This is a genomic window from Rathayibacter sp. CAU 1779 (assembly GCF_054551755.1).
In genome coordinates this window covers 172,353-230,023 of the sequence record NZ_JBTOLK010000002.1, presented here as the reverse complement: position 1 = coordinate 230,023, position 57,671 = coordinate 172,353, and the positions used below count along the sequence as shown (strand labels likewise).

Here is a 57,671-nt window from a genome sequence, read left to right as displayed (position 1 = left end):
GCCGCCTCACCAAGCGTGGCGGCGAACCCGGTGTCGTCATCGACTTCCTCATCTGGGCGGTCGTGCTCGGACTCCTCGGCGCGCGCCTGTACCACGTGTTCACGCACCCGAACGACTACTTCTACCCGGGCGCCAACCCGTGGCGCATCTTCTTCATCTGGGAGGGCGGCAACGCCATCTTCGGTTCGCTGATCGGCGGAGGCATCGGCGCCTGGATCGCGAGCCGTCAGACCGGCGTGCGCTTCCTCTCGTTCGCGGATGCCCTGGCTCCCGGCCTCCTGCTCGCCCAGGCCATCGGCCGCCTCGGCAATTACGTCAACCACGAGCTGTACGGACTCCCGACGGACCTGCCGTGGGGTCTCCAGATCGAGAGCACGAACACGGCCTTCCCGACGGGTCTGCCGGACGGCACGCTGTTCCAGCCGCTGTTCCTCTACGAGATCATCTGGAACGTCGTCGGCGTCATCGTGCTCGTCGCACTGGAGAAGCGTTTCCAGTGGCGCTGGGGCAAGATGTTCGCCGGATATCTCATCTGGTACGGCCTCGGCCGCAGCTACCTGGAGTCCATCCGTATCGACCCGAGCGAGTACTCGTTCCTCGGCATCCCGTTCAACGTGTGGGCCGCGATCGTCGCGTTCGTGCTCGGCATCGTGCTCTTCATCGTGCAGTCCAGGCGGCACCCGGGCGTCGAGCTCAGCGTGTACCGTCCCGGCCGCGAATGGAACAAGGGCGGCACTGCGGTAGACTCGTTCGACACCGATCCGGACGACGAGGACAACGACGAAGACGACGCCTCGAACGACAACGGATCGGCGGAAGCCAAAGCCGCAGCCACAAGCTCTGCCGGCTGACTCCAGGCACTAACGGCGAACCCGGCAGTTCACTTGTCGTGCATCCGGCCTCACAGGGCGGATGCACGGAACACCCACCCTGTTCACGGGCCGACGTCGTCCCGCCCCCCTTCATCGATGTGAGGACGGTATTCATGGCGCAGCGCCCCCCGTTTTCCCGGTTCAGCACCGTGCCCGACGCTCAAGGTCTCTACGACCCGAGCGCCGAGCGCGACGCCTGCGGCCTGGCCATGGTCACGACGCTGCGCGGCACCGCCGGGCACGACATCATCGACCACGCCCTGAACGCACTGCGACACCTCGAACACCGCGGTGCCGTCGGGTCGGACGCGGGTACCGGTGACGGCGCGGGCATCCTGACGCAGATCCCTGACGGCTTCCTCCGCGCGGTCGCCGAGTTCGACCTTCCCGCCGCCGGACGCTATGCCGTCGGCAACGCGTTCCTGCCGATCGACGAGTCGGAGCGCACGCCGGTGAAGTCCGCGATCGAGAAGATCGCCGACGAGGAGGGCCTCCGCGTCCTCGGCTGGCGTCACGTGCCGGTACGTCCCGACGAGGTCGGAAACCTCGCGCGACAGGCGATGCCGGCGATCGAGCAGCTCTTCGTCGACTCCGAGCGCACCGGCGAGAACGGATCGCCGCTGTCCGGCATCGCGCTCGACCGCCTCACGTTCCGCCTCCGCAAGCGCGTCGAGCGCGAGCTCGACGTGTACTTCGCATCGCTGTCAGCTCGCACGCTCGTCTACAAGGGCATGGTCACGACCCTCCAGCTGGAGCCGTTCTACCCTGACCTTTCCGACGAGCGTTTCGCCTCGAAGCTAGCCCTCGTGCACTCGCGCTACTCCACGAACACGTTCCCGTCGTGGCCGCTCGCGCAGCCGTTCCGCATGATCGCGCACAACGGCGAGATCAACACCGTGCAGGGCAACCGCAACTGGATGCGCGCGCGCCAGACGCAGCTGCACAGCGACCTGCTGGGCAACCTCCGCCCGCTGTACCCGATCGTCACTCCAGGGGCGAGCGACTCCGCTTCCTTCGACGAGGTCGTCGAGCTGCTCACGCTGAGCGGTCGCTCGTTGCCGCACGCCGTCATGATGATGGTTCCCGAGGCGTGGGAGAAGCAGACCGAGATCGACCCGGCACGCCGGGCGTTCTACGAGTACCACTCGATGCTCATGGAGCCGTGGGACGGGCCTGCCGCCCTGGTGTTCACCGACGGTTCGCTCGTCGGTGCGACGCTGGACCGCAACGGCCTCCGTCCCGGCCGCTATCTCGTCACCGACGACGGCCTCGTCGTGCTGGGCAGCGAGACGGGCGTGCTCGACATCGACCCCAGCCGCGTCGTCCGCAAGGGCCGTCTGCGTCCGGGCAAGATGTTCCTCGTCGACACCGTCGAGGGCCGGCTCATCGAGGACGACGAGATCAAGGCATCCCTCGCCTCGGCCGAGCCGTACGGCGAGTGGCTGGATGCCGGCCGCATCCACCTCAAAGACCTTCCGGAGCGCGAGCACATCGTGCACACCCCGGCCTCGGTGACCCGGCGTCAGCGCACGTTCGGGTACACGGAGGAGGAGGTGCGCATCCTGCTCACGCCGATGGCGAAGAACGGAGCGGAGCCGATCGGTGCGATGGGCTCCGACACTCCCGTCGCCGTGCTGTCGGACCGGCCGCGTCTGCTGTTCGACTATTTCACGCAGCAGTTCGCGCAGGTGACGAACCCGCCGTTGGACTCGATCCGCGAAGAGGTCGTCACCTCGCTCAGCCTGGGTCTCGGTCCGGAGCTCAATCTGCTGGAGCCCGGTCCGGAACACACGCGCCAGGTCGTGCTCGACTTCCCGGTGATCGACAACGACGAGCTGGCCAAGATCCAGCACATCGACCCTCGCCCCGGTCAGACCACGACGGTGACGATCCACGGCCTCTACCGCTTCGACGCCGGCCAGGATGCCATGCAGCGCCGTCTCGAGGCGATGTGCGAGGAGGTCAGCCAGGCGATCGCCGACGGCGCGAAGTTCATCGTGCTGAGCGACCGCGACTCCAACAAGGATCTGGCGCCGATCCCGTCGCTGCTCATGCTGTCCGCCGTGCACCACCACCTCATCCGTACCGAGAACCGGCTCAAGGTCGGTCTCGTCGTCGAGGCCGGTGACGTGCGCGAAGTGCACCACGTCGCGCTGCTCATCGGCTACGGCGCGAGCGCGGTCAACCCCTACCTCGCCATGGAGACGTGCGAAGACCTCGTGCGCAGCGGCATGATCACCGGGATCTCCGGCGAGAAGGCCGTTGGCAACGTGATCAAGGCGCTGGGCAAGGGCGTGCTGAAGATCATGTCCAAGATGGGCATCTCGACCGTCTCCTCGTACGCGGGAGCTCAGGCGTTCGAGGCCGTCGGCCTCGCCCAGGACTTCGTCGACCAGTACTTCACCGGAACCTCTTCGAAGCTCGGTGGCGTCGGCATCGAGGTCATCTCGGCGGAGAACCTGGCACGCCACCTCTCCGCATATCCGGAGGAAGGCGCGGTGCTGGCGCACGAGCGGATGTCGACCGGCGGCGAATACCAGTGGCGTCGCGACGGTGCTCCCCACCTCTTCAACCCGGACACCGTGTTCCGGCTGCAGCACTCGACGCGCAACCGCAGATACGACATCTTCCGCGAGTACACGGACCTCGTCGACAACCAGGCCGAGCAGCTCATGACGCTGCGCGGCATGTTCTCGCTGCGCACCGATGTGCGTCCTCCCGTGCCGATCGAGGAGGTCGAGCCGGTTTCCTCGATCGTGAAGCGGTTCTCCACCGGCGCGATGAGCTACGGCTCCATCTCGAGGGAGGCGCACGAGACGCTCGCCATCGCGATGAACCGGTTGGGCGGCAAGTCCAACACCGGCGAGGGCGGCGAGGACATCGACCGCCTCCTCGACCCGGAGCGACGCAGCGCCATCAAGCAGGTCGCCTCAGGCCGGTTCGGCGTGACGAGCATGTACCTCACGCATGCCACGGATCTGCAGATCAAGCTCGCGCAGGGCGCCAAGCCCGGCGAGGGAGGGCAGCTTCCTCCGGCGAAGGTGTATCCGTGGGTGGCGCGCACCCGTCACGCGACGGCGGGCGTCGGACTCATCTCGCCACCGCCGCACCACGACATCTACTCGATCGAGGACCTCAAGCAGCTCATCTACGACCTCAAGCGAGCGAACCCGCAGGCTCGTGTGCACGTCAAGCTGGTGAGCGAGACGGGCATCGGCGCTGTCGCGGCAGGTACCGCGAAGGCGTTGGCCGACGTCATCCTCGTCTCCGGTCACGATGGCGGGACGGGCGCGAGCCCGCTCAACTCGCTCAAGCACGCGGGTACGCCGTGGGAGCTCGGCCTCGCGGAGACGCAGCAGACGCTCATGCTCAACGGCATGCGCGACCGCGTCGTCGTTCAGGTCGACGGTCAGTTGAAGACCGGACGTGACGTCATCGTCGGCGCCCTGCTCGGCGCGGAGGAGTTCGGCTTCGCCACGGCGCCGCTCGTCGTCTCCGGATGCATCATGATGCGGGTCTGCCACCTGGACACGTGCCCGGTGGGCGTCGCCACGCAGAACCCCGTGCTGCGCAGCCGCTTCACCGGCAAGCCGGAGTTCGTTGTCACCTTCTTCGAGTTCATCGCCGAGCAGGTGCGCGAGTACCTCGCCGCCCTCGGTTTCCGCTCCATCGAGGAAGCGGTCGGACATGTCGAGATGCTCGACGTCGACCGCGCCATCGAGCACTGGAAGGCGTCCGGCCTCGATCTGGACCCGGTGCTGCACGGACCAGTCTTCGACGAGGACGCCCCGCGCAGCAACCGTCGGGCTCAGAACCACGAGCTGGAGAAGCACTTCGACGTCCGGCTCATCGAGAAGGCGTCGGACGTGCTCGACCACGGCGGCAGGATCGAGCTCACGCTGCCGATCCGCAACACGGAGCGCGCTGTCGGCACGATGCTCGGCCACGAGGTCACGCTGCGCCACGGCGAGCACGGCCTGCCGGCCGGATCGATCGACGTGACGCTCACCGGATCCGCAGGACAGTCCTTCGGCGCGTTCCTTCCAGGCGGCATCACGCTGCGCCTGGAAGGCGACTCGAACGACTACGTCGGCAAGGGCCTCTCCGGCGGACGGATCGTGGTGCGCCCCGACCGGTCCAGCGTGTTCCCGGCCGAGCGCAACGTGATCGCCGGCAACGTGATCGGATACGGCGCCACGCAGGGCAGCATGTTCATCCGCGGCACTGTCGGCGAACGCTTCCTGGTGCGCAACTCCGGCGCGACTGCCGTGGTGGAGGGCGTCGGCGACCACGCACTCGAGTACATGACCGGCGGTCTCGCCCTCATCCTCGGCACGACGGGACGCAACCTCGGTGCTGGCATGTCCGGTGGAACCGCCTACATCCTCGACCTCCGGGAAGAACGGGTGAACCGCGATTCGCTGGCGAGCGGCGAGCTCGAGCTCTCCGCCCTCGGCAGCGGCGACATCGAGATCGTGCGCGACCTGCTCGAACAGCACGTCGCCGAGACGGATTCGAGCGTCGCGAAGGGCCTGCTGGCCGATCTGGAGACGGCATCCGCCCGCTTCACCAAGGTGCTGCCGCGCGACTACGCGGCAGTGCTCGAAACCCGTAAGAACGCTGTCGACGAGGGACTCGACCCCGACGGCGACATCGTCTGGAACCGCATCATGGAGGTGACCGGCGGATGAATCTGTCTGACCCGAAGGGCTTCCTGCCCAGCGACAGAGGAGTTTTCGGCGGATGGACCCTGTCTGACCCGAAGAGCTTCCTGCCCAGCGACAGAGGAGTTATCCGTGGCTGACCCGAAGGGCTTCCTCAAGGTCACGGAGCGCGAGCTGCCCAAGCGGCGGCCGGTGTCCGTGCGACTGATGGACTGGAAAGAGGTCTACGAGGCGGGCGACCCGACCCAGCTCCGTCGCCAGGCCGGCCGCTGCATGGATTGCGGCGTCCCGTTCTGCCACCAGGGGTGCCCGCTGGGCAACCTCATTCCGGAGTGGAACGATCTCATGTGGCGCGGGGAGGGCCGCCAGGCCATCGAGCGGCTGCACGCCACGAACAACTTCCCGGAGTTCACCGGACGCCTGTGCCCTGCTCCCTGCGAGGACTCGTGCGTTCTCGGGATCAGCCAGCCGGCGGTCACGATCAAGCAGATCGAGCACGACATCATCGACCAGGCGTGGGCGAACGGATGGGTGCAGCCGCACCCGCCGCAGCGCCTCACCGGCAAGACGGTGGCGGTCGTGGGATCCGGTCCGGCGGGCCTCGCCGCAGCGCAGCAGCTCACTCGTGCCGGACACACCGTCGCCGTGTACGAGCGCGACGACCGCATCGGCGGTCTGCTGCGGTACGGCATCCCCGACTTCAAGATGGAGAAGAAGCACATCGAGTCGCGTCTGGCTCAGATGACGGCAGAGGGCACCCGGTTCCGCGCCGGTGTGAACATCGGTGTCGACATCAGCTGGGCCGATCTCAAGACGCGCTACGACGCGGTCGTGATCGCGACCGGTGCGATGGTGCCACGCGATCTGCCCATCCCCGGTCGCGATCTCGCCGGCGTGCACTTCGCCATGGAATACCTCGTGCAGCAGAACCGTGCCGGCGCGGGGGACCACGTGCCGACGCAGATCAGTGCCGAAGGCAAGCATGTGGTCGTGCTCGGCGGCGGCGACACGGGCGCGGACTGCATCGGCACGGCTCACCGTCAGAAGGCGGCGTCCGTCACGAACCTCGCGATCGGCCAGCAGCCGCCGTCGGAGCGTCCTGAGCACCAGCCGTGGCCGATGACGCCGACGCTGTTCGAGGTGCAGACCGCCCACGAAGAGGGCGGCAAGCGCGAGTTCCTCGCCTCCACCGTCGAGTTCGTGAGCAACGATGTCGGCGAGGTCGTCGCCGTGCGCGTCGCCGAGACGGAATACCTCGACGGACGTCGCGTCCCGAAGGCCGGCACCGAGCGGGAGATCCCCGCGGATCTCGTGCTGCTCGCCCTCGGCTTCACCGGTCCGGAGCAGGACACGCTCGCCGATCAGCTCCAGACGCCGTTCGATCAGCGCGGCAACGTGGTGCGCGACGGCGACTACCAGACGCAGGAACCCGGCGTGTTCGTCGCAGGCGACGCCGGCCGCGGTCAGTCGCTCATCGTGTGGGCCATCGCAGAGGGCAGGGCTGCAGCGGCTGCCGTCGACCGCTATCTTGAAGGAGACACCGCTCTTCCTTCGCCCATCAAGCCGACCGACCGCGGGATCACGATCTAGCGTTCGCGTCGCGGCCTCAGTGGCCGAATCACGCGCGCTTGCGCACAATCTACGGAGTACGAAGAAAAGCAATGAGACGAGCCAAGATCGTCGCCACGCTGGGCCCCGCCACGTCCAGTTACGAGAACATCCGAGCCATCATCGATGCAGGCGTCGACGTCGCCCGGATGAACCTGAGCCACGGCACCTACGACGTGCATGAGGCGGTCTACGCCAACGTGCGTCGGGCGGCCGAGGACTCGGGTCGTGCCGTCGCAGTGATGGTGGACCTGCAGGGGCCGAAGATCCGCCTCGGCAAGTTCGAGGGCGGACCCTACGACCTCGCCGAGGGAGATATCTTCACCATCACGACGGAAGACATCCTGGGCAACAAGGAGATCTCCTCGACGACGTTCAAGGGCCTGCCGCAGGACGTCAAGCCCGGTGATCCGCTCCTCATCGACGACGGCAAGGTGACGCTGCGTGTGCTGGAGACGGATGGCGTGCGTGTGAAGACGCAGGTCGTCGTTCCGGGCCCGGTCTCCAACAACAAGGGCATCAACCTCCCCGGTGTCGCGGTGAACGTTCCCGCGCTGAGCGCGAAGGACGAGGCGGATCTGCGCTGGGGTCTCAAGCTCGGCGCCGACTACATCGCGCTGTCGTTCGTACGCGACGCGTCGGACATCGTCCGCGTGCACGAGATCATGGAGGAGGAGGGCCGTCGCCTTCCCGTCATCGCCAAGATCGAGAAACCGCAGGCGGTCGACGCGCTCGAGGAGATCGTCGACGCGTTCGACGCGATCATGGTCGCCCGCGGCGACCTCGGCGTTGAGCTTCCGCTCGAGGCGGTGCCGATCGTGCAGAAACGGGCCGTGGAGATCTCTCGCCGCATGGCGAAGCCCGTCATCGTCGCGACCCAGGTGCTCGAGTCGATGATCACGAGCCCGCGTCCGACGCGCGCCGAGGCATCCGACTGCGCCAACGCCGTGCTCGACGGCACCGACGCGGTCATGCTGTCCGGCGAGACGAGCGTGGGGGAGTACCCGGTCGTCACGGTGCAGACCATGGCCCGCATCATCGAGTCGACCGAAGACCACGGCCTGGACCGCATCCAGCCGCTCGGCACGAAGCCCCGCACGCAGGGTGGAGCGATCACGCTCGCCGCCGCAGAGGTCGCCGACTTCGTCAACGCGAAGTTCCTCTGCGTGTTCACCGAATCGGGCGACTCGGCGCGCCGCATGTCGCGGTTGCGCTCGAAGATCCCGATGAAGGCGTTCACGACGAATGAGAACATCCGTCGTCGTCTGGCGCTCACCTGGGGCATCGAGTCCTTCCTCGTCGACCGGGTGACGCACACCGACCAGATGATGGGCCAGGTCGACGACGTGCTCATCGGCAAGGGCCTCGCCCAGGTCGGTGACAAGGTCGTCGTCATCTCCGGGTCCCCTCCCGGAATCTCCGGCTCGACCAATGACGTGCGCGTGCACGTCGTCGGCGACGTGCACAACGAGGCGGCGCCCGCGTACGCGGCGCTCAAGTAGCGCACGACGCGTCGCAGAACGCCCCGCACGGCATCCGCCTGCGGGGCGTTCTGCGCGTATCGGGCTGAGTGCCGGAGCGCGCAGAACCCGGCTGCTTCGACGGACTCAGCCGGCGGAGTCAGCGCCGGCAGCGTCGAGGACCGCGCGCACCTCGGCATCCGTCGTCTGCGTGAAGTCGTGGTACCACTGCCCGATCGCGAAGAATCCGTGCGGGCGTGCGACGCAGACGAACGTGTTGGCGTCCACTCCCCGTTGGGGCTCCCAGTCCGGGGGTGCGACGGGCACCGCGAGCACGACGGATGCCGCCCCCTTCGCCCGCGCGACAGCACACGCCGCACGGGCTGTCGCGCCGGTCGCGAGCCCGTCGTCCACGATGACGGCCGTCGTGCCGCTCAGCTCCAGCGGATGCCGTCCCTCCCGGAAGCTGCGCACCCTCCGCTCCAGTTCCCGCTGTTCGCGGTCCTCGACGCGTTCCAGCTCCTCGTCGGTGACGCCCATGATGCGGATCAGCCCGTCATCGAGCACCCGCACGCCCTCGCCGATGGCGCCCATGGCGACCTCTTCGTTGCGCGGAAGTCCCAGCTTGCGCACGAGGATCACATCCAGCGGTGCGTCCAGCGCCCGAGCGACGGGAGCTGCGACGGGAACCCCGCCCCGCGGTATCCCGAGCACGATCGGACTTCGCCACCGCTCCTTGTACTCGACGCATGCGGCGGCCAGTCGGCGACCCGCATCCAGTCGATCCTCGAAGATCATGCGCGTCCTTCCCGACGCAGCCTCACGCCTCGACGAGTCCGTCCCACGACCACTGCGGGATGGCCAGCCCCTGCGGAACCTCGTCAGCCGAGGCGTGATGCTGATACATCTCCGTCGTCGTCGCCCATGACCAGTAGTCGTGGAGCACGCTGCGCAGCCGCTCGTCGACGTCCAGCCCGACATCCGTCAGCGCCTGATCGAAACACTCGATCGCACGCAGGTTCATCTCTTCGTGCAGCCCGTTGCCGCTGTGCAGCCGCACGACGCCTGTCTCGTCTCCGTACCGGGAGGTGTACTCACGAGGACCGCCGAGCGCCTCGCTCCAGTACGCCGCGAGGCGTTCGATGTGATCGTCGCGATACCCGTGCCTGAAGGCATGGCTCACGACCTCGTCGGCCATGACACGTTCGTGCCAGGCCGCCGCGAGTCGCTGGAGGCCGGCCGTCCCGCCCGCCGCGTCGTACACCGTCGTCACGCCTGCGAGTTTACGGCGCGAGTACGGCTGCGGAACCGTCGCCGTTCCGCGATCTCGTGCGCGACACGATCCGGTGGCTCAGTACACGATGTCCGGATCGACGGGCGCCAGACCGGGGAACTTCGCGCTGCGTCCGTCGCCGGACGAGCGGCCGGTGAGGCGGCGGCCGATCCAGGGCAGCACGTACTCGCGATAGTAGGCGAGCGAGGGTCGGCGTCTGCCGAGGGGCTCCTGAGCGGCGACCTCGGCGACGCGCCACGACTCCGGCACGGCAACGCCGAGCGCCGTCAGCACGTTCGACGCCACCCTGGCGTGTCCGAAAGCGTTCAGGTGCAGCCGGTCGAGCGACCAGTACCGCAGGTCCCGCAGGCCGGCGTCGGCGAAGTTGTCCACGAACGTCACCCCGTGATCGGGGACGGATGCCCGCACCCGCTCCGCGAGCTCGTCACCTCGGCGCTGAACGGTGCGCCCGCCTGGCAGGTTGTCACTGGGGTTGGCGCCGCTGAGCAGCAGCACGTGGATGCCGGCATCCAGCGCCTTGCCGACGGCCTCGGCGGTCTGCGCTGCCACGTCATCGACGGAGACCCGCGGACGCATGATGTCGTTGCCGCCGCCGTTGATGCTGAGCAGCTGGGGGTGCATCGCGATCGCCGCATCCAGCTGCTCGCCGACGATGGGACCGAGCTTGCGACCGCGGATGGCCAGATTGGCGTAGAGCACCGGTTCGCCGACGGCGGCGGCCAGTCCGGTGGCGACCAGGTCCGCCCATCCGCGAACCCTGCCGTCCGGCAGCTCGTCGCCGACCCCCTCGGTGAAGCTGTCTCCGATCGCGACGTAGCTGCTGTACATGACTTCCACCGTATCGAGGCTGCGGACTGCGCGCTGCGAGGCTCCGTCGCGCTCGGAGGACCCGGACCGGCGGTACTATCGAGGAGGCCTCACGGCCCCTCGTCCGGTGTCACCGACGGGGACATCCGCCTTCGGAAGGACTACTCGAAGATGATCGCTCGGCCGCCGAAGGGCGAACTCGACAAGCGCATCGCCGGAGCCGTGTTCGTGGTGTTCTGGCTTGTCGCCATCGCCGCCTGGATCGTGGCGGGCGTGGCGCTCGGCGACACGGGCGCGTGGCAGCCGTTCGTCGTGGACGTCGGCATCGTGATCGCCAGCGTGGGCTTCGCCGCGCCGTTCCTCAGCACGGTGAAGGGCTTCGGGCTTGCACTGTTGTTCGGGCTCATCGCCGTCGCCGGTTTCGCGATCGGCGACTTCGGGCACATCGTGCCGCTCGTCTACTTCCTGCGCATCGTCGTGCCGTTCTTCGCGATCGTCATCGCACCGACGTTCAAGCTGGCGAACGGTGTGAAGGTCTTCGCCTGACGAGCCGGCCTCACCGAACTTGAAACGGCCCGGATACCCGAAGTGGCATCCGGGCCGTTCTGCGCGTTGCGCCACCCGAGCGCCGGCCGTCGGCGTGGGCGGTGCACTCCCGACGCTTCTGCGGTCCGCAACACGCTCCACAAGGCGGCGGCCCTGACGGCGCCGAACCCAACCACGCACCCTGCCGACCGCGGTGCGCCGGGCGCGAACCGGCGCTTCTGCACCCCGCAACACGCTCCACAAGGCGGCGGCCCTGACGGCGCCGAACCCAACCACGCACCCTGCCCACCGCGGTGCGCCGGGCGCGGACCGGCGCTTCTGCAGTCCGCAACACGCTCCACAAGGCGGCGGCCCTGACGGCGCCGAACCCAACCACGCACCCTGCCCACCGCGGTGCGCCGGGCGGGGACCGGCGCTTCTGCGCTCCGCGACACGCTCCACAAGGCGGCGGCCCCGACGGCGCCGAACCCAACCACGCACCCTGCCGACCGCGGTGCGCCGGGCGGGGACCGGCGCACAAGACAACGCAGACGGCTCAGAACTTGCGGGTGAAGGGGAGCGGCTTGCGCATGCGGATGAGGAGCAGCAGCGGGAAGACGATGTACGGCAGGTTGAACGCCAGGAACACGCCGGGGTTCGGGGTTCGTTCGGCGGCGGATCCGAAGAACTCGACGCCGAAGATCGGGATGCCGGTGAGCGAGATGATCATCGTCGCGTAGATGACGCTGGGGAGCTGGATCCAGTTCCATTTGCGCAGGATGGCGATGATGAGCAGCACGTAGAACGCGACGTAGACGAACGCGGACGTGCCGCTGATGAACCGCAGCCACACCGGATGCGACTGGTACAGCGGGTCGAAGTTGGACGCGTACCAGTAGTTCCACTGCACCAGGATGTTGGGGGAGTCCTTCACCTGGTCGAGGCCGAGTCCCTCGACGGAGTCACTGATGATGCACGTGACGATGAAGATCGCGAAGATCACGAGGAACAGGATGTCGATCGGCCGCTTGGACAGCGGCAGGTTTGCGGGGCGCGGCGACGACTCCGGCTGTGCGGACGGTGCAGGTGATGCCGATGGTGCGGGCCGTGCGGGCGCGGGGTCGGATGCGGCGCTCAGATCTCCCGTGGGTGTGGAGGGGGCAGGGGCTTGTGACATGGTGTGCAGACTATCGTCACGCCGGGTCGTTCAGGGCGTGGTGCGCCGCGGCGGGTCCGCTCGGTCGAGCGAACCCGCGATCTGGCGCGCCCGGCTCACCCGCGGGGTGAAGGCAGATCGATGTTCCAGTGCCGCGACACCGTGACGAAGTATTCCTCGCCATCGTCCGATGGATGCTCAGCCGGCCCCTTCGACACGCTGAAGCGGCTGATCACGCGCTGGGTTCCCTCCGCGTCGCCGTACAGCACGTCGACGAGCACGAAGTCCTCGCTCCGCACGCGGTCGACGACAGTGCGATACTCCTCCGACTCGGGATCGCGGATGGCCACCTGCACGAATCCGACGTATTGCGTCGACACGTAGATGTCCCGGGTGAGACGTCGGAAGTCTGCGGGATCCGCCGGCGGCTCCTGCGGACCCTTCGGGATGCTCCATCCGTGCAGCACGGCGAGACCGGATCCGACGTTGCGCACCGACAGCACGAGCGCCACGGCCGAGGCGTCGATCTGCATGCTCGCCCGGCCGCCCTTCACGACGAGCCAGCGGGAATCCATGAACCGCACCTTCTGCGTCTCGTCGCCGAAGGCCGACGGCAGGAGCAGGGGACGAAGGCCCTCCAGAAGCGCCCGTTCCGCGAGGCGCGCCGAACGGTTCGCCGAACGCGTGGCGGCGAAGGTCGCGAGTGCGAGCACGAGTGTTCCGATCGCCGTCCCGAAATCGGCGAGCACGGCCCAGTCCATGGGCACTCCTTCACGGTTTCGGCGTCGACGGACGCGGGATGCGACGGGCACGCACGCAACGAGTCTCGCGTCGACACCGGCCGGTGGCGGCAGAGAGCGCGATGCGCCGCGACAAGAGTGGCGCATTCCCGAGCCGGCACCGGGCGAACACGCCGACGGTCCGGCGCCGAGGTGGGCGCCGGGCCGTCGGGCGGATCGCCGGGACGGAGGGGACGCGTCAGACACGCCCCGTCATCGTCACGGCAGGTAGTACGTCGGGTTCGGCAGCTTGATCGTGCGGTCGGCGTGGCCGCCGATCAGGTCGCTGAACTGGTCGCCGTAGTTGGCCACGATGTCGTAACGGCCACCAGCTGACGATTCCACGTGCGCCCTGGTCTGCGACTTGTACTCGATGGTGGTGCAGCTCGCCGTCGCGCAGTGGATGTAGGACGGCTGCTGGGAGGCGCCGACCCCGGTCCACTTCGTGTAGTAGTTCGCCGCGGTGAACCCGCTGTAGCCGACGTTCGAGAGGTTGGCGAGCGTCGCGGCCTTCTGGTCGTCGTTGCGTCCGGTGAGTCCGATGACGGTGCAACCCGCCTTCTTGGCCGTCTCCTCGAGGGTGACCATGCCGGGGACGGCGGGGAACTTCTCGCCCTGTACCCAGACATCCTGTTCGGCGGGGTTGTAGTTGAAGTGCATGTCGCCGACTTCCATGTCGTACGTCCACAGCGTGGTGTCATCCGCGTCGAGGACGATGGCCGGGTTCCTGTGCAGCTTCTTGCCGAGGTAGCACTGCGCGGCGACGATCGGGGTCTGCAGGGCGACGATCCGCTTCATCTCGCTGATGTACGGCGAGCTGGTCTTGTTCGAGATGCCTGTTCCCGGGTCGCCGTAGTACGTGGCGATGGTCTTCTTCACCGAGTCGATGTTCGGGATGCCGTCACCCGGCTCGCTCGCGCCACTGGATCCGTCCGGCTTCATCGTGAAGTGGGTGCGGGGTGCCAGCCTGGGCTCGGAGACACCGGGCAGATCGGGCGATGGCAGATAGTAGGTGGGGTTGGGCAGCTTGAGGATGCTGTCCGCGTATCCGCCCTGCAGGTCGGACCACTGGTCGCCGACGTTGAGCGTGATCGTATAGCCGAGATCCTGCTCGATGTGCTTGCGAGTCAGTGCCTTGTATTCGACCGTCGTGCAGCTCGTCGTGGCACACGTGATGTACGAGGGCTGCTGCGATGCGCCGTTGCCCGTCCACTTCGTGAAGTAGTCGTCGGCGGTGAACGCGGTGTAGCCCACGTTCGTGAGGTTGCCGAGAGTGGCCGCCTTCTGGTCGTCATTACGACCGGTGAGGCCGAACACCGTGTATCCCATGGCGGCCGCCGCGTTCACGAAAGCGACCATGCCGGGGACGGCGGGGAACTTCTCGCCCTGTACCCAGACATCCTGTTCGGCGGGGTTGTAGTTGAAGTGCATGTCGCCGACTTCCATGTCGTACGTCCACAGCGTGGTGTCATCCGCGTCGAAGACGATCGCGGGCTTCTCTCCCTTGGCCACGGCTTTGGTGTACGTGTGCTGCAGCTGCGAGGTCGCCGTGGCGACGATGCGGCTCATCTCCGCGATGTACGGCGAGCTGGTCTTGTTCGAGATGCCTGTTCCCGGGTCGCCGTAATAGGTGGCGATGGTCTTCTTGACCGAGTCGATGTTCGGGATACCGTCACCGCCCTGTGTCGCTCCGCTGGATCCGTCCGGCGCCATCGTGAACTCGGTGCGCGGCGCGAGCTGTCCGTTCTGGCCGTGGCCGCCCTGTCCGTTGTCGTTGTGGCCCTGGCCGTTCTGGCCTTGTCCGTTCTGGCTCTGGGACTGGTGTCCTTGTCCGTTCTGCCCTTGGGTGGCGGTGCCCGACGGCAGCGCCTGCGCTCCGCTGGCGCCGACGAGTGTCAGCGCCAGGGCCAGGGCGGCCGCTGCTGCGATGCCGCCGACGGTTCCTGGACGAGTTCGCCAGGGTACTGCCGAATGATCCGACTTCCGGGGTTGCAGCATTGCTCCGCCTCTCGTTCACCCCACTTCGGGGGATGGGTTGCCGTCACCGACAACATAGGAGGAGCACAGCAGCCCCCGAAAGGGGCGTGCTCAGGAGAGCAGTGCCGGCGCACGAGACTCGGACGAGGCGCGGGCGACGCATGCAGTGCATGGCCGCGGGGGCGGCTCAGGGGAGCAGTGAGCCGGACGCGTCGGATCCGCGTCGCGCCCGGAGCCCGTCCAGTGCGGTGGTGAGCACGACCGAGCCCATGGCATCCGCGTCAAGGGTTCCCTCCGGTCGATACCACTCGACGAGCGAGTTGACCATGCCGAAGAGCAGTCGGGTGGCGACCGATGCATCGAGGTCGTCGCGCAGCAGGCCTTCCCGTTGCGCTCCCCGAACGACGTCGGCGACGCGACGGTCGAAGACGCGACGGCGTTCGACTGCCGCAGCCTCGACAGGGCTGTTGCCGCGCACGCGCAGCAGCAGCGTGACGTAGGGAAGCTTGTCGATCAAGACGGAGACCGCACCGGTGATGACATGCGCCAGCTGACCTGCTGCGGATCCGGTCCCCGCGTCGGGTTCGTCGATCACCCGTTCGAGTCCGGTCAGCGCCTCGTCGAGGGCGAGCGCGAGCAGCTGCTCCTTGGACTCGAAATGGTGGTAGAGGGCGGACTTCGTGAGGCCGAGCCGTTCGGCGAGATCCGCGACGGAGGTGGCGTCGTATCCCTTCTCGTTGAACAGCGCGACGGCCACTTCCAGCACCTGGTCCCTGTCGTAGCCGGGCCGGCCCCGGCGCGAGGGGACGGGGGAATCACCCTGCGGTGCTGTGCCGGCCACGCTCATGGCGTTCCCCTTTCTGCGGTGCGGGTGCTCGGCATCCGCTCCCTCCGCTGGCACGCGTCTGCCGCCGCGCACGACGTGCCGACGAGAGCGTTGCGCGCCGGCGGCTCACGTGGCAACATTACTGACCGATCGGTTGGGAATTCCCTGTCCGACACCCACATGGTAGTGGCGAACCGCTGGCGAACCGAGGATGACGATGTCCGACGCGTTTCTCGTCTCTGGGGTGCGAACCCCTGTCGGTCGCTACGGCGGCGCCCTGGCCGGCGTGCGTCCTGACGACCTCGCTGCGCTCGTGGTTCGAGAAGTGCTGACCCGATCGGGAGCGCCCGCCGACGCACTCGACGAGGTCTACCTCGGGGCTGCGAATCAGGCGGGGGAGGACAACCGCAACGTCGCGCGCATGGCCGTTCTGCTCGCCGGACTGCCGGACTCCGTGCCGGGGCTGACCGTCAACCGGCTGTGCGCGTCAGGCATGTCGGCCGTCGTGCTCGCCGGCCAGGCGATCAGGGCAGGCGACGCCGACCTCATCGTCGCTGGCGGAGTGGAGTCCATGACCCGCGCACCGTGGGTGCAGGCGAAGCCCGAGAAGGCGTGGGGCAAGCCGGGCGCCGCGTTCGACACGTCGCTGGGCTGGCGCTTCGTCAATCCGCGCCTGGTGTCGCGCGACAAGGCGACCTTCTCGATGCTGGAGACGGCGGAGGAGGTGGCGCGCCTCGACGGCATCACGCGAGAGGATGCAGACGCCTTCGCCCTGCGCAGCCATCGCCGGGCGGTTGCCGCTGTCGACGGCGGCCGATTCGGACCGGAGATCGTGCCCGTGCCGACAGCGCACGGTGATGTCGCGACGGACGAGGGACCCCGCCGCGACACGACGATGGAGGCGCTCGCCGCCCTGAGACCCGTGGTGGCGGCCGACGGCGTGGTCACCGCCGGCAACTCGAGCTCGCTGAACGACGGCGCATCCGCCGTGCTGGTCGCCAGCGGCGCGGCAGTCGAACGCCACGGGCTCGCGCCGCGCGCCCGCCTCGTGGCCTCGGCATCCGCAGCGCTCGCGCCGGAGATCATGGGGCTCGGTCCGGTTCCGGCCACTCAGAAGGCGCTGGCGCGTGCCGGCCTGACAATCGATGACATCGGCGCCGTTGAGCTGAACGAGGCGTTCGCGACGCAATCGCTGGCATCCGCCAGGCGGCTCGGGCTCGACCTCGACCGCGTGAACCTCGACGGAGGGGCGATCGCGCTCGGGCATCCGCTGGGATCGAGCGGATGCCGCATCCTCGTCACCCTGCTCGGCCGCATGGAGCGTGAGGACGCGCGCTTCGGGTTGGCCACGATGTGTGTGGGTGTCGGGCAGGGCACGGCGGTGATCCTCGAGCGAATGGACGGATGATCACGTGCAGAGCGGAATGCCGCACCCGAGAGAGCGAGTGCAGTGCGCGACGAAGGGAGCGAGGAATGAGTGAGATCCTGCCGAGCTATCTCCAGGATGCGTGGTGGCGTCCCGACCACGACGCGGATGCCGTCACGGTCTGCGACGCCTCGACCGGCGAACCCGTCGCGCGCGTCGGCACGAACGGCATCGATCTCGCCTCGGCCGTCGAGCACGCCCGCACCGTCGGGCAGCGCGGCCTCGGGGAACTGACCTTCCACCAGCGGGCGCTGCTGCTCAAGCAGTTCGCCCAGGCGCTCGGTGAGCGCAAGGACGAGCTTTACGAGCTGTCGAAGCACGCCGGCTCGACCGTGCGCGACTCGCTCAGTGATGTCGATGGCGGCATCGGCGTGCTGTTCGCATACTCGTCGAAAGGACGGCGCGAGCTGCCGAACACCCGGGCTTACCTCGACGGGCCGCCCGAGTCGCTGTCGAAGGACGGCTCGTTCCTCGGCCGGCACGTGTACACCCGGCTGCCGGGGGTGGCCGTGCAGATCAACGCGTTCAACTTCCCGATGTGGGGCGCACTGGAGAAGTTCGCCCCGGCGTTCCTGGCCGGTGTGCCGTCGATCGTGAAGCCAGCGACGCCGACCGCCTACGTGGCGGAGGCCTGGGTGCGCATCCTCGTCGAGTCCGGGCTGCTCCCCACCGGCTCCCTGCAGCTGGTCAGCGGGAGTGTGCCCGGCCTGTTCGACCTTGTGCGGCTCGGGGACCTCGTGAGCTTCACGGGCAGCGCGGCGACGGCCGACGGGCTGCGGAAGCAGGCTGATCCCGACGTGCGCTTCACGAGTGAGACGGACTCGATCAACGCATCCGTTCTCGGTCCGGATGCCGTGGCAGGCACGCCCGAGTTCGACGCGTACGTGCGGCAGCTGTTCGTCGAGCTGACGACGAAGGCCGGCCAGAAGTGCACCGCCATCCGGCGGGCTATCGTGCCGGCGGGAACCGTGGACGAACTCGTCGCAGCCGTCCGGACGATGGTCGAGGGGCGCGTGGTGATCGGCGATCCGCACGCGGAGGGTGTCACGATGGGGCCGCTGGTCTCGCTCGGCCAGCGCGACGAGGTGCTCGGCCGCGTTCGCGAGTTGCAGGATGCCGGCGGCACCCTGCTCATGGGCTCGACGGAGGCACCGGACGTCCTTCGAGCGGACGGCACGCGGGGTCCGGCTCCGGAGGGTGCCTTCGTCTCTCCGATGCTGATCGGCTTTACGGATGCCGCCACGCCCGCCGCACACCGGGTGGAGGCATTCGGCCCGGTGTCCACCGTGCTCACGTACTCGACGCTCGAGCAGGCCGCGACCCTCGTGAGCCTGGGCGGCGGATCCCTCGTGACGAGTGTCGCGACGCACGATCCCGATGTCGCCGTCGAGCTGTTCGCCCGAATCGCGTCGTACAACGGGCGCGTGCTGTTCCTCGACAGGGACGACGCAGGGACCTCGACCGGTCACGGCGCGCCCGTCCCGCACCTCGTTCATGGTGGTCCGGGACGAGCGGGCGGCGGCGAGGAACTGGGCGGGATCCGCTCAGTGCTGCACTACATGCAGCGCACGGCCGTGCAGGGATCACCTGACCTGCTGACGGCGCTCACGGGGGAGTGGCACCAAGGGGCGCGGGTCGAAGCCGGAGGACGGCATCCGTTCCGCAAGTCGCTCGACGAGCTGCGAATCGGCGATCAGATCGCGTCGGCATCGCGCGAGGTGACCCTGGACGACATCGAGACGTTCGCCCATTTCACGGGCGACACCTTCTATGCGCACATGGACGAGGAAGCGGCAGCCGCCAATCCGTTCTTTCCAGGACTCGTCGCGCACGGGTACCTGCTCGTGTCCTGGGCGGCCGGACTGTTCGTGGATCCGGATCCCGGCCCCGTCCTCGCCAACTACGGCCTGGAGGACCTCCGATTCCTGACGCCGGTCTCGCCGGGAGACGCCATCCGTGTGTCCCTCACGGCCAAGCAGATCACGCCCCGTGAGACGGACGACTACGGCGAGGTGCGCTGGGACGCCGTCATCCGCAACCAGCGCGACGAGACCGTCGCCACCTATGACGTGCTGACCCTCGTCGCCAAGCACGCCTCGGCGTCGCGAGACGAACCCGGTGCAGACGACCGCAGCACCGACGACCGACCCAGCCAGGAACTGCACGAGACGACGGGCGCATGACCAGCGGGCTCGACGGCGCACGGGAGGCACATCGCGGGATGATGCAGCGCGATCGGGCCTCGGCAGCGCTCGGCATGGTCGTCGAACGCGACGAGCCGGGTACGGCCGTCGTGTCCATGGTCGTGCGGGAGGACATGACCAACGGGTTTGCGATCACCCACGGCGGCCTGGTGTTCGCGCTCGCCGACACGGCCTTCGCCCTGGCCTGCAACGAGGACGAGCGAGTGACCGTGGCCGCCGGCGCCGACATCACGTTCCTCAAGGCGACGCACGCGGGGCAGACGCTCACCGCATCCGCCGTACGCCGCGTCGTTGCGGGTCGCGGCGGCCTGTACGACGTCACGATCACCGACGAGATCGGCGACGTCGTTGCGGAGTTCCGTGGGCGCTCCCTGACAACGGATCGCGTCGCAACGCGACCGTACGGCGCCGAGGGTGCGGCCACCGAGCCACCCGCCGCCCATCGCACGGCTTCACAGCCCACCACGGCGGCGTCCGATCTATAATAAGTGAACGATCGTTCTGTAAAGGAGCGGACGATGACGAGACTCCCTGACAAGGCACTGTCCGGCAGTACGCCCCTCGCGGCGGACACGGCACGCGTCGATCCTGCCGAGGCCGAGCGGCTGGCTGCCTTCGACGCGATCGTCGCGGCCGAGCAACGCGTCGAACCGCGGGACTGGATGCCGGACGCGTACCGCCGCACGCTCATCCGCCAGATCTCGCAGCACGCGCACTCTGAGATCATCGGCATGCAGCCGGAAGGCAATTGGATCACCCGCGCACCCAGCCTGAAGCGCAAGGCGATCCTCATGGCCAAGGTGCAGGACGAGGCCGGCCATGGCCTCTACCTCTACTCGGCCGCGCAGACCCTCGGCATCACGCGCGACGAGATGACCGAGCAGCTCATCGACGGCACCGCGAAGTATTCGTCGATCTTCAACTATCCGACCCCGACCTGGGCCGACATGGGTGCCATCGGCTGGCTCGTCGACGGCGCCGCCATCTGCAACCAGGTGCCGCTCTGCCGGGCGTCGTACGGACCATACGCCAGAGCCATGGTGCGCATCTGCAAGGAGGAGTCGTTCCACCAGCGGCAGGGATTCGAGATCCTGCTCACGCTCATGCAGGGCACGCACGCGCAACGCGACCTGGCACAGGAGTCGGTGAATCGGTGGTACTGGCCGTCCCTGATGATGTTCGGACCGCCGGACGAGAAGTCCACGCACTCCGCCCAGTCGATGGCGTGGAAGATCAAGCGGTTCTCCAACGACGAGCTGCGGCAGCGCTTCATCGGCATGCTCGTGCCGCAGGCGGAGGTGCTCGGCGTCACGCTGCCTGATCCGGAGCTGCGCTGGGACGAAGAAGCCTCGCGCTGGCACACCAGCGAGATCGACTGGAACGAGTTCACCGAGGTGCTCTCCGGGCGGGGTCCGCTGAACGCGCTTCGCCTGCGGAACCGCCGCGACGCGCACGAGGACGGCGCCTGGGTGCGGGAAGCCGCCGCGGCGTACGCGCGCAAACAGGCAGCGAAATCCGAACGGGAGGCCGCCTGATGAGCGCGCCAGGAGCATCCGACCGCGAGACGTGGATGCTGTGGGAGGTCTTCGTACGCGCGAACCGTGGCCTCAGCCACGTGCATGTCGGCTCGCTGCACGCACCGGACGCCGACCTCGCCGTGCGCAACGCGCGCGACCTCTACACCCGTCGCGGCGAGGGAGTGTCGATCTGGGTGGTCCCATCGGACGCCATCACCAGCAGCGACCCGGATGCCAAGGGCGCCTTCTTCGAGTCCGCCGCAGGCAAGAACTACCGGCACGCCCGCTACTACACGGCGTCGGAGGGGGTGCCGCACCTGTGACGGAGCCGAAGAACACCTACGCAGAGGCAAGGAGCGCGCCGGCGGTGTCGACGAACGCACCCGGGACGGCGAGCGAATACGCGCAGGCGGCGAGCGCCGAGACGGAGGTGCACGGCGCCGTCACCGTCGACCTGGTGCACCTGTCAGCGGAGCTGGAGGGCACGGAAGGCACGCCGGCCAGTGCAGAGATCGCCGAGTATGCGCTCTGGTTGGGAGACGACGCGCTCATCCTCGCCCAGCAGCTCGGCGGCTGGATCGCGAAGGCTCCCGAGCTCGAGGAGGACATGGCGCTGGCGAACATCGCCCTCGACCTCCTCGGTCACGCCCGCAGTCTGCTCCGCTACGCCGGGAGTTTCGACGGGCGCACCGAGGACGACCTCGCGTACTGGCGCGACGAGCCCGAGTTCCGCTCCGCCTGGCTGTTCGAGCAGCCGAACGGCGACTTCGCCCACACCATCGCCCGACAGCTTGTCGCGTCCGCCTACCAGTTCGAGCTCTACACGGCGCTCGCGGCCTCGACGGATGCCGCGCTCGCCGCCATCGCCGCCAAAGCGGTGAAGGAGGTCGACTACCACCGCGATCACGCCGTGCAGTGGACGCTGCGCCTGGCAGGCGGAACCGACGAGTCACGCCGTCGCATGACGGCGGCGCTGGCGGATGTCTGGCCGTATGTCGACGAGCTCTTCCGTGACGAACCGCCGGTGGATCGCCTCCAGGGTGTCGCACCGCTGCCGTCGACCTTGCGAACCGGATTCGACGACACCATCGACGCGGTGTTCGCCGAGGCGGGACTCACGATTCCCGACGTGCAGCAGTCATCCGCCGGGGGACGGCATGGCAGCCACTACCCATCGCTCGGCGTCATCCTGACGGAGCTGCAGGTGCTCGCCCGACGGCATCCGGGGGCGTCATGGTGAACGCGACACACTGTGCAACCGGGGCAGCTGCGCCGGAAGCGCACAAGACCCTGCGCGTGGAACGCACGGCCGATGAGCGCCGTGCATGGGAGGTCGCCGCGCGGGTCTGCGATCCGGAGATACCCGTGCTCACGATCGAGGATCTCGGCGTTCTCCGTGACGTCGCCCTTGAACGGGGACGCGTCACCGTCACGATCACGCCGACCTACTCGGGGTGTCCGGCCATGGCCGCCATCCGCGACGACGTCGCTCGTGCACTGGCCTCGGCCGGATTCGACGACGTCGACATCCGTCTGACGCTCGCGCCGGCCTGGACCACCGACTGGATGACGGATGACGGCAAGCGCAAGCTCGCCGAGTTCGGCATCGCCCCTCCGACGGGCAGAGCGCCGACGGGGGATCCGACGGTCGGCAGGGCACCCGTCGGACCGGTCAGACTGCAGCTGCGCGTGCGCTGCCCACACTGCGGATCCCTCGACACGCGCGAGATCTCCCGCTTCGGATCGACCTCCTGCAAGGCGCTGTACGAATGCCGCTCCTGCCTCGAGCCGTTCGACCACTTCAAGGTGCACTGATCGTGCGCCGTGCACTGTCGGGGGCACGCCGATGGCGGTGACCGAACCGCGTTCCACCGCTCAGGGAGACCAGACGGAGGCGGATCACGTCGCCGAGACCTTCCTGCGCGGCACCGTCGGAGGGCCGACCATCGGCACGCGTCGTCGTGCACGGTTCCATCCACTCGCCGTCTCGGAGGTGCGTGAGCTCACCGCGGACTCCGTCGAGGTGACGTTCGCCGTGCCCCAGGAGCTCAGCGGCGAGTACGACTACCTGCCCGGCCAGTTCGTCGCGCTGCGCACCACCATCGACGGCGTCCCGTTGCGGCGGTCCTACTCGCTGTGCCGACCACCGGAACCCGGATCGTTGAGCGTCGCGATCAAACGCGACATCGGGGGCGTTTTCTCCACCTGGGCGCAGACCGAGTTGAGGGTCGGCGACACGCTCGACGTGATGAGCCCGGAGGGCACATTCACGTCCTCCCTCGCCGATCTCGACGGCAAGCACCTGGCGGGCATCGCGGCCGGATCCGGGATCGCCCCGCTCATGGCGCTCGCGACCGCCGTGCTGTCCCGCTCCGACACATCGCAGTTCACCCTCGTCTACACGAACCGGTCGAGACGCGACGTGATGTTCCTGGAGGAGCTCGCGGATCTGAAGGACCGGCATCCGGCCCGCCTCGCCCTCCACCACGTGCTGTCGCGCGAACAGCGTTTCGCCCCCCTGCTGTCGGGACGCATCGACGAGCCGCGCCTGCGAACGATCCTGGATCAGCTGGTGCTGCCAGAGACCATCAGCGAGTGGTTCCTCTGCGGCCCGTTCGAGCTGGTGCAGCTCTGCCGCGACACCCTGGCGGACATCGGGGTGCCGCGGGAGCACATCCGTTACGAGCTGTACACGACGGGCGAGGGAGGTGCTCCGCAGGGCAGCGCGGGCAGATCCGTGGTCGTGAGAGAAGACGAACCGGTGGTCGACATCGACTTCACGCTCGACGGCCAGTCGTCGACCGTGCAGAGTCCGGTGGCAGCCAACGAGACCATCCTCAACGCAGCGCTGCGCGTGCGACCCGACGTCCCGTTCGCCTGCGCGGGCGGCGTGTGCGGCACGTGCCGCGCGCGACTGCTCGACGGATCCGTGACGATGACCGAGAACTATGCGCTCGAGCCGGACGAGCTCGAGCACGGGTATGTGCTGACGTGCCAGTCGCATCCGACGTCGGAGCGTGTGCGCGTCGACTACGACGTGTGAAGAAGAGCGAAAGAGGAGTACTCCGTGATCGACCTGCGCATCGACGACGACGTCGCACACATCACCCTCGACAACCCTGCCAAGCTCAACGCGCTCGACGAACAGGCCGTCCGCGACCTCAGCGAGGCATGCGCCGAAGCAGAGCGAGCGGATGTCCGTGCCCTCCTTCTGCACGGATCCGGCCGAGCCTTCTGCGCCGGCCGTGACATCTCGGATGTCGACCCGCGGAGCGACGACGTGATGGGCTATCTGGACGGATTGGTCACGCCGCTCCTGAAGCAGCTGTCCGCGTTCCCGGCGCCCACCTTCGCCGCGGCCCACGGAGCATGCCTCGGTGTGGGCCTCGGTCTGCTGATCGCGACGGATGTCGTCTACGTGGCCGACACCGCGAAGATCGGATCGCCCTTCGCCGGGCTCGGCGCCACGCTCGACTCCGGCGGCCACGCACTGTTCTACGAGCGTCTCGGAGCGCACAAGACGCTCGACCTCATCTACACGGGCCGACTCATGTCGGGATCGGAGGCCGTGCAATCAGGGTTGTTCTCCCGGGTGTTCCCGGCCGACGAGGTTCTTGCGGCGACCGAGGACGCCACGCGCAGGGCGGCGCACGGCGCCACAGCCGCCTTCCGCGCCAGCAAGCGGATCGTCGCCGAACTCCGCGAGCAACGGCTGGGGCTGTGGGCTGCCGTCGCGGCGGAGAACGTCGCCCAGACCGCGCTGCGCGACACCGACGACTACCGGGAGGGATTCGCCGCGTTCCAGGAGAAACGGGAGCCGGTCTTCCGCGGGCGATGAACCCGCACTGACCCCCTAATGGGGGAGAGCGGATTCCTTGCCGCACCAGGAAGCACGCGACACGTCACAGGCGTCGATCGCCACGGCCTTTCCGCCGGTGCAGCCCGCGCCCCGGGATGTCCGGCATCCGCAGCAGCGCGATCGCATGGTGCAGCGTCCGGCGACCGAAGACATCCGGGGCGCCACGAACCGCGGCACGCGGCGCGAGGCACGGGAGTCGTTCTTGACCAGCGATCGGAGCGAGGAGCCGGCGACCAGAGGCATCCGCGGCGCCGCCACACGCATGGGCATGCGGATGCGGCCCTCGAAGTCCGAGCGCGCCGAACGCAATTACACGCATGCCGTCAGCCAGCGCTGGGCGGCCCCGCGCACGATCGTCGTCGCGAATCCGAAGGGAGGCGACGCCGACGGTGGCGCTTCTCGCCGCCGTCTTCGCCACGCACGGCACGTCCGCGGTTCTCGCGTGGGACAACAACCAGACCCGCGGAACGCTCGGATGGCGCACCGAGAAGGGACAGCACGACGCGACGATCCTCGACCTGCTGCCCGGCATCCAGCACCTGCTCGGACCGGATGCGCACTCCGCAGACTTCGACCGGTTCGTGCACCACCAGAGCCGAGACCGCTACGACGTGCTGCGCAGCAAGCCCAGCCTTCTCGCACACGAGCAGCGCTTCGATGCGGGGAACGTGGATGCCATCCACGCGGTCGCCGCGAACTACTACCGGCTCATGGTGATCGACACCGGCAACGACGAGTCGGGTCCGATGTAGCTGCGTTCCCTCGACCATGCTGACCAGCTCGTGGTCGCGACGACGACCCGCGACGATCATGCGGAGGCGGGCGCCCTGATGCTCGAGGCGCTGACCCGGCGCGGCGATCGGTACGCGCACCTCGCTGCGAACGCCGTCGCCGTGATCTCCCAGGCTGATCACAGCGCGAAGCGTGCCGAGCTGTCGCGCCTCATCTCCGGATACCGGCAGCTCACCCGTGCGACCGTGAAGATCCCGTTCGACGCCGGCATGGTCGACGGAGTGCTCGACCTCGCCTCGCTGCGCCTCACGACACAGCGCGCGTGGCTCGCCGCTGCCGCCGCCGTTGCCCAGGGGCTCTGACTCGCATCGGGGCGCGAATGCGCGTCAGTCCGCATGCGCGAACGCGATGCGGGCCGCAGACCGCCCGAATCAGGCCACGCCAGGTCTCGTCGGGACCCTGACTCGGTTGCTGCGTGCGATGCGAACGTGGTGCCGGTGGTGGGACTCGAACCCACACGCCCTTTCGGACAAAGCATTTTGAGTGCTCCGCGTCTGCCATTCCGCCACACCGGCCTGCCGCACGCCGCGCTCCACCCTATCGCGGCCGGAGCCCCCTCAAGAGCGCACGCTGGGATCGCGACTGCGCCACTCGCTGACTCGATCGGTCGGGGCACCCGAGCCGGTCCATGACCCAAACACCGATCGCTCATGTCGTAGGCTTTATCTCCGTGACAGACACTGAGAACACCGCTGCACCGCGACGCGTCGTCGTTGCGGAGGACGAATCGCTGATCCGTCTCGACATCGTCGAGATCCTGCGTGACAACGGGTTCGAGGTGGTCGGCGAAGCGGGTGACGGCGAGACCGCTGTGGCACTCGCGACGGAGCTGCGCCCCGACCTCGTCATCATGGACGTGAAGATGCCGCAGCTCGACGGAATCTCGGCGGCCGAGCGTCTGTCCAAGGACCACATCGCCCCGGTCGTCCTGCTCACCGCGTTCAGCCAGAAGGAGCTCGTCGAGCGGGCCACCGAGGCAGGAGCCCTCGCGTACGTCGTCAAGCCCTTCACGCCGAACGATCTGCTGCCGGCGATCGAGATCGCACTCGCCCGCTACGCGCAGATCATCGCGCTGGAGGCCGAGGTCGCCGACCTCAACGAGCGGTTCGAGACCCGCAAGCTGGTGGACCGCGCCAAGGGCCTGCTCAACGAGAAGATGGGCCTCTCGGAGCCCGAGGCCTTCCGCTGGATCCAGAAGGCGTCGATGGACCGCCGCCTGACCATGCACGATGTCGCCAAGGCGATCATCGACCAGCTCGCACCCAAGAAGTAGCGCGACGGCCACCGCTGGAAGCTGGTTTCGACCAGCCCAACCAGCGAGCGCGGTTGTCCGACCAGCGACGGGGTGCCGCTAAACGCGATCCTTGATGAGGTTCGTGATGCGGATCGTCGAACATCTGCGACCCCTGTCGTCCGTGACGGCGATCTCGTGGGTGGTGAGCGTGCGGCCCAGATGAACGGGCGTGCAGACGCCTGTGACGATCCCGCTCGTCGCCGACCGCGTGTGCGTGGCGTTGATCTCGATCCCGACCGCCAGGCGGCCCTCGCCGGCCCAGAGGTTGGCCGACATGGATCCGAGGGTCTCGCCGAGCACCACGTAGGCTCCGCCGTGGAGCAGATCCGCGGGCTGCGTGTTGCCCTCGACGGGCATCGTCGCGACAGCCCGATCGACCGAGAACTCGATCATCTCGATGCCCATCTTCGCGGCGAGAGCGCCCATTCCGCGGCGCCGTACGTACTCGAGTGCGTCGGGTGCGGCATCCGCTCCGCTGCTCTGCGACATGGGACTCCTCGGGGTATGCCCACGTGCAGTTCCGGGGCCGGATCGGGGTGTCCGAGGCCGCTTGTAGGCTGGCACGCGTGTCGGACTCGGAAAAGCCTACCCTCCTCATCGTCGACGGCCATTCGCTGGCCTTCCGGGCGTTCTACGCGCTTCCGGTCGACAGTTTCACCACGCGCGACGGACAGCACACGAACGCGATCCACGGGTTCCTCTCCATGCTTCTCCTGCTGCTGCAGAACGAGCGCCCGACCCACCTCGCCGTCGCATTCGACGTGTCACGCCACTCGTTCCGCACCGACGAGTACGCGGAGTACAAGGGCACCCGCGGCGCGACGCCGCCGGAGTTCTCCGGACAGGTCCCGCTGCTGCAGGACGCACTGAAGGCGATGAACATCCCCGTCATCGAGAAGGAGGGGTTCGAGGCCGACGACATCCTGGCCACCCTCGCGGCAGAGGGGGCCGACCAGGGGTATCGCGTGCTCGTGGTCTCCGGCGACCGCGACACGATCCAGCTCGTGAACGACGACGTCACGCTGCTCTATCCGAACGTGCGCGGCGTCTCCGAGCTCAAGCGCTACGACACTGCGACCGTGCTCGAGCGATACGGCGTTCCGCCGGAGAAGTATCCCGAGATCGCGGCCCTCGTCGGCGAGACCAGCGACAACCTTCCCGGGATCGACAAGGTGGGGGAGAAGACCGCCGTCAAGTGGGTGCTGCAGTACGGCGACGTGCAGAACCTCATCGACCACGCCGACGAGATCAAAGGCGTCGTCGGGCAGAACCTGCGCGACCAGAAGGAGAAGGCGCTGCGCAATCGCAGGCTGAACCAGTTGGTGCGCGACGTTGAGCTGCCCGTCGGGCCATCCGATCTCGTGCGCCGGCCGATGAACGAGCAGGCCGTCCGCGACCTGTTCGCGAGGCTCGAGTTCCGCACGCTTCTGGAGCGCGTGTTCAAGCTGATCGACGGCGACGGCTCGGACAGCGGCGCTGTCACCGGTTCGCACGCGAACGCCGTCACCGCGCCCGACGTGCAGGAGCTGGAGGGCGACGAGCTGAGCGGATGGCTGGCCGCGGCATCCGCAGACGGCTCACGTCCGGTCGCCGTGCAGCTCGACTCCGCCGGCACGCGCATCGCCGCCGTCGGGCTCTCCGTGGCCGACGCGTCGGTCCTGGTGCGTCCCGACGAGGACGGCACCTGGGGCGACGCACTCCGCGGATGGCTGGCCTCGCCGTCCCCGAAGCAGTTCTACGACGCCAAGAACCAGCTCAAGGCACTCGGCGCCGCCGGCATCGTCGTGAACGGGCTCGCATTCGACGCCAGGGTGGCGATCTGGCTGGGCAACCCGAACCGCACGCCGAGCGGACTCGGCGACCAGGTGTACGAGGTGCTCGGCGAGCAGATGCCGCAGTCGGATCCGGCGCAGCTCGTTCCCGAGGTGGAGCCGATCGGCGCAGCGACGGAGGCGTGGTACGTGCACCGGCTCGCGGAGGCCGTCTCCGCCGGCCTCGAGGACGGCACGCGCAGGGTGCTGGAGACCATCGAGCAGCCCGTGTCCGGTGTGCTCGCGCGCATGGAGCTCAACGGCGTCGCCATCGACTCCGACATCCTCCGCACGCAGCGCGAAGAGCTCACCGTGCGGGCGGACGGCCTCGCGCAGGCCGCGTACACGGAGATCGGCCACGAGGTGAACCTCGGATCCCCGAAGCAGTTGCAGCAGGTGCTCTTCGACGAGCTGGGCATGCCCAAGACCCGGTCAACGAAGACCGGCTACTCCACGGATGCCAACTCCCTGGCCGACCTGCAGGAGAAGAACCCGCATCCGTTCCTCGATCTGCTGCTGCAGCACCGTGATGCCACGAAGCTCAAGCAGATCATCGAGACGCTGGAGAAGTCCGTCGGATCCGACGGTCGCATCCACACCACGTACGACCAGACCGGCGCCTCAACGGGACGTATCTCGTCGAACGACCCCAATCTGCAGAACATCCCCGTGCGCACGGAGGTCGGCAAGCAGATCCGTTCGGCGTTCATCAGCGGAGCCGAGTTCGACACCCTGCTCACCGCCGACTACTCCCAGATCGAGATGCGCATCATGGCGCACCTCTCCGAAGACGCCGGCCTGATCGAGGCGTTCAACGCCGGCGAGGACCTGCACCGCTTCGTCGGGGCCCGCATCTTCGGCGTCGCACCTGAAGACGTCACGCCCATCATGCGCACGAAGGTGAAGGCCATGTCGTACGGCCTGGCGTACGGGCTCAGCGCGTTCGGGCTCTCCAAGCAGCTGCGGATCGAGACGGCGGAGGCCCGCCAGCTGATGACGGACTACTTCGCCCGGTTCGGCGCCGTGCGCGACTACCTGCGCGACGTGGTCGAGAAGGCGCGCGTCGACGGGTTCACCGAGACGATCTACGGTCGGCGCCGTCCGTTCCCCGATCTGGTGAGCACGAACCGCGTGCTGCGCGACAACGCCGAGCGGGCGGCGCTCAACGCGCCGATCCAGGGTTCGGCCGCCGACATCATGAAGATCGCCATGATCGGCATCGACTCCGACATGCGCGAGGCGAGTCTCGAGTCGCGTCTGCTGCTGCAGGTGCACGACGAGCTCATCTTCGAGGTGAAGGCGGAGGAGTGGGATGCCCTCTCCGCCATCGTCACCACGCGGATGTCCGGCGCCGCCGAGCTGCGCGTGCCGTTGACGGTGCAGGTCGGCGGCGGTCCGAACTGGGACGCCGCCGCGCACTGACCGGCCAGCGCTCACGCGGCGCTCACCTCAATCGCCTTTATCGCGGCTGCGACACTCACAGGCTCAATCGGCTCGACCACGTGAACGAGTTCCCGCGGCACTCACCTCAATCGCCTTTAGGCTGGCACGCATGACCGATCAGGAACAGGAACGGACTCCCACCCCCATCGACACGATCGCTGAGGAGTGGGTGGACACCCAGCTCGAACTCTTCCCGGAGATGCACGTCTATCTGGGACGTCCCGGACGCGAGGGCGAGTACGCCGACTACTCCCCGGAGGGGGCTGCACGCGCCGCTGAGGCCGCGGCATCCGCGCTCCGTCGCATCGAGGCGGCGGAACCCGTCGATGACATCGACCGCGTGACCAAGCTCGACCTGACACGCGAACTGCGTCTCGAGGCCGAGAAGCACGCGGCCGGCTTCGAGCAGCGCGACCTCAACGTGATCGCCTCTCCCGTGCAGGGGCTGCGCGACATCTTCGACCTCGCACCCACGGCATCCGTCACGGACTGGGAGGCCATCGCCACCCGTCTGCACAATCTGCCGAACGCCATGCGCGGCTACATCGCGACCCTGCGCAGCGGCATCCACGCCGGCAACGTGCCGGCCATCAGGCAGGTGCGCGAGGGCGTCGCCCAGGCGAACAAGCAGGTCGCGCCGAGCGGTTTCTTCTTCACGCTGGCCGAGAAAGCCAAGGGCGACGGCGTCGACCTTCCCGACTCGCTGAAGAGCGATCTGCGCAAGGGCGCGACGGAGGCGGCAGCGGCGTACGGCGAACTCGCCGTGTTCCTCGAGGACGAGCTCGCCGTGCACGCGCCAGAGCAGGATGCCGTCGGCCGCGACATCTACTCCATCGCGTCCCGCGGATTCCTCGGCGCGACCGTCGACCTCGACGAGACGTACGAGTGGGGCGTCGAGGAACTGCGCCGCATGGTGGACGAGCAGGAGTCGATCGCGCGCGAGATCAAGCCTGGCGCATCCGTCGCCGAGGCGATCGCCTTCCTGGACGGCGACGCGTCGCGAAAGCTACACGGCACAGACGCGCTGCAGCGATGGATGCAGGAGACCGCCGACCGTGCCGTTGCCGAGCTCAATGGAACCCAGTTCGACATTCCGGAGCCGTTGCGCCGGATCGAGTGCATGATCGCGCCCACCCAGGAGGGCGGCATCTACTACACGCCGCCGACCGACGATTTCTCGCGTCCCGGCCGCATGTGGTGGAGCGTGCCGGAAGGCGTCACCGAGTTTGACACCTGGCGTGAGCTCACGACCGTGTTCCACGAGGGCGTTCCCGGACACCACCTGCAGTGCGGCATCGCCATCTACAACTCGGCGCAGCTCAACACGTGGCGACGCAATCAGTTCGTGTCCGGCCACGGCGAGGGCTGGGCGCTGTACGCGGAGAGGCTCATGGAGCAGCTCGGCTACCTCGACGACCCGGCCGACCGGCTCGGCATGCTCGACGGCCAGCGGATGCGCGCGGCCCGCGTCGTCCTCGACCTCGGCGTGCACCTCGGCAAGCAGCGCCCAGACGGCCAGGGCGTCTGGACGGGCGACTACGCGTTCGAGTTCCTCGGCCAGAACGTCAACATGAACGAAGGCTTCGTGCGCTTCGAGGTGAACCGCTACCTCGGATGGCCCGGCCAGGCACCCTCGTACAAGATCGGCCAGCGCATCTGGGAGCAGCTCCGCGACGAGTCCCGGCGCCGCGACGGGGATGCGTTCGACATCAAGGCGTTCCACAAGAGGGCGCTGGACATCGGCGGCGTCGGTCTCGACACGCTGAAGACGGCGCTGCTCGGCTGACGGGTCCGACCGTGCCCGTTCCCGCCGCATGGTGGGCCTCCGCTGCCGACAACGTCGTGAACGCCGTCGGCAGCGGGGCGACGGGGCTGTCGTCGCAGGATGCTGCGGCTCGCCTGCGCACGCTGCGCGCGGCATCCGGTCGTCGGCGTCACGCGCTGAGCTGGCCGCGGCTTCTGCTCGCGCAGTTCACGTCGCCGATCCTGCTCATCCTCGTGGTGGCCACCGTGCTCTCGATGGCGCTCGGGGATCTCGTCGACGGCGGCATCATCATCGTCATCCTGCTCGCCAGCGGACTGCTCGGATTCTGGCAGGAGTACCGTGCGAACACGGCGGTGCACGCGCTGATGGCGAGCGTTCAGGTGAGTGTCACCGTCGTCAGAGACGGCGCCGACGTCGACGTTCCGGTCGACGACGTGGTGCAGGGCGACGTCGTGCGTCTCGGCGCGGGCAACGTCATTCCGGCCGACTGCAGGCTCCTGTCGAGCTCCGACCTGCTGGTCGACGAGTCCGCACTCACCGGGGAGTCGTTCCCCGTTGAGAAGGATGCCGCCTCTCGCGTTCTCGACGACACCGCACTCTCCGCGCGCACCACGGCCGTCTACCTCGGCACACACGTCGTCAGCGGGACCGGTCTCGCCGTCGCGGTGGCCGTCGGACGGGACACCGAGCTCGGGCACGTGTCCACATCCCTCGCGCTGAAGACGAAGCCCACCGCCTTCGAGGCCGGAACGTCACGTTTCGGCGGGCTCCTCGTGTGGGTCATGCTCGCCCTCGCCGTGTTCGTGCTCGTCGTCAACTGGGTGTTCGGCCGCAACTGGGTCGACTCCCTCTTGTTCGCTCTCTCGCTGGCAGTCGGCATCAGCCCGCAGATGCTGCCGGCGATCATCTCGTTGTCCCTGGCCACCGGAGCCAGGCGCATGGCGTCCAAGAAGGTGGTCGTCAAGCGGCTCAACGCCATCGAGGACCTGGGAGCGGTGACCGTGCTCTGCACGGACAAGACGGGAACGCTCACCCAGGGTGCCGCGCATCTGGACGGGCACCTCGACCTCGACGGCACGGCGTCGGATGACGTGCTCCGGCTCGCCGTGCTCAATGCCGGCCTGCAGTCATCGTTCGTCAATCCGCTGGACGATGCGATCCTTCAGACCGCTCGCCCGCCCGTGGATGCCGCGGCGCTCGGCGAGTGCCCGTACGACTTCACGCGCAAGCGGCTGTCGGTCCTCACCGACGTCGACGGATCTCCCACCCTCATCGCCAAGGGAGCCCTCGACGGCCTCATCGCCGCGTCGGTCACGGCACGGATCGGCGGACGCGACATCGCGATGTCGGACGCGGCCGACGGCATCCGCTCCCGCTTCGAGACCCTCAGCGCTCACGGCTATCGGGTGGTCGGCATCGCGACCAAGCGCATGCCGCCTGGCACGACGCGCATCACGGCATCCGACGAGTCGGACCTCACGCTGGTCGGCCTGCTCACCTTCTTCGATCCACCGAAGCAGAGCGCGACGGATGCCATCGCCGACCTGGCCGACCTCGGCGTCGGCGTGCGAATGATCACCGGCGACAACCGTCTCGCCGCGGCGTCGACGGCCGGAGCCGTCGGGCTGCGCACCGGAACGGTCCTCACGGGCACTGCCATCGACGCGCTCGACGATGCGGCACTCGCGTCGGCCGTGCGCGACTGCGACGTGTTCGCGGAGGTGGAGCCCGCGCACAAGCGTCGCATCGTGACGGCGCTGCGGGCGTCGGGGGAGTGCGTCGCGTTCCTCGGCGACGGCATCAACGACTCTCCGGCGCTGCACGCCGCCGACGTCGGTATCTCCGTCGACACGGCCGTCGACGTGGCGAAGGAGGCGTCGAGCGTCGTGCTGATGGACAAGGGCCTCGGCGTGGTGTGCGACGGGGTGCGGCTGGGGCGCGAGACGTTCGCGAACACGCTGAAGTACATCCGGGTCACGACGAGCTCCAACTTCGGCAACGTGCTGTCGATGGCGGCCGCGAGCCTGTTCCTGCCGTTCCTGCCCATGCTGCCGCGGCAGATCCTGCTGCTCAACTTCTTGGGCGACCTGCCGTCGATGGCGATTGCGGGCGACCATGTCGACCATGAGCTGGTGGAGCATCCGGGCGCCTGGAGCCTGAGCGAGATCCGCACGTTCATGGTCATCTTCGGCGCGCTCTCCACCGTGTTCGACCTGATCACGTTCGCCGTGCTCGAGTGGGGGCTGCACGCCCGCGCCGCCGAGTTCCACACGGGATGGTTCGTGCTCTCTGCCGTGACCGAGATCCTCGTCATGATGTCGCAGCGCACCCGCCGGTTCCTGTTCCGGTCCCGTCCCTCGGCGCTGTTGCTCGGGCTCGGCATCCTGGTCGCCCTGATCGCGATCCTGCTGCCGTCGCTGCCGTTCATCGCTCGGCCGATGGGTTTCGTGTCGCTCTCGCCGGCGCTGATCCTCGCGCTCGTCGCCATCGCGCTCGCCTACATCGCGACCAACGAGCTCGTGAAACACGCCTACTACCGGTGGATCCGTCCCCGGCTCGTCGATCGACGCCCTGGGCCGCCGGCAACCACGTCATCCCGGGCGAGCGCGACCAGGCCGCGCGCTTAGGGTGTCGGAATGGCGCGCCGTCCCGACCTCACCGCCCTGGAGCGGCATCTCGACGACGCGGCGAACCGACTGCTCGACCGCGCGCCGACGAGCCGCGCGTGGGCCGGGCTCGTCGAGTTCCTCGTCTTCGGCGCCAAGCAGGCGTGGGCGTGCGTGTTCGGGGCAGCGCTGCTGGCCGTCATCCTGGCCGCGCGGCTCTGGTATCCGCCCGACGCGGTGCTCGCACGCAACGATGCCCTGACGATCGCAGCCATCCTCATCCAGATCGCCATGGTGTGGGGCGGCCTGGAGACGTGGAGCGAGCTGCGGGTGATCGTGGTGTTCCACATCGTGGGCACCGGCATGGAACTCTTCAAGACGGATGTCGGTTCCTGGAGCTACGACCCCGGCGGCGTGCTGCACATCCTGGGCGTTCCGCTGTTCACCGGCTTCATGTACGGCGCCGTCGGGTCGTACCTGGTGCGTGTGTACCGACTCTTCGATCTGCGCTTCACGAGGTATCCGCCGCGCTGGCTGACCGCGATCGTGGCGGCGGCGATCTACGCCAACTTCTTCACGCAGCACTTCATGGTCGATCTGCGCTGGGTGCTGCTCGCCGCCGTCCTGGTCGTGTTCGGCGCATCGATGATGCAGTTCCACGTGTTCCGCCGCAGATTCCGGATGCCGCTGGTCGCCGCATTCGCGCTCGTCGCCTTCTTCATCTGGCTCGCCGAGAACATCGCGACCTACTCGCACGCCTGGACGTATCCGGATCAGGTGGACGGATGGCATCCGGTCTCAGCAGCCAAGCTCGTCTCGTGGTTCCTGCTGATGATCATCTCCGTCGTGCTGGTCACCTGGGTGTACCCGCCGCGCCGGCCGGATGCCGAGGCCGTGGCATCCGTCCGTCCGGAAGTGGACTGAGTCGACGCTCGCGCGGCGCGGAATAGCGGAGCCGGGAGGAGCGTTGTTGCGGATGGCTGCCGGAGAACGGTAGTCTGGAGAGTCACTTTTGTGACGGTCCTATTCGCCTGCCCGGCAAAATTCCAACTGAAGCATTATTTCCGGGCCTGATTCATGTCCACACTGGAGTACCCACTCAATGACAACCGCAACGACCGACAAGAAGGCCAAGCAGGTCGCGATCAACGACATCGGCTCGGCCGAGGACTTTCTTGCAGCGGTCGAGAAGACTCTGAAGTTCTTCAACGACGGTGACCTTATCGAAGGCACCGTTGTGAAGATCGACCGCGACGAGGTTCTCCTCGACGTCGGATACAAGACCGAGGGTGTGATCCCCTCCCGCGAACTTTCGATCAAGCACGACGTCGACCCCAGCGAGGTCGTCGGCGTCGGCGACACCGTCGAGGCCCTCGTTCTCCAGAAGGAGGACAAGGAAGGCCGCCTGATCCTGTCCAAGAAGCGCGCGCAGTACGAGCGTGCGTGGGGCGACGTGGAGAAGATCAAGGAAGCCGATGGCGTCGTGACCGGTTCGGTCATCGAGGTCGTCAAGGGCGGCCTGATCGTCGACATCGGACTGCGCGGCTTCCTGCCGGCGTCCCTGATCGAGTTGCGCCGCGTGCGCGACCTCACGCCGTACCTGGGACAGGAGATCGAGGCCAAGATCCTCGAGCTCGACAAGAACCGCAACAACGTCGTGCTGTCCCGCCGCGCCCTGCTGGAGCAGACGCAGTCCGAGAGCCGCTCGACGTTCCTCGCGAACCTCCACCCGGGCCAGGTGCGCAAGGGCATCGTGTCGTCCATCGTCAACTTCGGCGCGTTCGTCGACCTCGGCGGTGTCGACGGTCTGGTGCACGTCTCCGAGCTGTCCTGGAAGCACATCGAGCACGCCAGCGAGGTCGTCGAGGTCGGCCAGGAGGTCACCGTCGAGGTGCTCTCCGTCGAGCTCGACCGCGAGCGTGTCTCCCTGTCGCTCAAGGCGACGCAGGAGGACCCGTGGCAGGTCTTCGCCCGTACGCACGCCATCGGCCAGTTCGCTCCCGGCAAGGTCACGAAGCTCGTTCCGTTCGGCGCGTTCGTGCGCGTCGCGGACGGCATCGAGGGCCTCGTGCACATCTCCGAGCTGTCGGGCAAGCACGTCGAGCTCGCCGAGCAGGTCGTGTCGGTCGGCGACGAGGTCTTCGTCAAGGTCATCGACATCGACCTCGAGCGTCGTCGCATCTCGCTGTCGCTGAAGCAGGCGAACGAGGGCGTCGACCCCGAGGGCACCGAGTTCGACCCGGCGCTCTACGGCATGCTCACGGAGTACGACGAGCAGGGCAACTACAAGTACCCTGAGGGCTTCGACCCCGAGACGGGCGAGTGGACGGAAGGCTCCGACGCTCAGCGCGAGAAGTGGGAGCAGGAGTACGCCGAGGCTCAGGCTCGCTGGGAGGCGCACAAGCGCCAGGTGGCCAAGGGCATCGAGGAGGAGGCGACTCAGGTCGAGTCCGCTCGCAGCGGCGCAACCTACTCGAGCGACTCCGCCTCCAGCGGAACCCTCGCAGACGACGCATCGCTCGCCGCTCTGCGCGAGAAGCTGTCCAGCAATTCCTAGAACTGCACTCGACGGCAACGGCCGGGTCCTTCGGGGCCCGGCCGTTGCCGTTTCTGCTGCCGGGGCCCGACGGCAGGATCGTGCGCAAGGCGGGGTCTTGTCGATCGTGGTCGCCGGCGGTGTCGTCCGTCCCGGTGACCGGGTGGTCGTCGAGCTTCCTGCCGGTGCCCGCATCCCGCTCCAACCGGTGTGATCGGTGCCAGCGGGCACGACGCCCGAGACGATCTCGGATGCATCCGACGCTCCGAGGCACGCGGAGCCGACCGCAACCTGCTCCCGAACAGTCGGACGCGCCCTAGGCTGGCGGGCGTGCTGATCATCGCCCTGACAGGAGGCATCGCCTCCGGCAAGTCCACTGCGTCCGCCCGGCTCGCCGAGCACGGCGCCGTGATCATCGACGCCGATCGCCTGGCCCGTGAAGTGGTCGAGCCTGGAACGAAGGGTTTGGAGGCCATCCGGAGCCGGTTCGGCGATGACATCCTCACGGCAGACGGCTCACTGGACCGCGCAGCGCTCGGTGCGATCGTGTTCCGCGACTCCGAGGCGCTCCGCGACCTCAATGCGATCACCCATCCCGCCGTCTGGGAAGCCGTGAAGGATCGACGTGCACGGGCGGAGGCAGCCGACCCCGACGCGATAGTCGTGTACGACGTGCCGCTCCTGGTGGAGGCGTCTGCCGATCGCCCGCTCCGCTTCGACAGCGTCGTGGTGGTGGAGGCGGACCGCGACGAGCGAGTCCGTCGTCTCATCCACGATCGCGGCATGACTGAGGCGGATGCCGTCAGCCGGATCGCCGCGCAGGCCGACGACGAGCAGCGTCGAGCAGTCGCCGACATCATTCTGGACAACAACGGCGACCGTGACGGCCTGATCCGGCAGGTGGATGCGCTCTGGGACCAGCTCCGCGCCCGCTGACACGCGTCGCGGTCAGTACAGCGCCGGGCCGAGCAGCATCATCGTCGGCACCACTACGAGCGCGAGTGCCATGGCGAGCACGGAGAAGCGCAGCGCTGGAGCGCTGGGCGCCGTGAGCTCCGTGAGGCGCGCGACCCTGGCATCCGCCCACTCACCGGGGGACGACGTGTCGGCCGCGAAGGAGCCGGCCGGAACCGACGACGACGTGGCGGCGCTCGGCACGCCCGCCAGCGCGACCCTGGCAACGGCACGCGACAGGTTGCGCTCGGAGACCGTGCGCCGTGCGTGATCGTCGGCGAGCAGTTCGACGAGAAGCCCGACGGCCTCGTGAGCACGTGTCGCGATCGGGAACCATGGCAATGCGCTGCGCCACGCGCTGAACGCGACGAGCAGCACGTGGTGGTGTTGTGTCACGTGCGCGCGCTCGTGAGCGACGACAGCGGCGAGCTCCTCGTCGGAGAGGAGTTCCAGCAGTCCCGCCGAGAGCACGGTGACCGCCCGCGGTGTGCCAGGCAGGCAGTACGCGACCGGCGTCGCGTGGTCGATGACGCGGGTGCCGGGCCGCTCCGGCATCGGATCCGAGAGCAGCCGGAGCAGCTGCGCGTGGTGACGGCGCGCTCGCTCGGCACGCCAGGCGGTGCGCACGAGGTTGAGCAGAAGATGCGCACCGAGCAGTGCCGCTCCGGCGAGCGCGAACATCTGGAAGAAGTTGGCGTCGACGGGCAGGCGGCCGGCGATGAGGTCGGCGCTGAAGGATCCCGCCGCGTGGGGGAGATCCACGCCGAACGGGATCAGGCCGAAGACCAGCAGGGATCCGATCATGGAGAGACCGCCCGCCAGCGCTATCGCCTGCCAGAGCACGAGAGCCTGTCCCGGCATGCGGCGCGGCCACTCGGCCCGTGCGAGCGCGACGGGAACGGGCCAGGCGAGTGCGAAGGCGAGGAGCGCCAGCGTTGCGGCGACGACGAGCATGAACGTCAGACGTCCAGCAGTCTGCGCAGACGCTCGGCGTCGTGCGGCGTGACCTGTCCGACGAAGCGGGCGAGCACGGCGTCGCGGTCCGCTGCCGATCCGAGCACCTCGTGCATGAGTTCGGCGACGTGGTCTTCGCGGCTCATGGCCGCGTGATACAGGTGGGGTCTGGCATCCCTGTCCCGCACGACGAAGCCTTTGGCTTCGAGACGTGAGAGCACGGTCATGACGGTCGTGATCGCCGGCCCCTTGCCCTCCGTGTTGTCGTGGTCGGCGGATGCCTGCAGCCTCTCGCGTAGATCGGTCGCCGCAATGGGGGCGGGGGAGTCCCAGACGACGTCCATGACGGCTCGTTCGAGCTCCCCGAGATTGACCAACGTGCGACCTGCCATGCATTGATTCTACCGCGCGTAGAAATGTTCGGGCGACAGTGGTAAGACGTTCTACAGCGCGTAGAATTATACGCAGCGTAGAAGACTCGTGAAGCGAGGAACCGTGCACGTCGTCACCGACCTGGATCCGCTGCTCATCGCACGATGGCAGTTCGGCATCGTCACCGTCTACCACTTCTGGATGGTCCCTCTGACGATCGGCCTCGGTCCGCTCGTCGCCCTCATGCAGACGCTGTGGATGCGCACCGGCAACGACCGCTATTACCGCATGACGAAGTTCTGGGGAAAGATCTACCTGATCAACTTCATCATGGGTGTCGCCACCGGCATCGTGCAGGAGTTCCAGTTCGGACTGGCCTGGAGCGAGTACAGCCGCTTGGTCGGCGACGTGTTCGGCGCACCGTTGGCCATGGAGGCGCTGCTGGCGTTCTTCGTGGAGTCGACGTTCCTCGGGCTGTGGATCTTCGGATGGGGCAAGCTGCCGAAGCGCATCCACCTGGCCTGCCTGTGGCTCGCCATCGCGGGCTCCGTGGTGTCCGCGTACTTCATCATCGCGGCGAACTCGTGGATGCAGCATCCGGTTGGCGTGAAGCTCGTCGACGGTCGTCCGATCATGACGGACATCTGGGCCGTGCTCGGCAACAACACCGCGGTGGCCGCGTTCACGCACACGATCTTCGGAGCGTTCGCGGTGGGCGGCTCCATCCTGCTCGGAGTGGGCTGGTATCACCTGTGGCAGCGGCGTCGCGACGGGATCGACACGATCGATCTCGACAAGCGGGTCATCGTCGGCGATGCACCCGACGTTCCAGGCCGCGACAAGGCTGACCACAAGATCTGGCTCACCTCGCTGCGGATCGGCGCCGTGACCGCCATCATCGCGTTCGCCGGCGTCGCGATCACCGGCGATGCGCAGGCCCGCCTCATGTTCGTGCAACAGCCGATGAAGATGGCGTCGGCCGAGGCCGCCTGCCATACAGGGACCAGCTTCTCGCTGCTGGCCTTCGGCGATGTCGGTTCCAAGGACTGCAAGGGGGTCGTGAACGTCATCGAGGTGCCCGGCGTGCTCGGATTCCTCGCCAACGGCGACTTCAACGAGCCGGTCAAAGGCGTCAACGAGCTCGTGCCGATCTACCAGCAGAAGTACGGCACGCATCTGCCTGACGATCCGAAACTCGGATCACGAGCAGGCGAGGCCATCAACTATGTGCCGATCATGGCGGTCACGTACTGGGGATTCCGGCTGATGATCCTTTTCGGCGCCCTCGCCGCGTTCGCCTCCGTCGTCGCACTCTGGCTCACCAGGCGGGGAACCGTTCCCGCGCCGCGCTGGCTGATGTGGCTGGCGGTGACGGGCATCTTCGCGCCGTTCGCTGCGAACTCGGCCGGCTGGATCTTCACCGAGATGGGCAGGCAACCGTTCGTGGTGGCGCCGAACCCGACGCCGGGCGGCATCGACGGGGTGTTCATGTTCACGGCAGCGGCCGTGTCGCCCGGGGTGAGCTTCGGCGAGATCCTGTTCTCCCTCGTCTCGTTCACGATCGTCTATGCCGTGCTCATGGTGGTGGAGGTGCGGCTGCTCGTGAAATACATCCGCGGCGGGGTCGCAGCTGCCCTGCCGGAGCTCGCCGAGAAGCCGAAGGATCCCGACGCGCCGGCCGACGACGACGTGCTCGCGTTCGCCTACTGACGCGCATCATCCGCACGAGACACCGGAAGAAGGAACGATCGTGGACGTCCTCCCCACACTGTGGTTCATCCTCATCGCCGTGCTCTGGACCGGGTACCTCTTCCTGGAGGGATTCGACCTGGGCGTCGGCATGCACATGCTGCTCTCGGCACGCAACGAGACCGACCGCCGCGTCATGCTGAACACCATCGGGCCGGTCTGGGACGGCAACGAGGTGTGGCTGCTCACCGCAGGCGGCGCCACCTTCGCCGCATTCCCGTTCTGGTATGCGTCGCTGTTCTCCACCCTGTACATCCCGCTCGTCGTGGCGGTGCTCGGCCTCATCTTCCGTGCCGTCGCGATCGAGTACCGCGGCAAGGGCCACACGGTGCGGTGGACGAGAGCATGGGATGTCGCGCTCGGCCTCGGATCCTTCGTGGCGGCCTTCGGCGTGGGTGCCGCGCTGGCCCTCACCACGACGGGTCTGCCGATCAATGTCAACGGCGACGGCGTCGGCGGACCGTTCGGCTGGTTCAACGGATGGACCGTGGTCGGCGGGCTGGCCGTCGTGGGATTCTGTCTCACCCACGCCGCTGTGTTCCTCGCGCTGAAGAGCGACGGTGACGTGCGCATCCGCTCCCGCCGGTTCGCGGTGCACTGGATGCCCGTCCTCCTGATCCCGCTCGCCGTCTGGGTGGTCGGAGTGGAGCTCATGAACGGCAAGGCATACACCTGGATCCTCGTCGTGGTCGCGGTGGCCGCCGCCGTGTGGTCCTGGCTGTCGGCCAGACGCGACCGCGAGGGCCTTGCCTTCGCAGGCATGGGAACGTTCCTCGTGCTGGGTGCCGCGTCGATCTTCGCGAACACGTTCCCGACCGTGCTGCCGTCGACGCTCGACCCGACGTTCGACCTCACCGTGGCGAACGCGTCCAGCTCGCCGTACACGCTCGGAGTCATGACAGTGGTGGCCGCGTTCGGCATCCCGCTCGTGCTCGCGTACCAGGGCTGGACGTACTGGGTGTTCCGCAAGCGGATCAGCGGCGCCAGCATTCCGGCGACGCGTCCGATCGAAGCTGCGGTGAAGCCGCGATGACAACGGCAACGACCGCGTCAACAGCAGCGACCTCCGCACGGCGACCCCCGCAGCTGGAAGGGGTCTCGGAGATCGGGCGACGGCGCATCGTGCTGCTGGCCTGCCTCGGTGCGCTGAAGGCGCTCGGCCTGGTCCTCGTGGCGGACGCCCTCGCCACAGGGATCGTCACCGTGATCGCGCACGCCGACGTCACCGTCGCCGTGCTGGAAGGTCTCTCGGGCGCGATCATCAGGGCGGCCGCCGCGTGGGGTCTGCGCGTCGTGGCGCAGTCGGCCGCCTCCGGGGTGAAGCAGGATCTGCGATCGCGGCTGGCCTCCTCGTTCCGCGCTCGCGCCGCCGGCTCCGTGGGAGCCGATGCGCAGCTGGCATCCGCAGGACTCGACGAGCTCGACGAGTACTACACGTCGTACCTGCCATCCCTCGTGGGAGCCGCGACGGTTCCGCTTCTCGTCGGAGCGCGCATCCTCGCCGCCGACTGGGTCAGTGCGCTGATCATTGTGGCCACCGTCCCGCTCATCCCGCTGTTCATGGCGCTGATCGGCATGCACACCAGGGACAGGGTCGCCGCGTCACTGGACGCGCTCGGCCGGCTCTCCGACCATCTCGTCGAGCTCGCGAGAGGACTGCCGGTCCTCGTCGGCCTTGGACGGGACAGGGAGCAGGCACGGGCACTGGCCGAGATCTCCGACGACCACCGGCGACGGAGCATGACGGCGCTGCGCACCGCGTTCCTGTCCGCGCTCGCACTGGACCTGCTGGCCACGATCTCCGTCGCACTCGTCGCGGTGATCATCGGCATCCGCCTGCTGCACGGTCAGCTCTCGCTCGAGGCTGGACTCGTTGCGCTCATCCTCGCACCGGAGTGCTTCGCGCCCCTCCGCGAGATCGGTGCCGCGTTCCATGCGTCTGACACCGGCCGCGAGGCGCTCCGCCGCGTTCGCGCCGCCATCGATCGGACCCCCGCCGGCCACCGCGGTCTCCGTCGCGACACCGACGGCGACACGGTCTCGGTGCGGGACCTCACCGTCACGTACGCGGGGCGCACGGCACCGGCGGTGTCGAACGTCTCGTTCGACGTACCCACCCGCGGCATGACGCTTGTGGCCGGACCGAGCGGCGCGGGCAAGTCCACCGTGCTCGCCGTGCTCGCCGGTCGTGGCGCCCTCCTGGACGACGGGGCACGGTGCCGCGGCTCTGTCACCTCACCGAGCGTCAACGCGATCGCCTGGATGCCCCAGCATCCGCACTTCTCCTCCCGCACTCTGCTCGACGAGATCGAGCTCTACGCCTCTGGACGGCACGGCAGCGCGGACGCCGGAAGCACAGTCACCGACGTCGTCACGACATCGGACACGGACCGAGCGGATGCCATGGCTCTCCTCGAGCGCGTCGGCCTCGGAGAGCGCGGCCTCGCGCATCCGGCATCGCTCAGCCCGGGCGAGGCTCGCCGTCTCGCGTTCGCCAGAGTGCTGGCCGCCGCGGACGCCGGCGCCCGTCTCGTGCTCCTCGACGAGCCGACAGCGCACCTGGATGCAGACTCGGCCGCACTGCTCCGCCACGAGATCGCGGCGTTGCGCGAACGGACGACGGTCGTCGTCGCCTCGCACGACCCCCTGATCCACCTGCTCGCGGATCACGTCGAACCCATCTCTCCTCAGCCCCAGTCGTCCCCGGCGTCCGCGCCCATCGCGTCCACACTCGGACCCGCAGCCACGCTCCGACCAGCATCCACACTTCCCTCCACGTCCGCCGCGCCCGCCCCGCCCGAGACCGACGCCGGTACCCCCGCCGGCGCGACCAAGCCCGCTCCGGGCAAGGGCGGCGCGGCGGACCCCCTCCTCGGCACGCCGCCATCGCGCACCGCAGCACCGACCACGACGGCATGGGCCGAGCTCGTCACCGTGGTCCGCCCGGTCCGGCTGCGCATGCTCGCCGCCATCGCAGTCGGAGTGCTCTCCACCTGCTTCGCCATCGCGCTCACGGCCGTCTCCGGCTGGCTCATCGTGCGCGCCAGCCAAGAGCCCGCCATCATGTACCTGCTCGTGGCCATCGTCGGCGTGCGCTTCTTCGGCATCGGGCGGTCCGCGCTCCGGTACGCAGAACGCCTCCTCACGCACGACGCCGTCTTCCGCGCGATCACCGCACTGCGCGTGCGGGTGTGGCGGGCGCTCGCCGCATCCGGACCGGCAGGACGCGTTGCGCTGACCCCGGTGAACGCCCTCTCCTCGCTCATCGGATCGGCCGACCGCGTGCGCGACCTCATTCCCCGGGTCGTGCAGCCTCCTGTCGCCGCCGGTGCCGTGCTCGTCGTCTCAGCCGTCGCGCTGGGGCTCGTCTACCCGCCATCGCTCATCGTCGTCGCCTGCGTGGCCGTCGCCGCCTGCCTCATCGCGCCGGCTCTCGCGGTCGCCGCAGGACGACGGGCCGCTCATCGGGACGAGGCTGCACGGGCCGCAGTCCTCGAGTCCTTCACCGACCTGCTCGTCGCCAGGGACGATCTCACGCCCGGCGCGACGCGACGGCTGATCCGCCGCATCGAGTCGGCGGATGCCGCTGCCGCTTCCAGCGAGCGACGGACGGCACGAGCAGAGGGTGCCGCATCGGCCATCACGATCCTGGCGTGCTGCGCCGCCGCGGTCGTGATGCTGCCTCTCGCTGCCGGAGCCGTGGCATCCGGCGCGCTGCGTCCCGAGCTCGTCGCCGTGCTCGTCCTCGTGCCGCTCGGCATGATCGAGCCGCTGCTCGACGGCGTCGCCGCCGCGACTCGGGCACCAGCCATCGCCCGCGTCCTCGCCGGGCTGCACCGGGTCACCGCCGGGCCCGACGGCACTGCGGCATCCGCCGACACGGTCGCAGGATCCGAGGCCGTGAACGCCGCACCCGGCTACGGCGAGCGGATGACGGAGCCGGTGCACGGCATCCGGCTGGACGCCGTCTCCTATCGCTACCCGGCAGCCCTCCGCCCGGTCTTCAGCGGGGTCACCGGGAGAGCCGATCGCGGACAATGGCTCGCCGTCACGGGGCCGAGCGGATCCGGCAAGTCCACGCTCCTCGCGCTGCTGCTCCGCTTCGCCGACCCCACCGACGGGCGGTACACGCTGCGCCAGGGGGACGGGCTCACGGATGCCGCAGCCATTCCGCCCCACACCCTGCGCACCCGCATCGCCTGGTGTCCCCAGGAGGGGTACCTGTTCGACTCGACGCTGCGCGCGAACCTCGCCCTCGCGCGCCCGCGCACCGAGCGCCCGTCGGATGCCGAGCTCACGGATGTGCTGTCGCGCGTCGGACTCGCGCCCCTGCTCGCGACGCTTCCCGATGGTCTGGACACCCGCATCGGCGCGGCGGGGGAGAGGCTCTCCGGCGGACAGCGCCAGCGGGTCGCCGTGGCACGCACGCTGCTCGCAGGAGGCGACGTCGTGCTGATCGACGAGCCAACGGCACAGCTCGACGCCCACGCATCGGCCGAGCTGATGGCCGACCTGCGGCTGGCGCTTCGCGACCGCGTGACCGTGCTCGTGACGCACGACGCGGCCGAGGCCAGGGGAGCGGATCACGTGATCGAACTGGGGGCGACGACACGACGCGCGCCCGCCCGTCGAGCGCCGACGCACCACGGCCGCTCGGTGTGCACCGAGCCGGCGCACGGGATCCGCATAGGAGTCGCCGATACCATCGTCTGGTGACAAATGAGCGAACGAACGGTGCAGACATCCCTAGCTTCGGGGAGCTTCTGACCGGCGCGGCCCTTCGTCACGGGGATCGGCCGTACCTCGAGGACGCACGCAGCGGCCGGATGCTGACCTACGCGGGCATCGTCCTGGCGATCGACGCGTTCCTCCGCTCCGCGGCGCTCGATGAGCGCTCGACGGTGTTCATCGACGAGCCGGATCCCCTCGCGTTCGCCGTCGCCCACCTCGGCGCCGTCGCAGCCGGGCACCGATCCGTGCCGCTTGATCCTGCGCTCACGGCCGAGGACATCAGACGCCTGGCCGCTCTCGTGGACGGACCGACCGCCCTGGTCACGGCGGATCCCGCACGGGCCGACGCCGCGGGGCTGCGCCGCATCGCCCCGGCCGCCGTCGCGGACGGTGGGCAACGCGGCGCGTCGGGCAACCGGGGCGTCGATGACATGTCGACGACGGATGCGGCATCCCTCTTCCGCGCCGGCGGCTCGGCGATGCTGTTCACCTCCGGATCGACAGGCACGCCGAAGGGCGTCGAACTCACCGCGGATCGTCTGGCCTTCGTGGGAGCCGCCGTGGCGGATCACCTCGGGCTCACGGAGTCCGACCGTGGATACAACTCCCTCCCGCTCTTCCACATCAACGCGGAAGTCGTCGGCCTGCTGTCGACTCTCACCGCCGGTGCAACCCTCGTTCTCGACCGGCGCTTCCACCGCACGGGGTTCTGGCCGCTCATGGAGCAGCGCGACATCACCTGGATCAACGCCGTTCCGGCCATCCTCGCGGTGCTGGCGACCGAGACGATCAGCCCGCCGCCGCGCCTGCGGCTGATCCGCACGGCGTCGGCCCCGCTGCCCGGCCCCGTCGCCGACGCGTTCGCGGGCATCCCGCTCGTCGTCAGCTACGGCATGACGGAGGCGGCCAGCCAGATCACCGCCACGCCGGTGGCCGCTCCGCGTGCCGGAACGGTGGGCATCCCGGTGGGCACGGAGGTGCAGGCGCGCGATGAGAGCGGTGTCCTCCCCGTCGGCCAGGTCGGTGAGCTGTGGATCCGCGGGCGCGGCGTCGTCGACGCCTACTTCCGTGGTGCTGCGGCCGACCGGTTCGATGCAGACGGCTGGCTCAAGACGGGCGACCTCGGCTCGATCGACGCCGACGGATACGTCACGCTCGCCGGCCGGGTGGACGACGTGATCAACCGCGGCGGCGAGAAGGTGTATCCGCTCGAGGTCGAGGAGGTGCTGCTCACGGATCCCGCCGTGCGCGAGGTGGTCGTCGTCGGCGCCCCTGACGACGTGCTCGGATCCGTTCCCGTCGCGTTCGTCATCCCCGCGGATGCCGCGCGCACCGAGGACGCGGATCAGGCGCTCGTCGACCGGCTGGTCCGTCTTGCAGAGGAACGACTGCCCCGGTTCAAGCGCCCGCGCACGATCACCGTCGTCGACGACGTGCCGCGCGCCGCAACGGGCAAGGTGCAGCGCGTTCGTCTGCGTCACACCCTGGCCGATGCGTCGGCGAGCGCAGAGTGAGCGTCGTGAGCACAGTGAGCGGCGATGACGCGGCCGCACGTCCAGAGCGTGCTGAGACGTCGGAGAACACGGCCCCCGCAGACGCCACGAAGCCGCGCGCCCGCCAGCGTCACCTCTACGAGGTCGACGTGGTGCGCATCCTCACGTTCGTCTGTGTCATCGGCGTGCACACCACGAGCCACACCGCTGGGCCCGACGATGTCGGCCTCTTCATGCTGCTCGACCTCATGCACTTCACCCGCGAGGTGTTCTTCGCGCTGACGGCGTTCGTGCTGGTCTACAGCTTCCTGGCACGCCCGGTGCCGATGAAGCAGTTCTGGCCGAAACGGTTCCTGCTCGTCGGCGTTCCGTACGTCGTCTGGTCGGCGATCTACGTCGTCGCCGGATATCTGCACCACCCCACCGGCACCATCGGCGACCTCCTCGTGAAGTTCGTCGTGACCACTCTGACCGGCAGCGCGTGGTACCACCTGTACTTCCTCCTGGTGACGATGCAGGTGTACCTGCTCGTGCCGGTGATCGTGTGGCTGGTGCGCCGCACGCGCGGCAAGCACTGGCTCCTGCTGCTCGGTGCCCTCGTGGTGCAGGCGGGACTGATGACCTGGTACCACTACGGTCACTCGTCCTACAGCTGGTACGGGGATTGGGCGAAGCAGATCGTCTTCACGTACTCGTTCTTCGTGATCGCCGGTGCCGTCGCTGCGGATCACGCCGCACAGTTCCTGACCTGGGTGCGCGCGCACCGCGCGTTGATCGGATGGCTCGTGCTGGCATCCGCCGCGATCATGCTCGGCCTCTACTGGGTCGAGGTTCTCGCCGGCCACCACAGCTTCTACGGCGCAGGCACGCCCATGCAGCCGGCCATGATCCTCTGGGGCGTCGCCGTCGCGGTCGGCTTCCTCGCAATAGGAACGTGGTGGGCCGACCGGCGGCGCGCGGGATCCGTCACGGCACGGTTCGTCGACCTCGCCTCCGATCGGTCGTTCGGCATCTTCCTGTCCCACCCGATGGTCATCTGGATCCTGCTCTGGGTGGGCGACGACTGGCTCGAGCGCACCGTTCCGACGCCGTGGCTCACGCTGGTCACCTATGTGCTCGTCATCATCGGCGCCGTGCTCATCACCGAGGTCGCGCGGCGAACACCGCTCAGCCTCGCGCTCACCGGCCGCCGCTACAAGGCCCGCCCGCGAGGGGCTCAACCGACGGCCCAGTCGCGTGGCGGTTCAGCTGCGGCTCAGCCTGCGGAGCACGGGCAGTCGACGAGCGGATGACGGTGACCGTTGCCCGGATGACCCCGGCTACGCCTGCCCGGTGATCACCGCGTCCTCAGCCGACACGTTGGGCCGCACGAGCTTCGGCCGCATCAGCCCGGCGAGCACCGTCGCGGCGACCAGGATGCCGATGGACAGGCCGAACGGCCAGGCGAATCCGCCCGTCCAGTCGACCAGGGATCCGACGATGATGGGCGAGACAATACCGGCGATGCCGAAGCCGGTGTTCATCATGCCGCTCGCCGTCCCCGACCACATGGGCGCGACATCCATCGGGATCGCCCACAGCTGTGCGTTCGTCAGCTCGAGGAAGAAGAACGACAACGACAGCGCGACGACGGTGAGCGTCAGCGGGGGAGTGAAGACGAGCGGGATCAGGCAGATGCCCGAGCCGATGAAGCCGATGAGCAGAAGCGTGCGACGAGCGCTTCTCGCGCTGGTGCCGCGCCGGATGAGCCAGTCGCTTGCGACACCGCCGAGGGTGTCGCCGACGACACCGCCGATGAGGATGAGCGAGGTGAGCAGCCCGTACTTCGCGACGTCCTGGTGGTAGGTGGTGGAGAGCAGCGTGGGGATCCACGTGAAGAACACCCACGCGACCCAGCCGTACGCGAAGTCCACGAGCGTGACCGGGAGGATCGTGACGATGAGCCGCTTCCACGGCACCGGCGGGAGGTCGGCAGCCATCGGCAGGTCCGGCACTTCGGAGAGCTCCTGCTTCGTGATGCCTTTCATGTCCTTGGGGCGGTCGCGGAACATGGCATACCAGATGAGCGCCCACAGCATGCTCAGGATGCCGACGTAGATGAACGAGGAGCGCCATCCGCTCCACAGGATCATCGCGGCGACGGCGATCGGCGCCAACGCGGTGCCCAGCCGGGATGCCGAGTGCACGATGCCCTGCACGAGCCCGTTGCGGTCCCGCGGCACCCACCTGCTCATGGCCTGGGTGGCGGTGGGGAACGTGGCCGACTCGCTGAACCCGAGGATGGCGCGCGCCACCAGCAGGGTGACGAGGCCGACGGCGAGGCCGGTGAACAGCGTGGAGAGACCCCACAGCAGACCCAGGATGAGAAGCCCACGACGCGGGCCGATCTTCTCGCCGATCCAGCCGCCGAAGATCTGCAGCAGCGCGTAGAACAGGGCGAACACGGATGCCGCGAGCCCGAACTGCGCGTTGGTGAGATCGAACTCCTTCATGATGCTCGGACCGGCGGTGGCGATGTTGTTCCGGTCGAAGTACGCGATGAAGTACATGATGCAGAGCAGCACCACCACGCGTCCTCGCCGCCGGTGCCACAGGATGGGTGTTCCGCGTTTCGTCGTCGGTTTCGTATCAGTCGTCGTCATCGTTTCGATCCATAGCTGGCAGCTGAGAGCATTCTTCGGAAAGTACCTGTTAACCGTAAGTACATCCGGTGCGCATGTCAGGAGTCTCCTGAGTGCTCAGGGATCCGCCGCAGAGACTTCGCGTCATCCGCCGTCCACCCGATAGGGTGCGCCTTCGTCATCGGGGCCGCCCGCACGTTCGTCGGGGGGTCTTCCTAGACTGGAACGCATGCAACCGACCCGAGTCGTGCGTCCCTTCGAGGTCGTGAGCGAATACGCGCCAAGTGGTGACCAGCCGCACGCCATCAAGGAGCTCGCCGCCCGCATCAATGCGGGGGAGACCGATGTCGTGCTGCTCGGTGCCACCGGAACGGGCAAGTCCGCGACGGCAGCGTGGCTCATCGAACAGGTCCAGCGACCCACTCTCGTGCTGTCGCACAACAAGACGCTGGCCGCCCAGCTCGCGAACGAGTTCCGCGACCTCATGCCGCACAACGCCGTCGAGTACTTCGTGTCGTACTACGACTACTACCAGCCCGAGGCGTACGTCCCGCAGACGGACACCTTCATCGAGAAGGACTCGTCCATCAACTCGGAGGTCGAACGGCTCCGCCACTCCACGACCAACTCGCTGCTCAGCCGTCGTGACGTGGTCGTCGTGTCCACCGTGTCCTGCATCTACGGCCTCGGTGCTGCCGAGGAGTACCTCGACGCCATGGCAGCCCTCCAGGTCGGCGACAACATCGGCCGGGACAACATCATCCGCATGTTCGTGAACATGCAGTACCAGCGCAACGACATCGACTTCTCGCGCGGCAAGTTCCGGGTGCGCGGCGACACCATCGAGATCATCCCGATGTACGAGGAGCACGCCATCCGCATCGAGCTCTTCGGGGACGAGATCGAGGCACTGTACTCGCTGCATCCGCTCACCGGCGAGGTCATCAAGCAGCTCGACGCCGTGTCCGTCTTCCCCGCGACGCACTACGCGGCGAGCCCGGAGACCATGCAGCGCGCGATCGGCACCATCAAGACGGAGCTCGCGGAGCGGCTCGAGGAGCTCGAGCGTCAGGGCAAGCTGCTGGAAGCGCAGCGGCTGCGCATGCGCACCACGTTCGACATCGAGATGATGGAGCAGATCGGCTTCTGTTCGGGCATCGAGAACTACTCGCGTCACATCGACGGCCGGCGGCCAGGCGAGGCGCCGCACTGCCTTCTCGACTATTTCCCCGAGGACTTCCTCCTCATCATCGACGAGTCGCACGTGACAGTGCCGCAGATCGGAGCGATGTACGAGGGGGATGCGTCGCGCAAGCGCACGCTCGTCGAGCACGGCTTCCGACTCCCCAGCGCGCTCGACAACCGCCCGCTCACGTGGGAGGAGTTCACGCGGCGCATCGGCCAGACCGTCTACATGTCGGCCACACCCGGACGATACGAGCTGGGCATCGCCGACGGCATCGTGGAGCAGATCATCCGTCCGACCGGACTCGTCGATCCGCAGGTGGTCGTCAAGCCAACGAAGGGGCAGATCGACGACCTGCTCGAAGAGATCCGGCTGCGCGTGGAGCGCAACGAACGCGTGCTCGTCACGACGCTCACGAAGAAGATGGCGGAGGAGCTCACCGACTACCTGGCAGAGGCGGGCGTGCGGGTGCGCTACCTGCACTCCGATGTGGACACGCTGCGCCGCGTCGAGCTGCTCACCGAGCTGCGCCAGGGCGTGTACGACGTGCTCGTCGGCATCAACCTGCTGCGCGAGGGTCTCGACCTGCCGGAGGTGTCGCTGGTGGCCATCCTGGATGCCGACAAGGAGGGCTTCCTGCGCTCCTCGACGTCGCTCATCCAGACCATCGGTCGAGCGGCCCGCAACGTGTCCGGCGAGGTGCACATGTACGCGGACGTGCTCACGGATTCGATGCGCAACGCCATCGAGGAGACCAATCGCCGCCGCGAACGACAGATCGAGTACAACACGGTCAACGGCATCGACCCGCAGCCGCTGCGCAAACGCATCGCCGACATCACGGACGTGCTGGCGCGCGAGGGTGCGGACACGCAGAAGATGCTCGCAGCCCGCGACGGATCGTCCAAGAAGAAGGCGCCGACGCCGAACCTCCGCAGAGAAGGAATCGCCGCCGAGGGCGCTCAGGAGCTCGAATCGCTGATCTCCGACCTCAACGACCAGATGCTGGCCGCGGCAGGCGAGCTCAAGTTCGAGCTCGCCGCGCGGCTGCGCGATGAGCTCTCCGACCTGAAGCGCGACCTGCGCCAGATGGAGAAGGCAGGGCACGCGTGACGGCAGTGTCCGAGAGCGGTGGCCGCGACCTGAGCGGAACCGTGGTGTTCTGGGACTTCGACGGCACCATCGCCGAGCGTCCTGGGCACTGGTCGTCGTGCATGGTGGATGTGCTCCGACACGTCCAGCCGGACAGCGTGCTCACGGTGGAGGCCCTCGAGGTGCACCTCCGACACGGCTTCCCCTGGCAGGACACGACCGTCGACCGCACGCACCTCGTCCGGCCGGACGATTGGTGGCGTGCGATCGACGTCGTGCTGCGGGCGGCGTACCTCGCGGCGGGAGTTCCGGCATCCGTGGTGGACGACGCCGTCGCCGGCGTGCGTCAGCGCTTCCGCGATCCGGTCACGTGGCGCGTCATCCCCGAAGCTGCGACGGCGATCGAGGCGCTCCACGAGGCAGGCGCGAGGCAGGCCGTCCTGAGCAATCACGTCCCCGAGCTGCCCGAGATCGTGGACGGTCTCGGCCTCGGCGGCCACTTCGAGCGGGTGTTCACCTCCGCGGCCATCGGCTGGGAGAAGCCGAACGCGGGGATCTTCCGGCACGCACTGCGGGAGTTCGGCCATCCGGACGACGTCTGGCTCATCGGCGACAACCCCGTCGCGGATGTCGAGGGTGCCGCCGCTGCCGGCATCCGTCCCGTCCTGGTGCAGGGCTCCTACATCGTCAACGACGGGGTGACGCACGCGCAGGCGGTCCGCGTGATCCGTGACGGGATTCGTGCGAACCGCTAGCACGTGAACACGCGCTAGCGTTGTCGGGTGGGCAGTGACGTCGGCACAGGTCGGACCCGGGCGGTCGCCGTCATCCTGCCGGTCATCCTCTGCCTTCTGGCCGTCGGCGCGGTGCTCATAGCCGGTCCGGTCCGCATCGGCGCGCCACCCTGGATCCCGCCGACCGAGCGCCCCGCGCACATCGCGCCGACCGCGGCGCCGCACGCCAGTGCCCCGGTGAATCCCCAGCAGACGCACTCGTCCGTCGTCGCGACCGTCGCGCCCAAGGTGCTCATCATCCTCGCGATCATCGCGGCGCTCCTGATCGCCTACCTGGTGTGGCGTCGTCTGCGCGGGCGAGGTCTCCGCGTGACGCACGAGACGGCATCCGGAGCGGTCGCCTTCGCGGAGACGCCGGCCGAGGAAGAGCTCGAGGAGTCCGATCCAGCGCCCGCCGTTGCACGGGGCATCGCCAGAGCCCTCGAGCTCGTCGACGAGCCGCGCGAGCCGGGCGACGCCATCGTTGCCGCATGGCTCGGCCTGCAGGAGGCCGCCGCCGACTCCGGCGTGCGCAGGCGTCCGTCCGAGACTCCCGCCGAGTACACGGCGCGCATCATCAGCCGCATCGGCGCCGACGACGCGGCTGCGACGCGGCTGCTGCGCCTTTACCAGGGTGTGCGCTTCGGTGCGCATCCCGCGACGGCGACAGATGTCGACACGGCTCGCGCATGCCTGCTCGCGCTCCGAGCGTCCTGGCATTCGGTCGGCACCGAGGGCCTCCGGTGACCGTTCGACGCATCGTCGGCTCCTCGGTGGCCGGCCTGATCGTCGGCGCCGGACTCTGGTTTCTGGGCGTCGACGCCTGGTTCGCCGGCGCGCTCGGTGTGCTCCTCGCGCTGATCTGCCTGATGTGGGGAATCTTCCGCTCGGACGACGAGTCCTCGCTCGTCTGGGCGACGCCGTCGCGTGAGCCGCGTCCCGGCTCGCGCACGGACATCGCACGCCTGGCTCCGATGTTCCAGCAGAGCCGCGGCTCGGTGCGCGAACAGGGGTTCGCCGCGGTGCGGGCCCTCGCACAAGCACGCCTTGACCGGTACGACCTGCGGCTCGGCGACCCGGCAGACCGCGAACGCATCGTGGCGCTCATCGGGCAGAGCGCCCATGCGACCCTCACCCCGCAGCACGGCGTCATGCCGTCCCTTCGCGCCATCGAGCAGTGCCTCGACGCGTTGGACGTCCTCGGCGCACGCGGCATCTTCGAGACCCCCTCAGACGCACGCACCACGGAAGGACCCGCACGAACGTGAACGATGGCGACGACATCCTCGGCCCCGATGAGGGCAGTCCGGAACCGCGCCGCACGGCGCCGCCACGAGCGGAACCGTTCGGGGCCGGACCGCAGAGCCCTGAACCGCTCGACTCTGAACCGCTCGGCGCTGACGCGCCCATCACGGAACCGCTCAGTGCGGAGCAGATTTCAGAGCGCGCGGCGCGCATCCTGGCCGCCGTCGAGCAGGTGGTGATCGGTCAGCACGCACCGCTGCGGATCGCCCTCGCCGCCATCCTGGCCGGCGGGCACGTGCTCTTCGAGGACGTGCCTGGGCTTGGTAAGACGCTCGCAGCGCGGAGTCTCGCGAGCGCGATGGGACTGCCGTTCCGGAGGCTCCAGTGCACGCCCGACCTGCTGCCGGCGGACATCACGGGGTCGTACATCTACGCACCGGCCAGCGGCGACTTCGTCTTCCGCCCCGGCCCGGTCTTCACGGGGCTCCTCCTCGCCGACGAGCTCAACCGCACCGCGCCCAAGACGCAGTCGGCACTGCTGGAGGCGATGGCAGAGCACCAGGTCACGGTGGAGGGCAACAGCTTCGCGCTGCCTGAGCCTTTCCACGTGATCGCGACCGCGAACCCGATCGAGTACGAGGGCACGTACGCGCTGCCGGAGGCCCAGCTGGATCGGTTCCTGGTGCGGCTGTCGGTCGGATACCCGGAGCGCGAACAGGAGGAGCGCATCCTCGGCAACCGGCTTGCCAGGCGTACCGAGGCGACGACGGTGGATCCGGTGACGGATGCCGCGGGCCTCGCCGCCATGCAGGCGGGCGTCGAGCGGCTCCACGTCGACCCCGACATCCTCCGTTACTGCGTGGATCTCGCCGCAGCGACGCGCGCCGATCGCTCCGTCGAGGTCGGCGCCTCACCGCGAGGATCCCAAGCGCTCATGCTCGTCGCCCGCGCCCTCGCCGTGATCGACGGACGCGACTTCGTCACGCCGGACGACGTCAAGGCCGTCGCCGTCCCCGCCCTCGCTCACCGGCTCACCCTCACACCGGCCGCCTGGGCCGCCGGCACGCTGCCCGAGTCCGTCGTCGGCGGTCTCGTCGACGCCGTCGCCGGTCCGCCCGCGGTGTCCCGCACCGCCGGCGTGTCGTGAAGACCCTGCGGTCGCCTGTCGTCGCATCCGGGATCGCCGTCGCGTTCATCCTCACGGTGACCTCGGTCATCGTGGGGCGCGCGGATGTCCTGGTCGTCGCGCTCACGCTGGTCACCGCGGTCGGCGTGGCAGCGTCGAAACCACGTGCTGCTGCCGGATCGGCCCGGATCGCCTTGGGGAAGCGACACGCCGGCCGGATGGACGCCGAGATCCACGTGCAGACCGCGACGGACACGGACTTCGCCACGCTTCGCGTCACAGCCATGGGCTCCGAGCTGCGTCGCGTCACGCTGGCGTCTGGGGCACGCGACGTGCGAGTCGAGATCCCCGTGCTCCACACCGGAGACCAGGATCTGCTCGCCGTCACGTTCCGCGAGGCCTCTGCGGATGCCGTGCGCGTCAGCGGGCCGTCCGACCCGGCGACCGCGCGGATCGTCGTGGAGCCGGTGGCGGTGGACCTCCGGTCACTGCCGCTGCCGTCCCGGCTGCGTGGGCTCACCGGCACCCACGACTCGTCCCGGCCCGGCGACGGGGGAGAGTTTCGCGACATCCACCCGTTCGCGGCGGGCGACCGCCTCCGCAGGATCGACTGGAAGGCGACTGCCCGACTCGCCAGGAGTCCCGGCGACCTTTTCGTTCGGCGCACCCACGCCACTTCCGACGTGCACGTCGCGATCGTGCTCGACGACGACTCGGATGTAGGGGAGCGCGTCAGCACCTGGCCCTTCGGGGATCCCGCGGTGGGCGGCAGCACCACGCTCGACGTCGCACGCGAGGCGGCATGGAGCCTCGGGTGCGCCTACCTCGACGCCGGCGACGCCGTGTCGTTCCAGGTGCTCTCCCGCGCCAGGGGCTCGGTGCGACGGGGTGCTGGAGCACGGCATCGTGAGCTCCTGCGCGCCGCGATCGCCGGTGTGTCTGCGCATCCACGGGGCTTCTCGCGCGCCAGGACACCGCAGGTGGCGCCCGGCGCCCTCGTCTTCGTGCTGTCGCCGTTCCTCGACGACGACCCGGGACACCTGGCGCAATTGTGGAGGGCCGCGGGCCACAGGGTCATCGCCGTCGACACACTCCCGCGCCTGATCACCGACGATCTGTCGCGCGAGCGCATGGCGGCGCTCCGGGTCGTGCTCGGGCGCAGAGACGACCGCCTGCACGACCTCTTTGCGGTTGGCGTCGACCCCCCCCCCCCCCTGCGCTGGGACGCCGACGCCCAATCCCGCCTCACCGCACTGCGCGCCCTCACCCGTCAGCGGAGGCGGCCATGACCGATCGCCGGCAACGACGGCCGCACAGCGTCATCACCATCGGCACCTGGATGCCGTCCCTCACGCCGCGCCTCCTCGTCGCGCTCATCGGTGGGTCCGCCTCGTTGCTCCTCGTGCCGGAACCGTTCGCCGTCGTGTCCGCCGCGTTGGCGCTGCTGGGCGCGGTCCTTCCCGCGAGTCTCGCGGCCTGGGGCACGGCGCTCGTGATCGGGCTCGCTCAGCTCGCACGGCCTGCGGATGCCGCTGACTGGCATCCGTATGCCGTGCTGGCCGTCGTGCACCTGCTGCACGTGCTCGGGGCCGTGACGCTCGTCGTCGAACCGTTCGGACGCATGCAGGTGCGCGCCCTCGCGCGGCCGCTGACGCGCTGGATCGTCATCCAGGTGCCCGCTCAGGCGGTGCTCGCCGCGACCTTGGTGCTGACGACGTCCGGCGCTCTGCGCACCCCGGTGCTCCCTGGAGTCTTCGCCGTGCTCGCCGTGCTCGCCGTCGGGGTCGCGGCCTTTCTCGTCGTCAGGCGGCGTTGACGCGATCCCGGAAGCGTGCCGCAACGGCGCGATGAAGCGCGGCATGGTCTCGCACCGGATCGCGGCGCGTGACATCGCCGTGTGGCGCCGTTCCCTGCCGCGGAACGATCTGCCGCTGGGGTGTCCGACGCTGCGCCGCGTGCCCGACAGGGCCGAACGAAGCCGGCTCCTGCGTTCCCGGTCCGTGAGGAACAGGCTCCGGCTCCCGCCGCTCCGACGCTCGCCGCTCCGACGCTCGCCCGAGCATTCCCGACCACGCCGCTCCGCGCGGCACCACCGGTGTCACGGGGCCACCGCCGAGCTCGTGCTCCAGCCGATCGTCAAGGCCGCAGCCGTCA

46 protein-coding genes and 1 tRNA gene (1 of these 47 only partly in view) are annotated in these 57,671 nt (G+C 68.5%); 35 read left to right on the top strand and 12 right to left on the bottom strand.

All coding sequences use genetic code 11. The annotated features are described in order from the left end of the window. The 4 genes from lgt to pyk form a co-directional block, all read left to right on the top strand. Positions 1 to 851 carry the 3' portion of a prolipoprotein diacylglyceryl transferase gene (gene lgt, locus ACX9R5_RS11985; RefSeq protein ID WP_459409271.1) on the top strand. The gene continues 142 nt to the left of window position 1, outside the view, so 851 of the gene's 993 nt are visible here — the last part of the coding sequence; its start codon lies beyond the left edge, outside the window; it ends in the stop codon at positions 849 to 851. Between the two features lie 134 nt (positions 852 to 985). Then, positions 986 to 5,563 carry a glutamate synthase large subunit gene (gltB, locus tag ACX9R5_RS11980; RefSeq protein WP_459409270.1) on the top strand — a complete coding sequence of 1,526 codons (4,578 nt, stop codon included), beginning with the start codon at positions 986 to 988 and terminating at the stop codon, positions 5,561 to 5,563. 105 nt (positions 5,564 to 5,668) lie between these two features. After that, on the top strand, positions 5,669 to 7,126 hold the full coding sequence (locus tag ACX9R5_RS11975; protein ID WP_459409269.1) for a glutamate synthase subunit beta: 1,458 nt from the start codon (positions 5,669 to 5,671) through the stop codon (positions 7,124 to 7,126). A 71-nt stretch (positions 7,127 to 7,197) separates the two neighbouring features. Further along, positions 7,198 to 8,646, top strand: a complete 1,449-nt coding sequence (gene pyk, locus ACX9R5_RS11970) for a pyruvate kinase (protein ID WP_459409268.1) — start codon at positions 7,198 to 7,200, stop codon at positions 8,644 to 8,646. A gap of 105 nt (positions 8,647 to 8,751) precedes the next feature. Here the strand turns inward: pyk and ACX9R5_RS11965 are convergent, their stop codons facing one another. The 3 genes from ACX9R5_RS11965 to ACX9R5_RS11955 form a co-directional block, all read right to left on the bottom strand. Next, positions 8,752 to 9,402: a phosphoribosyltransferase gene (locus tag ACX9R5_RS11965; RefSeq protein ID WP_459409267.1), complete on the bottom strand. Its 651-nt coding sequence runs from the start codon at positions 9,400 to 9,402 to the stop codon at positions 8,752 to 8,754. 22 nt (positions 9,403 to 9,424) lie between these two features. After that, on the bottom strand, positions 9,425 to 9,877 hold the full coding sequence (locus ACX9R5_RS11960) for a group II truncated hemoglobin (RefSeq protein WP_459409266.1): 453 nt from the start codon (positions 9,875 to 9,877) through the stop codon (positions 9,425 to 9,427). A gap of 78 nt (positions 9,878 to 9,955) precedes the next feature. Next, positions 9,956 to 10,726, bottom strand: coding sequence for an SGNH/GDSL hydrolase family protein (locus tag ACX9R5_RS11955; RefSeq protein ID WP_459409265.1), 771 nt, complete (start codon positions 10,724 to 10,726; stop codon positions 9,956 to 9,958). Between the two features lie 150 nt (positions 10,727 to 10,876). Between ACX9R5_RS11955 and ACX9R5_RS11950 the strand changes: the two genes are divergently transcribed. After that, positions 10,877 to 11,251, top strand: a complete 375-nt coding sequence (locus ACX9R5_RS11950; protein ID WP_459409264.1) for a hypothetical protein — start codon at positions 10,877 to 10,879, stop codon at positions 11,249 to 11,251. 535 nt (positions 11,252 to 11,786) lie between these two features. Here ACX9R5_RS11950 and ACX9R5_RS11945 read toward each other — a convergent pair. The 4 genes from ACX9R5_RS11945 to ACX9R5_RS11930 all read right to left on the bottom strand — a co-directional run bounded on the left by ACX9R5_RS11945 (position 11,787) and on the right by ACX9R5_RS11930 (position 15,989). Next, positions 11,787 to 12,407 (bottom strand): EXPERA domain-containing protein, encoded by a 621-nt coding sequence (locus ACX9R5_RS11945; protein ID WP_459409263.1) that lies wholly within the window; start codon positions 12,405 to 12,407, stop codon positions 11,787 to 11,789. A gap of 95 nt (positions 12,408 to 12,502) precedes the next feature. Beyond that, a complete protein-coding gene (locus tag ACX9R5_RS11940) occupies positions 12,503 to 13,147 on the bottom strand; it encodes a hypothetical protein (protein ID WP_459409262.1) in 645 nt (214 codons plus the stop codon). Between the two features lie 237 nt (positions 13,148 to 13,384). Next, positions 13,385 to 15,163 carry an HAD family acid phosphatase gene (locus ACX9R5_RS11935; RefSeq protein ID WP_459409261.1) on the bottom strand — a complete coding sequence of 593 codons (1,779 nt, stop codon included), beginning with the start codon at positions 15,161 to 15,163 and terminating at the stop codon, positions 13,385 to 13,387. 166 nt (positions 15,164 to 15,329) lie between these two features. Beyond that, the gene (locus ACX9R5_RS11930; protein ID WP_459409260.1) at positions 15,330 to 15,989 is read right to left on the bottom strand and encodes a TetR/AcrR family transcriptional regulator; all 660 of its coding nucleotides are present in this window, start codon (positions 15,987 to 15,989) and stop codon (positions 15,330 to 15,332) included. A 196-nt stretch (positions 15,990 to 16,185) separates the two neighbouring features. Here ACX9R5_RS11930 and ACX9R5_RS11925 point away from each other — a divergent pair, with 196 nt between their 5' ends. The 11 genes from ACX9R5_RS11925 (at position 16,186) to ACX9R5_RS11875 (ending at position 26,068) form a co-directional block, all read left to right on the top strand. Further along, positions 16,186 to 17,376 carry a thiolase family protein gene (locus tag ACX9R5_RS11925; RefSeq protein ID WP_459409259.1) on the top strand — a complete coding sequence of 397 codons (1,191 nt, stop codon included), beginning with the start codon at positions 16,186 to 16,188 and terminating at the stop codon, positions 17,374 to 17,376. 65 nt (positions 17,377 to 17,441) lie between these two features. Next, the gene (gene paaZ / locus ACX9R5_RS11920; protein WP_459409258.1) at positions 17,442 to 19,577 is read left to right on the top strand and encodes a phenylacetic acid degradation bifunctional protein PaaZ; all 2,136 of its coding nucleotides are present in this window, start codon (positions 17,442 to 17,444) and stop codon (positions 19,575 to 19,577) included. Beyond that, the gene (gene paaI, locus ACX9R5_RS11915) at positions 19,574 to 20,083 is read left to right on the top strand and encodes a hydroxyphenylacetyl-CoA thioesterase PaaI (protein WP_459409257.1); all 510 of its coding nucleotides are present in this window, start codon (positions 19,574 to 19,576) and stop codon (positions 20,081 to 20,083) included. Before paaZ ends, paaI begins: the two co-directional genes overlap by 4 nt. Positions 20,084 to 20,116: 33 nt before the next feature. Next, on the top strand, positions 20,117 to 21,133 hold the full coding sequence (gene paaA / locus ACX9R5_RS11910; RefSeq protein ID WP_459409256.1) for a 1,2-phenylacetyl-CoA epoxidase subunit PaaA: 1,017 nt from the start codon (positions 20,117 to 20,119) through the stop codon (positions 21,131 to 21,133). Continuing rightward, positions 21,133 to 21,438 (top strand): 1,2-phenylacetyl-CoA epoxidase subunit PaaB, encoded by a 306-nt coding sequence (gene paaB / locus ACX9R5_RS11905; RefSeq protein WP_459409255.1) that lies wholly within the window; start codon positions 21,133 to 21,135, stop codon positions 21,436 to 21,438. The genes paaA and paaB overlap by 1 nt, the downstream gene beginning before the upstream one ends. A 44-nt stretch (positions 21,439 to 21,482) precedes the next feature. Further along, entirely contained in the window at positions 21,483 to 22,355 is an 873-nt protein-coding gene (gene paaC, locus ACX9R5_RS11900; protein ID WP_459409254.1) for a 1,2-phenylacetyl-CoA epoxidase subunit PaaC, read from the top strand. 56 nt (positions 22,356 to 22,411) lie between these two features. Then, positions 22,412 to 22,930, top strand: coding sequence for a 1,2-phenylacetyl-CoA epoxidase subunit PaaD (paaD, locus tag ACX9R5_RS11895; protein ID WP_459409253.1), 519 nt, complete (start codon positions 22,412 to 22,414; stop codon positions 22,928 to 22,930). A 31-nt stretch (positions 22,931 to 22,961) separates the two neighbouring features. Continuing rightward, positions 22,962 to 24,158, top strand: a complete 1,197-nt coding sequence (gene paaE, locus ACX9R5_RS11890) for a 1,2-phenylacetyl-CoA epoxidase subunit PaaE (RefSeq protein ID WP_459409252.1) — start codon at positions 22,962 to 22,964, stop codon at positions 24,156 to 24,158. A gap of 24 nt (positions 24,159 to 24,182) precedes the next feature. Then, the gene (locus ACX9R5_RS11885; RefSeq protein WP_459409251.1) at positions 24,183 to 24,953 is read left to right on the top strand and encodes an enoyl-CoA hydratase/isomerase family protein; all 771 of its coding nucleotides are present in this window, start codon (positions 24,183 to 24,185) and stop codon (positions 24,951 to 24,953) included. Between the two features lie 410 nt (positions 24,954 to 25,363). Beyond that, positions 25,364 to 25,726, top strand: a complete 363-nt coding sequence (locus ACX9R5_RS11880; protein ID WP_459409250.1) for a MinD/ParA family ATP-binding protein — start codon at positions 25,364 to 25,366, stop codon at positions 25,724 to 25,726. A gap of 30 nt (positions 25,727 to 25,756) precedes the next feature. Further along, positions 25,757 to 26,068 carry a hypothetical protein gene (locus ACX9R5_RS11875; RefSeq protein ID WP_459409249.1) on the top strand — a complete coding sequence of 104 codons (312 nt, stop codon included), beginning with the start codon at positions 25,757 to 25,759 and terminating at the stop codon, positions 26,066 to 26,068. Positions 26,069 to 26,195: 127 nt separating this feature from the next. Here ACX9R5_RS11875 and ACX9R5_RS11870 read toward each other — a convergent pair. Beyond that, a tRNA-Leu gene (locus ACX9R5_RS11870) sits at positions 26,196 to 26,281 on the bottom strand. A 155-nt stretch (positions 26,282 to 26,436) separates the two neighbouring features. Here ACX9R5_RS11870 and ACX9R5_RS11865 point away from each other — a divergent pair. Continuing rightward, a complete protein-coding gene (locus ACX9R5_RS11865) occupies positions 26,437 to 27,039 on the top strand; it encodes a response regulator (RefSeq protein WP_170023757.1) in 603 nt (200 codons plus the stop codon). Positions 27,040 to 27,117: 78 nt separating this feature from the next. Here ACX9R5_RS11865 and ACX9R5_RS11860 read toward each other — a convergent pair whose 3' ends face one another. Continuing rightward, positions 27,118 to 27,549 (bottom strand): hotdog fold thioesterase, encoded by a 432-nt coding sequence (locus ACX9R5_RS11860; RefSeq protein WP_459409248.1) that lies wholly within the window; start codon positions 27,547 to 27,549, stop codon positions 27,118 to 27,120. A gap of 77 nt (positions 27,550 to 27,626) precedes the next feature. Here ACX9R5_RS11860 and polA point away from each other — a divergent pair, with 77 nt between their 5' ends. The 6 genes from polA to coaE all read left to right on the top strand — a co-directional run bounded on the left by polA (position 27,627) and on the right by coaE (position 38,157). After that, on the top strand, positions 27,627 to 30,293 hold the full coding sequence (gene polA / locus ACX9R5_RS11855) for a DNA polymerase I (RefSeq protein ID WP_459409247.1): 2,667 nt from the start codon (positions 27,627 to 27,629) through the stop codon (positions 30,291 to 30,293). Positions 30,294 to 30,423: 130 nt separating this feature from the next. Beyond that, on the top strand, positions 30,424 to 32,100 hold the full coding sequence (locus ACX9R5_RS11850) for a DUF885 domain-containing protein (protein ID WP_459409246.1): 1,677 nt from the start codon (positions 30,424 to 30,426) through the stop codon (positions 32,098 to 32,100). An 11-nt stretch (positions 32,101 to 32,111) separates the two neighbouring features. Then, entirely contained in the window at positions 32,112 to 34,706 is a 2,595-nt protein-coding gene (gene mgtA, locus ACX9R5_RS11845; protein ID WP_459409245.1) for a magnesium-translocating P-type ATPase, read from the top strand. Between the two features lie 9 nt (positions 34,707 to 34,715). Continuing rightward, complete coding sequence (locus ACX9R5_RS11840; RefSeq protein WP_459409244.1) at positions 34,716 to 35,609, top strand: DUF817 domain-containing protein; 894 nt, start codon at positions 34,716 to 34,718, stop codon at positions 35,607 to 35,609. A 178-nt stretch (positions 35,610 to 35,787) separates the two neighbouring features. Continuing rightward, the gene (gene rpsA / locus ACX9R5_RS11835; RefSeq protein ID WP_459409243.1) at positions 35,788 to 37,242 is read left to right on the top strand and encodes a 30S ribosomal protein S1; all 1,455 of its coding nucleotides are present in this window, start codon (positions 35,788 to 35,790) and stop codon (positions 37,240 to 37,242) included. A 309-nt stretch (positions 37,243 to 37,551) separates the two neighbouring features. Beyond that, entirely contained in the window at positions 37,552 to 38,157 is a 606-nt protein-coding gene (gene coaE / locus ACX9R5_RS11830) for a dephospho-CoA kinase (RefSeq protein WP_459409242.1), read from the top strand. 12 nt (positions 38,158 to 38,169) lie between these two features. Here the strand turns inward: coaE and ACX9R5_RS11825 are convergent, their stop codons facing one another. Next, complete coding sequence (locus ACX9R5_RS11825) at positions 38,170 to 39,129, bottom strand: M56 family metallopeptidase (protein WP_459409241.1); 960 nt, start codon at positions 39,127 to 39,129, stop codon at positions 38,170 to 38,172. Positions 39,130 to 39,134: 5 nt separating this feature from the next. Then, on the bottom strand, positions 39,135 to 39,506 hold the full coding sequence (locus ACX9R5_RS11820; RefSeq protein ID WP_459409674.1) for a BlaI/MecI/CopY family transcriptional regulator: 372 nt from the start codon (positions 39,504 to 39,506) through the stop codon (positions 39,135 to 39,137). Between the two features lie 136 nt (positions 39,507 to 39,642). Here ACX9R5_RS11820 and ACX9R5_RS11815 point away from each other — a divergent pair, with 136 nt between their 5' ends. From ACX9R5_RS11815 to ACX9R5_RS11795, 5 genes are read left to right on the top strand one after another with little or no spacing between them, the layout of a single operon-like run. Beyond that, a complete protein-coding gene (locus tag ACX9R5_RS11815; protein ID WP_459409673.1) occupies positions 39,643 to 41,211 on the top strand; it encodes a cytochrome ubiquinol oxidase subunit I in 1,569 nt (522 codons plus the stop codon). A gap of 40 nt (positions 41,212 to 41,251) precedes the next feature. After that, positions 41,252 to 42,283 (top strand): cytochrome d ubiquinol oxidase subunit II, encoded by a 1,032-nt coding sequence (gene cydB / locus ACX9R5_RS11810; RefSeq protein ID WP_459409240.1) that lies wholly within the window; start codon positions 41,252 to 41,254, stop codon positions 42,281 to 42,283. After that, a complete protein-coding gene (gene cydC / locus ACX9R5_RS11805; protein WP_459409239.1) occupies positions 42,280 to 45,966 on the top strand; it encodes a thiol reductant ABC exporter subunit CydC in 3,687 nt (1,228 codons plus the stop codon). Before cydB ends, cydC begins: the two co-directional genes overlap by 4 nt. Further along, positions 45,963 to 47,495, top strand: a complete 1,533-nt coding sequence (locus ACX9R5_RS11800) for a class I adenylate-forming enzyme family protein (protein WP_459409238.1) — start codon at positions 45,963 to 45,965, stop codon at positions 47,493 to 47,495. Before cydC ends, ACX9R5_RS11800 begins: the two co-directional genes overlap by 4 nt. Positions 47,496 to 47,500: 5 nt before the next feature. Beyond that, positions 47,501 to 48,766, top strand: a complete 1,266-nt coding sequence (locus ACX9R5_RS11795; RefSeq protein WP_459409237.1) for an acyltransferase — start codon at positions 47,501 to 47,503, stop codon at positions 48,764 to 48,766. Between the two features lie 27 nt (positions 48,767 to 48,793). Here the strand turns inward: ACX9R5_RS11795 and ACX9R5_RS11790 are convergent, their stop codons facing one another. Then, positions 48,794 to 50,116, bottom strand: coding sequence for an MFS transporter (locus tag ACX9R5_RS11790; RefSeq protein ID WP_459409236.1), 1,323 nt, complete (start codon positions 50,114 to 50,116; stop codon positions 48,794 to 48,796). A 208-nt stretch (positions 50,117 to 50,324) separates the two neighbouring features. Here ACX9R5_RS11790 and uvrB point away from each other — a divergent pair, with 208 nt between their 5' ends. The 7 genes from uvrB (at position 50,325) to ACX9R5_RS11755 (ending at position 57,333) form a co-directional block, all read left to right on the top strand. Then, positions 50,325 to 52,394 carry an excinuclease ABC subunit UvrB gene (gene uvrB / locus ACX9R5_RS11785; protein ID WP_459409235.1) on the top strand — a complete coding sequence of 690 codons (2,070 nt, stop codon included), beginning with the start codon at positions 50,325 to 50,327 and terminating at the stop codon, positions 52,392 to 52,394. Further along, positions 52,391 to 53,128 carry an HAD family hydrolase gene (locus ACX9R5_RS11780; protein ID WP_459409234.1) on the top strand — a complete coding sequence of 246 codons (738 nt, stop codon included), beginning with the start codon at positions 52,391 to 52,393 and terminating at the stop codon, positions 53,126 to 53,128. The genes uvrB and ACX9R5_RS11780 overlap by 4 nt, the downstream gene beginning before the upstream one ends. A 27-nt stretch (positions 53,129 to 53,155) precedes the next feature. After that, positions 53,156 to 53,893, top strand: a complete 738-nt coding sequence (locus ACX9R5_RS11775; RefSeq protein WP_459409233.1) for a DUF4129 domain-containing protein — start codon at positions 53,156 to 53,158, stop codon at positions 53,891 to 53,893. Further along, a complete protein-coding gene (locus ACX9R5_RS11770; RefSeq protein WP_459409232.1) occupies positions 53,890 to 54,414 on the top strand; it encodes a hypothetical protein in 525 nt (174 codons plus the stop codon). Before ACX9R5_RS11775 ends, ACX9R5_RS11770 begins: the two co-directional genes overlap by 4 nt. Before the next feature lie 140 nt (positions 54,415 to 54,554). After that, complete coding sequence (locus ACX9R5_RS11765) at positions 54,555 to 55,538, top strand: AAA family ATPase (protein WP_459409672.1); 984 nt, start codon at positions 54,555 to 54,557, stop codon at positions 55,536 to 55,538. Beyond that, positions 55,535 to 56,806: a DUF58 domain-containing protein gene (locus ACX9R5_RS11760; RefSeq protein ID WP_459409231.1), complete on the top strand. Its 1,272-nt coding sequence runs from the start codon at positions 55,535 to 55,537 to the stop codon at positions 56,804 to 56,806. The genes ACX9R5_RS11765 and ACX9R5_RS11760 overlap by 4 nt, the downstream gene beginning before the upstream one ends. Continuing rightward, positions 56,803 to 57,333, top strand: a complete 531-nt coding sequence (locus ACX9R5_RS11755) for a hypothetical protein (RefSeq protein ID WP_459409230.1) — start codon at positions 56,803 to 56,805, stop codon at positions 57,331 to 57,333. The genes ACX9R5_RS11760 and ACX9R5_RS11755 overlap by 4 nt, the downstream gene beginning before the upstream one ends. The last annotated feature ends 338 nt before the right edge of the window (positions 57,334 to 57,671 follow it).

Coding starts and splice junctions, on each gene's coding strand:
- ACX9R5_RS11950 (WP_459409264.1), top strand. CDS start 10,877: ATGATCGCTCGGCCGCCGAAGGGCGAACTCGACAAGCGCATCGCCGGA.
- paaA (WP_459409256.1), top strand. CDS start 20,117: ATGACGAGACTCCCTGACAAGGCACTGTCCGGCAGTACGCCCCTCGCG.
- paaB (WP_459409255.1), top strand. CDS start 21,133: ATGAGCGCGCCAGGAGCATCCGACCGCGAGACGTGGATGCTGTGGGAG.
- ACX9R5_RS11955 (WP_459409265.1), bottom strand. CDS start 10,726: ATGTACAGCAGCTACGTCGCGATCGGAGACAGCTTCACCGAGGGGGTC.
- cydC (WP_459409239.1), top strand. CDS start 42,280: ATGACAACGGCAACGACCGCGTCAACAGCAGCGACCTCCGCACGGCGA.
- uvrB (WP_459409235.1), top strand. CDS start 50,325: ATGCAACCGACCCGAGTCGTGCGTCCCTTCGAGGTCGTGAGCGAATAC.
- ACX9R5_RS11925 (WP_459409259.1), top strand. CDS start 16,186: ATGTCCGACGCGTTTCTCGTCTCTGGGGTGCGAACCCCTGTCGGTCGC.
- paaE (WP_459409252.1), top strand. CDS start 22,962: ATGGCGGTGACCGAACCGCGTTCCACCGCTCAGGGAGACCAGACGGAG.
- ACX9R5_RS11930 (WP_459409260.1), bottom strand. CDS start 15,989: ATGAGCGTGGCCGGCACAGCACCGCAGGGTGATTCCCCCGTCCCCTCG.
- ACX9R5_RS11840 (WP_459409244.1), top strand. CDS start 34,716: ATGGCGCGCCGTCCCGACCTCACCGCCCTGGAGCGGCATCTCGACGAC.
- paaZ (WP_459409258.1), top strand. CDS start 17,442: ATGAGTGAGATCCTGCCGAGCTATCTCCAGGATGCGTGGTGGCGTCCC.
- ACX9R5_RS11965 (WP_459409267.1), bottom strand. CDS start 9,402: ATGATCTTCGAGGATCGACTGGATGCGGGTCGCCGACTGGCCGCCGCA.
- ACX9R5_RS11935 (WP_459409261.1), bottom strand. CDS start 15,163: ATGCTGCAACCCCGGAAGTCGGATCATTCGGCAGTACCCTGGCGAACT.
- rpsA (WP_459409243.1), top strand. CDS start 35,788: ATGACAACCGCAACGACCGACAAGAAGGCCAAGCAGGTCGCGATCAAC.
- pyk (WP_459409268.1), top strand. CDS start 7,198: ATGAGACGAGCCAAGATCGTCGCCACGCTGGGCCCCGCCACGTCCAGT.
- ACX9R5_RS11825 (WP_459409241.1), bottom strand. CDS start 39,129: ATGCTCGTCGTCGCCGCAACGCTGGCGCTCCTCGCCTTCGCACTCGCC.
- ACX9R5_RS11860 (WP_459409248.1), bottom strand. CDS start 27,549: ATGTCGCAGAGCAGCGGAGCGGATGCCGCACCCGACGCACTCGAGTAC.
- ACX9R5_RS11945 (WP_459409263.1), bottom strand. CDS start 12,407: ATGTCACAAGCCCCTGCCCCCTCCACACCCACGGGAGATCTGAGCGCC.
- ACX9R5_RS11755 (WP_459409230.1), top strand. CDS start 56,803: ATGACCGATCGCCGGCAACGACGGCCGCACAGCGTCATCACCATCGGC.
- ACX9R5_RS11790 (WP_459409236.1), bottom strand. CDS start 50,116: ATGACGACGACTGATACGAAACCGACGACGAAACGCGGAACACCCATC.
- ACX9R5_RS11940 (WP_459409262.1), bottom strand. CDS start 13,147: ATGGACTGGGCCGTGCTCGCCGATTTCGGGACGGCGATCGGAACACTC.
- gltB (WP_459409270.1), top strand. CDS start 986: ATGGCGCAGCGCCCCCCGTTTTCCCGGTTCAGCACCGTGCCCGACGCT.
- paaI (WP_459409257.1), top strand. CDS start 19,574: ATGACCAGCGGGCTCGACGGCGCACGGGAGGCACATCGCGGGATGATG.
- ACX9R5_RS11850 (WP_459409246.1), top strand. CDS start 30,424: ATGACCGATCAGGAACAGGAACGGACTCCCACCCCCATCGACACGATC.